This window comes from Paraburkholderia caballeronis (genome assembly GCF_900104845.1).
Classification (GTDB): Bacteria; Pseudomonadota; Gammaproteobacteria; order Burkholderiales; family Burkholderiaceae; genus Paraburkholderia; species Paraburkholderia caballeronis.
On record NZ_FNSR01000001.1, the window covers coordinates 1,714,973 to 1,772,306 of the forward strand.

Genomic DNA, 57,334 nt, shown 5'->3' on the forward strand with positions numbered 1-57,334 from the left:
CGGACAGCTCGCGGACCACCTTCGCGGGCGCGCCGAGAATCAGCGAGTTGTCGGGGAATATCTTGCCTTCGGTCACGACCGCGCCGGCCGCGACCAGACAGTTGCGGCCGATCACCGCACCATTCAAGACCACCGCCTGAATGCCGACCAGCGAGCCTTCCTTCACCGTGCAGCCGTGCAGCATCGCCTGATGGCCGACCGTCACGTTGTCTTCGAGCGTCAGCGGGAAGCCCGGGTCCGCATGCAGCACCGCCGCTTCCTGGATGTTCGTGCGCGCGCCGACCGTGATCGGCTCGTTGTCGCCGCGCAGCGTCGCGCCGAACCAGACGCTCGCCTCCTGCGCGATCGACACGTTGCCGATGATCGCCGCGTTGTCGGCGACGAACACGCTCTCGTGAATGGTCGGCGCAGCGTCGCCAAGCTTGTAGATTGCCACGGTGGTGCGTCTCCTTGGTTTGCGGGGCGCCGCCGGTGGGGCGCGGTGCGGTTGAATCGCGTATTGTAAACGGTTGCGCGCGGCCCGCTGCCGCATCCTCGCTGCGCGTTTCGTCCCGTCCGCCGTCCGTTTGCCGTTCGTTCCCGTATTGCCGCGATGAGATGAGTGCCGACCGCTTGACCGCTCCTTCCTTGACCGTTTCTTCCGATTCCGCCGCCGCGTGCTGGCGCGCCCTCGCGCTCGACGCGCTGCGCGAATGCGATCCGTCAGCGAAGGCCGACGCGGTCCGCGCGCTGCGCGCGCGCGCGACAGCGGACGAACCGCGCGACGGCGCATGGTTTCCGGAGCGCGTGTTCGATGCGCCCGCCGATCTGCCGGGCCGGCCCACGTGTCCGGAACTGGTCGAGCCGCGCGGTCTCGGACGGCGCAGCATGAGCACGCCGCACGGCCGGGTCGTGCTGCTGCATGCGCTCGCGCACATCGAGTTCAACGCGATCAATCTCGCGCTCGACGCGGTGTGGCGCTTTCCGCGGATGCCCGCTGCGTTCTACGCCGACTGGCTGAAGGTCGCGGCGGAGGAGGCGTATCACTTTTCGCTGCTGCGCGCGCGTCTCGCGGACTACGGCCATGCGTACGGCGACTTTCCCGCGCACAACGGTCTGTGGGAGATGTGCGAGCGCACGCGCGACGACGTGCTCGCGCGGATGGCGCTCGTGCCGCGCACGCTGGAGGCGCGCGGCCTCGACGCGTCTCCGCCGATCCGCGCGCGGCTGAAGCAGGCCGGCGACGACGTATCCGCCGGCATCCTCGACGTGATCCTGCGCGACGAGGTCGGGCACGTGCGGATCGGCAACCACTGGTTCCGTCATCTGTGCGGCGAGCGGGGGCTCGATCCGCATGATGCGTGGCGGGATCTCGCGGCCCGCTATCATGCGCCGCGTCTGCGCGGTCCGTTCAATTTCGACGCGCGCCGCTCGGCCGGTTTCGACGACGCCGAACTCGACGCGCTCGTCGCGCAGGACGCGGACGACCCAGCGCGGCCATAAGCGGCCGTAAGCGATCTTGAGCGGCCGCCCGAACGAAGCGGCCCGGGCGCGCCGACCGCAGCCCGTATAATCGAACGACCATTCGCCCGCCTTTTCGCGTTCCATGAATCTTTCCCGCTCCGAATTCGTCGACGTCAACGGCATCCGCGTGCACGTGCGGCGCTGGGGCCGGCCCGACGCGCCGGTCCTCTTCATGCTGCACGGCTGGATGGACGTCGCCGCGTCATTCCAGTTCGTCGTCGACGCGCTCGGCGACCGCTGGCAGGTGATCGCGCCGGACCTGCGCGGCTTCGGCCTGTCCGACTGGCCGGTGGCCTCGCGCGGCGGCGGCGGCTACTGGTTCCCGGACTATCTCGCGGACCTCGACGCGCTGCTCGACCATTACGCGCCGGCCGGCGAAGTGAATCTCGTCGGCCACAGCCTCGGCGCGAACGTCGTCTGCGCGTATGCGGGCGTGCGGCCCGGGCGCGTGCGGCGCGTCGTCGATCTCGAAGGTTTCGGCCTGCGCGCGGCGAGCGCGGACGAAGCGCCGGGCCGCCTGCGCGGATGGCTCGACGAACTGCGCGAGCCGCCGACGCTGCGTCGTTATCCGACGCTCGATGCGGTCGCGGCGCGCCTCGTGAAGACGAATCCGCGGCTTGCCGCATCGCGCGCGCGGTTCCTCGCGGAGCACTGGTCGAAGCCGGACGGCGAAGGCGGTTACGCGCTGCTTGCCGATCCGGCGCACAAGATGCACGGCCCGCTGCTGTACCGGCTCGAAGAGATCACGGCGATCTGGTCGCAGGTCCGCGCGAAGGTGCTGCACGTCGAGGCGGCCGGGTCGCCGACACTCGCGATGATCGCCGGCCCGGTGCCGCTCGACCAGTTCAAGGCGCGGTTCCGCGCGTTTCCGGACTGGCGTGAGCGGATCATCGACGAGGCCGGCCACATGGTTCATCACGATCAGCCGGAGCAGGTCGCGGCGCTGATCGACGCGTTCTGCGGATGAACGCGCGGACCCGAAGCGGGCGCACAACGACGGCGCTGTTCGGCCGCGCAGGCGGCCCGATAGCGACGCCCGCGCGCGCATGGCGCGTCCGGTCGCGCCGTTCACGCTTTGTCGCGTTGCAGTAGAATCGACGCAGGATCTTTTCTGGATAGCGATGAACGCCGACCTCCACTGTCACTCCACCGTTTCCGACGGCCAACTGGCCCCGGCCGCCGTCGCGCGGCGGGCACAGGCCGGTGGCGTGACGCTGTGGTCGCTGACCGATCACGACGAAGTCGGCGGCCAGCAGGAGGCGCGGACAACGGCCGAGGCGCTCGGGATGCGCTACCTGTGCGGCGTCGAGATTTCGGTCACGTGGGCGTCGCGCACCGTGCATATCGTCGGGCTCGGCATCGATCCGGACAACCCGACGCTCGTCGACGGCCTCGCGCGGATGCGCAGCGGCCGTGATTCGCGCGCGGAAGCGATCGGCGCGCGCCTGGCGGAACTCGGCATCGACGGCGCGTACGAAGGCGCGCTGCGCTACGTGTCGAACCCGGACCTGATCTCGCGGACCCACTTCGCGCGTTTCCTCGTGGAGGCCGGCCATGTCGCGTCGGTGCAGGACGCGTTCACGCGCTACCTCGGCGACGACAAACCCGGTTACGTGCCGTACCGCTGGGCGAAACTCGAAGACTCGATCGCGTGGATCAAGGCGGCGGGCGGCGAGGCGGTCGTCGCGCATCCGGGCCGCTACGCGTATACGCCGGTGCAATTCGGCGCGCTGTTCGGCGAGTTCATCGATCTGGGCGGCAAGGCGATCGAAGTCGTCACCGGCAGCCACACGCCGGACCAGTACGCCGAGTACGCGAACGTCGCGCGCCGTTACGGCTTCGAGGCGTCGCGCGGCTCGGACTTCCATGCGCCAGGCCCGGACTCGGTCGAGCCCGGCAGTCTGCCGCCGCTTCCCTCCGATCTGAAGCCCGTCTGGGAGCGATGGCTGTAGGCCGCGCGCATCGCGCCGCGGCCCGCCGATCCGTTCCCGACCCGCGCCGTCGCGCCCGCTGCGACCGCGTTTCGTCTTCCGTCAGTTGATAACGGCCATGTCCCAGTTCTTTCGGCTTCACCCCGAAAATCCGCAGCCGCGTCTCGTGAAACAGGCGGTGCAGATCATCCGCGACGGCGGCGTGATCGCGCTGCCGACCGATTCGAGCTACGCGCTCGCGTGCCGGCTCGACGACAAGGGCGCGGCCGAACGGCTGCGCCGCATCCGCGGCCTCGACGAGCGGCAACTGCTGTCGCTGATGGTGCGCGACCTGTCCGAACTGGCGAGTTTCGCGATGGTCGACAACCGCCAGTACCGGCTGATCCGGTCGGTGACGCCGGGGCCGTACGTGTTCGTGCTGCAGGCGACGAAGGAAGTGCCGCGGCGGTTGTCGCATCCGTCGCGCAAGACGATCGGGCTGCGCGTGCCGGGTCATCCGATTCCGCTTGCGATTCTCGAAGAACTCGGCGAGCCGCTGCTCGCGTCGACGCTGATCCTGCCGCCCGACACGGAGCCGCTGAACGATTCCGAAGAGATCCGCGAGCGGCTCGAAAAACAGCTGGATCTGGTGATCGACGGTGGCGCGTGTCCGCGTGAACCGTCGACGGTGATCGACCTGACGGGCGGCGAACCGGTGCTGGTGCGCGCGGGCCGGGGCAGTCTCGAACCGTTCGGGCTCGAAGCGCCCGCATGATCGTTCCGCTCGTCGCCGGACGCGCCGAGGACCATTGATACAATACGCCGCTATGGATGCTTCCCTGATACAAACGATCGCCGTCTACGCGCTGCCGGTCATCTTCGCGATTACGCTGCACGAGGCCGCGCACGGGTTCGTCGCGCGCAAGCTCGGCGACGACACCGCGTACGTGCTCGGCCGCGTGTCGTTCAACCCGATGCGCCACATCGATCCGGTCGGCACGATCGCGATGCCGCTGATCCTCTATTTCCTGACCGGCGGCGCGTTCGTGTTCGGTTACGCGAAGCCGGTGCCGATCGCGTTCCGCAACCTGCGCGATCCGCGCTGGGGCAGCCTGTGGGTCGCGGCGGCCGGGCCGCTGTGCAACTTCATCCAGGCGCTCGTGTGGGGCGTGTTCGGCGTCGTGCTCGCGGTGCTCGACGTGCAGGAGCCGTTCTTCACGCGGATGGCCGCGGCCGGCGTAGGCGTGAACCTCGTGCTCGGCGTGCTGAATCTCTTTCCGCTGCCGCCGCTCGACGGCGGCCGCGTGCTGACCGCGCTCTTGCCGCCGCGCGCGAGCATCGCGTTGTCGCGCCTGGAGCCGTACGGCTTCTTCATCGTGATGGCGCTCGTGCTGACCGGCGTGCTGACGCGGTTCTGGCTGCGCCCGCTGGTCAGCCTCGGTTATGACGCGGTGACCGCGATTCTTACTCCCCTTGTGTCGCTCCTTACATAACATCATGTTCCCAGACCGTATCTTCTCCGGCATGCGGCCCACCGGGTCGCTGCACCTCGGCCACTATCACGGCGTGCTGAAAAACTGGGTGCGGCTCCAGTCCGAATACCCGTGTTTCTTCTGCGTCGTGGACTGGCACGCGCTGACCACGCACTACGAGACGCCCGAGGTGATCGAGCGGAACGTGTGGGACGTGCTGATCGACTGGCTCGCGTCGGGCATCGATCCGAACCAGGCGACGCTGTTCATCCAGAGCCGTGTGCCCGAGCACGCGGAACTGTCGCTGCTGCTCGGCATGAGCACGCCGCTCGGCTGGCTCGAACGCGTGCCGACCTACAAGGAGCAGATCGAGAAGCTGCGCGACAAGGATCTCGGCACCTATGGCTTCCTCGGATATCCGGTGCTGATGGCGGCGGACATCCTGCTGTATCGCGCGTCGCTCGTGCCGGTCGGCGAGGACCAGGTGCCGCACGTCGAGATGACCCGCGAGATCGCGCGCCGCTTCAACTACATGTACGGCCGCGAGCCGGGCTTCGAGGAGAAGGCGCTCGAAGCGGCGAAGAAGCTCGGCGGCAAGCGCTCGAAGCTGTATCACGAACTGCGCAACGCGTATCAGCAGGAAGGCGACGACGAGGCACTCGAACAGGCGCGCGCGCTGCTGTCCGAATCGCAGAGCCTGTCGATGAACGATCGCGAGCGGCTGTTCGGCTACCTCGAAGGCTCGCGCAAGATCATCCTGCCGGAGCCGCAGGTGCTGCTGACCGAGGCGTCGCGGATGCCGGGCCTCGACGGCCAGAAGATGTCGAAGTCGTACGGCAACACGATCGGGTTGCGCGAGGACGCGGACACGATCGCGAAGAAGGTCCGCACGATGCCGACCGATCCGGCGCGCGTGCGCCGCACCGATCCGGGCGATCCGGACAAGTGCCCGGTGTGGAAGCTGCACGAGGTCTACACCGACGAAGCGACGCACGACTGGGTGCAGAAGGGCTGCCGCTCGGCGGGAATCGGCTGCCTCGAATGCAAGCAGCCGGTCATCGAAGGGATCCTGCGCGAGCAGCAGCCGATGCTGGAGCGCGCGCAGAAGTACATGGACGATCCGTCGCTGCTGCGTGCGATCGTCGCGGACGGCTGCGACAAGGCGCGCAAGTTCGCATCGGAGACGATGCGCGACGTGCGCGAGGCGATGGGCCTGTCGTATACCTGACCCACGGCTCGTTTTTGCGATGACCTCGACGCCCATTGCGGGTTCCGGATGCGGCGGCGCGGCCGGGCCGTCGCGCTGGGTGCGCCGCTGGGCGCATCTGGTCGAGCCGGGCGGCGCGGTGCTCGACGTCGCGTCGGGCGCGGGCCGCCACGCGCGCTGGTTCGCGCAGCGCGGCCATCCGGTCGCCGCAATCGATCGTGACGCCGCCGCGCTCGCGACGCTGCGCGACGAGCCGCGGATCACGACCGTCGAAGCCGACCTCGAAGGCGCGCCGTGGCCGCTGCCGGACGACGCGCGCTTCGCGGCGGTCGTCGTCACGAACTACCTGCATCGTCCGTTGATGCAGCGTCTCGCCGACGCGCTCGCGCCCGGCGGCGTGCTGATCTACGAAACGTTCGCGCAAGGCAACGAGACGGTCGGCAAACCGTCGAATCCCGCTTTCCTGCTCGCGCCGGGCGAACTGCTCGCGGCGTTTGCGCCGGCGCTGCGGGTGGTCGCGTATCAGGACGGATTCCTGCCGGAACCGCGGCCGGCGTTCGTGCAGCGGATTTGCGCGGTGCGCGAGTGGCGGGCCGCGGAGCATGCCGACGACGCCGCGACTCAGGGCGTACCCGTACCGCGTTACGATCTGACCGGCTAATCCGCTACAATCCCGGATTAACCGATTCAATCTATTGACGTTTCATGGCTAACGGCACTCAAGACGGCATTACGCTGCGGGGCAGCATCCCTGCGATCGTCACCCCGATGCACGAAGACGGCAGCCTCGACCTGCCGGCGTTCCGCAAACTGATCGACTGGCACGTGGAAGAGGGGACGGATGCACTCGTCGTCGTCGGCACGAGCGGCGAGTCCGCGACGCTGAACGTCGAAGAGCACATCCTGATGGTGAAGACCGCGGTCGAGCACGCGGCCGGCCGTCTGCCGATCATCGCCGGCTCCGGCGGCAACTCGACCGCCGAGGCGATCGAGCTGACCGGGCAGGCGAAGTCCGTCGGCGCGAACGCGTCGCTGCAGGTCGTGCCGTATTACAACAAGCCGACGCAGGAAGGGATGTATCGCCACTTCGCGAAGATCGCGGAGACGGTCGATCTGCCGATGATCCTGTACAACGTGCCGGGCCGCACCGTCGCGGACATGGCGAACGAAACGATCCTGCGCCTCGCGCGGGTGCCGGGCATCGTCGGCGTGAAGGAAGCGACCGGCAACATCGATCGCGCCGCGCACCTGATCAAGGAAGCGCCGGCCGGGTTCTCGATCTTCAGCGGCGACGATCCGACCGCGATCGCGCTGATGCTGCTCGGCGGCCACGGCAACATCTCGGTGACCGCGAACGTCGCGCCGCGCCAGATGAGCCTGTTGTGCAAGGCCGCGCTTGCCGCCGACGCGAAGACCGCGCGCGAAATTCACCTGAAGCTGCTGTCGCTGCACAAGAACCTGTTCGTCGAATCGAACCCGATTCCGGCGAAGTGGGCGCTGCAGCAGCTCGGCCGCATCGAAGGCGGAATCCGCCTGCCGCTGACGCCGCTCGACGAGCGTTATCACGGCGTGGTGCGCGCGGCTTTGCGCGAAGCAGGCTTGCTGGCCTGACCGCAGCCGCCGCATTTTCTCAACCGACGTCGATTCCGCCCGATTCCTGACCGGACAAGGCACCGCGTTCCAGCATCACGAAGGCTTCCATGAAACGTTCCGCTTTTTCCCTCCACGCGACCCGCATGGCGGTGCTGTCGCTTGCTGTCGGTTCGCTCGCCGGTTGCGAGTCGCTGAACGACTGGTTCGCGTCGGATCGCGTGAACTACAAGGACACGGCGAGCGCGCCGCCGCTCGTCGTGCCGCAGGACCTGACCGCCGCGCCGTCCGACCAGCGCTTCGTCGCGCCGCTGCCGACGGTCGCGCTCGGCAACGAGCCGAAGCGCACGGTGACGAGCGCCGGCAACGCGACGCTCGGCCAGCCGAGCGCGCAGGACCCGCTCGGGATGCACATCGAGCGTGACGGCGACCGCCGCTGGCTGGTCGTCGACGGCCGCACGCCGGACGACGTATGGCCGATCCTGCAGGAATTCTGGCAGCAGAACGGCTTCTCGCTGACGACCGACTCGGCGGCCACCGGCATCATGACGACCGACTGGGCGGAAAACCGCGCGAACATTCCGGACGACTGGTTCCGCCGCACGATTGGCCGCGTGATCGACTTCGCGTATTCGTCGGGCACGCGCGACCGTTTCCGCACGCTGGTGACGCGCGGGCCGGATGGGCAGACCGACATCTCGATCACGCACAGCGCGATGGAAGAAGTGCTGACGGGCCAGGACAAGACGATGTCGCGCTGGGTCGAGCGTCCGCGCGATCCGGCGCTGGAAGCGGCGTTCCTGTCGAAGCTGATGCAGAAGTTCGGGCTGACCGACGGCCAGTCGAAGCAACTGCTGACCGACGCGCACCAGTCGACGGCGATCGCGCAGATCGACGGCGGCAGCGCGACGCTCGATCTGCCCGAGTCGTTCGACCGTGCGTGGCTGCGCGTAGGCCTCGCGCTCGACCGGACGAATTTCACGGTCGACAACCGCGACCGCGAAAAGGGCATCTACTACGTCCGTTACGCGGATTCGATGCAGGAACTGAAGGGCGACGGCCTGCTCGGCAAGCTGTTCTACAACCCGGCGAAGGCGAAGAAGCAGACCGGGCCGGAATTCCTCGTGACCGTCCGTCCGAAGACCGACACGCTGACGCAGGTCGCGGTGCTGGACCAGAACGGGCAGGTGACGACGTCGTCGGACGCGCAGCGGATCGTGTCCGCGCTGAACGCGCAGCTGAACTGACGCGGCCGTGCGGTTTGCGAGCCTCGGCAGCGGCAGCGAAGGCAACGCACTGGTCGTAGAAGCGGGCAGCGGCGCGACGACGACGCGCGTGCTGCTCGATTGCGGTTTCTCCGCGAAGGAGGCCGAGCGGCGACTGCTCCGGGCGGGCATCGCCGCCGACGCGCTCGACGCGCTCGTCATCACCCACGAACATAGCGACCACATCGGCAGCGCGCTGACGCTCGCGCGCCGCTGGTCGATTCCGCTGTACATGAGCTGGGGCACGGCGCGCGCGGTCGGTGCGGACGACGCCGACGTCGATCTGCACCTGCTGTGGGGCGACGAGACGGTGGAGATCGGCGAACTGGGCGTGCTGCCGTACACGGTGCCGCACGACGCGCGCGAGCCGTTGCAGTTCGTGTTCTCGGACGGCGCGAGCCGGCTCGGCGTGCTGACCGACGTCGGCGAATCGACGCCGCACATCGGCGCGGTGCTCGGCGGCTGCGACGCGCTGGTCCTCGAATGCAATCACGATCTGCCAATGCTCTCGACGAGCCGTTATCCGGCGTCGCTGAAGGCGCGGATCGGCGGCTCGCACGGACATCTGAACAACGACGCGGCGGCCGGCATTCTCGCGGGGCTCGACCGGTCGAGGCTGCGCTATCTGGTGGCCGCGCACCTGAGTCGCGAGAACAACACGCCCGAACTCGCGCAGGCGGCGATGGCGGCGGTGCTCGGCAACGCAATCACGGAAATCAGGGTCGCGTCGCAGGACGACGGTTTCGACTGGCTGATGCTCTGAAACCAGGCCCACTGCTGACTCCGCCGATGTAGCGGGACGAAAAAAAGCCCATGATTTGTGTCATGGGCTTTTTTGCTGGAGACCGCGGCGCTGCGCGCGCCGCGTTCCGGGGGATCGATCAGTTGCGGTTGCCGCCGAAAATACCGAGCAGCGCGAGCAGGTTCGTGAACACGTTGTACAGATCGAGGTAGATGGCGAGCGTTGCCGAGATGTAGTTCGTCTCGCCGCCGTTCACGACACGCTGCACGTCGAACAGCATGTACGCCGAGAAGATCACGATCGCGAGCACCGACACGGTGAGCATCAGCGCCGGCAGTTGCAGGAACATGTTCGCGACCGCGGCGAGCAGGATCACGATCACGCCCATGAACAGCCACTTGCCGAGGCCCGAGAAGTCGCGCTTGCTGACCGTCGCGACGGTCGCCATCGCGGCGAAGATCACACCGGTGCCGCCAAAAGCGAGCATGATGAGCGACGGGCCGTTCGAAAAGCCGAGGATGAAGCTGAGGAGCCGCGACAGCATCAGGCCCATGAAGAACGTGAAGCCGAGCAGCACGAACACGCCGACCGAGCTGTTTTTCGTACGTTCGATCGCGAACATGAAGCCGAACGCGATCGCGAAGAACGCGAGCAGGCTCATCGCGGGGCTCGTGGCCGCGAACAGCGAGAAACCGGTGGCGATGCCCACCCACGCGCCGAGCACCGTCGGCACCATCGACAGCGCGAGCAGCCAGTAGGTGTTGCGCAGTACGCGGTTGCGGGTTTCGGCAGTGGTGACGCTGCCGCCGCGGCCGAAGTTATAGGGGTACTCGTTCATGCTTTCTCCTTGCGTGAGAGGCGAGTGTAGCGCCGTGGCGCGGATCGCGAGCTGGCGTTTCCGGCAGCGGCCGCGCGACCCGTACCTACGTAAGATATGCGCGGCGCCGGGGAGTTTCAATGATCCGCGGTCTGCGCCGTACGCCGCCGCACAGCGGGCGACGGGCTGCTCGCGCCAGTGGCGGGCGCTAACAGGGTTCAATCGCAATGATACATTGGAACATGCTACAATTGCGGATTCATTTGGATCAGTAACCTCTTAATTTTTTGGAGTTTTTATGGCGATCGAACGCACCCTGTCGATTATCAAGCCGGACGCAGTGGCCAAGAACGTGATCGGACAGATCTACAGCCGCTTCGAGAACGCTGGCCTGAAGATCGTGGCGTCGCGCATGGTTCAACTGTCGCGCGCCGACGCGGAGAAGTTCTATGCTGTGCACGCGGCGCGTCCGTTCTTCAAGGACCTCGTCGAGTTCATGATCTCCGGCCCGGTGCAGGTTCAGGTGCTGGAAGGCGAAGGCGCGATCCTGAAGAACCGTGATCTGATGGGCGCGACCGATCCGAAGAAGGCCGAGAAGGGCACGATCCGCGCGGACTTCGCCGACAGCATCGACGCGAACGCGGTGCATGGCTCGGACGCCGCCGAAACGGCGAGCGTCGAGATCGCGTTCTTCTTCCCGGAAGTCAACGTCTACTCGCGTTAAGCGAACGGGCGTCGGACACATCCGGGTCGCGAACGGCGATGGCGTTCACCGGTGGGCCGCAAGGCCCCGTCAACGCGGTGAGCGCCGCTCGCACTGAAATGGCAGGATTCGACATGACGAGCAGTTCAACCGTCAACCTTCTCGATTTCGATGCCCAGGGGCTCGTCGCCTATTGCGAAAGCCTGGGCGAGAAGCCGTTTCGCGCCAAACAGCTTCAACGCTGGATCCATCAATACAACGCCGCCGACTTCGACGGCATGACGGATCTGGCCAAATCGCTGCGCGAAAAGCTCAAGGGGCGTGCCACGATCGGCATGCCGGCGATCGCGAGCGACCACGTGTCCGCGGACGGCACCCGCAAGTGGCTCGTCGACGTGGGCAACGGCAATGCGGTCGAAACCGTGTTCATCCCGGAAGACGGGCGCGGCACGCTGTGCGTGTCGTCGCAGGCCGGGTGCGCGGTCAACTGCCGGTTCTGTTCGACCGGCAAGCAGGGTTTTTCCCGCAATCTGTCCACGGCCGAAATCATCGGCCAGTTGCGCATGGCCGAATTCGCGCTGCGCGCGTCGCTGCACGGCGAGGCGGGTGGCCGTGCTACGGGCGGCGAGGGCAAGGGCGAGCGCGTGATCACGAACGTCGTGATGATGGGCATGGGCGAGCCGCTGCTGAATTACGACGCGGTCGTCCCGGCGATGCGCCTGATGCTCGACGACAACGCGTACGGCCTGTCGCGCCGGCGCGTCACGCTGTCGACGTCCGGCGTCGTGCCGATGATGGACCGGCTCGGCGCGGAACTGCCGGTCGCGCTCGCGGTGTCGCTGCATGCGCCGAACGACGCGCTGCGCGACGAACTGGTGCCGCTGAACCGCAAATATCCGCTGCGCGAGCTGATGGCCGCATGCGAGCGGTATCTGAAGGTGGCGCCGCGCGACTTCATCACGTTCGAATACTGCATGCTCGACGGCGTGAACGACACCGAGCAGCACGCACGCGAACTGCTCGCGGTGACGCGCGACGTGCCGTGCAAATTCAACCTGATCCCGTTCAATCCGTTCCCGGAGTCGGGATTGCTGCGTTCGAAGCCGGAGCAGATCAAGCGTTTCGCGCAGATCCTGATGGACGCGGGCATCGTGACGACCGTGCGCAAGACGCGCGGCGACGACATCGACGCGGCTTGCGGTCAGCTTGCGGGCGCGGTGAAGGACCGGACGCGGCTCGCCGAGCGCAACGCGCGCACGACAGGCAAGGTGATCGAGGTGCGGCCGGTATAGGCTGCGCAGTGGCAGGGAGCCGGTGCGGAAAGTGCCGGCCCGGATTTGAAGCCGGCGGCCGAACAGCCCGGGGAATGGCGGCGGCGCCGGCGGTAGTTTGCGGTAGTTGAAACGTTGCAGAAGCGATCGGAAGCGGCACAGACGCCGCACATTTTGTTATAAACGGTCTGCGAATCGGAGCAGGGCCTCGTCGACGGGCCGGCCGGTTCCAGGATTGAAAAAAGAATCGACGCAAGGATTTGGGATGAGCGAGCCGCAGCACCCTTACGGGACAGACACGAATGCAGGCCGTCCGGCGCCCGGCGAGACGCCGCCGGCGGCCCAGGCTGCGCCCGATTCGGTTGCGGCGGTCGGCGCGCGGCTCGCGCAGTTGCGCGAGTCGAAGGGCTGGACGATCGAGGACGTGTCGGCCCGGCTGAAGGTGGCGGTGCCGAAGCTGCGCGCGATCGAAGCGGGCGACCTGAGCCGCCTGCCGGACACGACGTTCGTGCTCGGCGTGGTGCGCAGCTATGCGAAGATGCTCGGCGCCGATCCGGCGCCGTTCACCCAGGCGCTGCGCCGCGAACGCGGGCTGCCGCAGCCGGACCTGTCGATGCCGGCGGCGTCCGGCACGGACCTGCCGCGCGGAAAGGTGTCGCTGTCGCTCGGCAACAGCGGGATGCCGCGTCGCCGGTCGTGGCTGTGGGGCGTCGCAGCGGTGATCGTCGCGGTGATCGCGCTCGCGATGTGGCATACGAACGGCGGCGAGTCGTCCGCGTGGCTCGCGCGCCTGAAGGCGACCGCGAACGGCGCGGCGGGAACGGCGCAGAATGCGTCGGCGGCGAACGTCGCCGAAGGGCAGACGACAGGCGGCGCACAGGACGCCGCTTCGGCGCCGCAGGGCGACGAGCAGGCGGCCCAGGCGGGCGGCGATCAGGGTAATGCGCAGGAGGCAGCGGCGGATACGGCCGCGCAGCAGCCGGCATCGGCCGCGCCCGCTGCGGTTGCCCAGCAGCAGGCGCCGGCGCAGCCCGCGCAGGCGATGCAGCAGGCGGCTCCGGCCGTGCAACAGGCCGCGAGCGCCGCGGCGCCGGCCACGACGGCCGCTCGCCCGCAGCCGGCCAGCGCGCCCGCGGTCGCGGCGACGCAGCCGGCCGACGCGGACACGTCGACGTTCGCGATCCGCGTGACCCAGGACACGTGGGTCAGCGTGCGCCAGAAGGACGGCAAGGAAGTGTTCTCGGGTCTCGTCCACGGCAGCGACGCGCGCGAGATCAGCGGCGTCGCGCCGTTGAAGATCACGGTGGGCAACAAGGCCGGTATCGAGTCGATGACGCTCGACGGCCAGCCGGTCGACGCGACCAAGTACGCGTCGGCAAGGGGTAACGTGGCGCGTTTCATGTTGCCCTGACCGGAACAAGGTACGCGTCGCGGCCCGGACAATCCGGGCCGCGACGCTTTTTCAATTCGCGCGGGCCGCGATGCGCGGCGTGCGTGCGGCGTAAATGGGTTTTTCGATGCAATCCGAACCGCAATCCCAATCCAGCAGCAGTCAGATCTGTTCGACCGAGCCGGTCCTCGGCGGTCACGCGCCGCGTCGGAAGTCGCACGCGGTCGACGTGCGCTGGGGCGGTCAGCTGGTGACGATCGGCGGCGACGCGCCGGTGCGCGTGCAGTCGATGACGAACACGGACACCGCGGACGCGATCGGCACCGCAATCCAGATCAAGGAACTCGCGCAGGCCGGTTCGGAACTGGTCCGCATCACGGTCAACACGCCGGAAGCGGCGGCCGAGGTGCCGGCGATCCGCGAGCAGCTCGACCGGATGGGCGTGATGGTGCCGCTCGTCGGCGACTTCCATTACAACGGCCACCTGCTGCTGCGCGACTATCCGGGCTGCGCGGAGGCGCTGTCGAAGTACCGTATCAATCCGGGCAACGTCGGCCAGGGCGCGAAGCGCGACACGCAGTTCGCACAGATGATCGAAGCGGCGATCAAGTACGACAAGCCGGTGCGGATCGGCGTGAACTGGGGCAGCCTCGACCAGGACCTGCTCGCGCGGATGATGGACGAGAACGCCGCGCGCAGCACGCCGTGGGAGGCGCAGAGCGTGATGTACGAGGCGCTGATCCAGTCGGCGATCGGCTCGGCGGAACGCGCGGTCGAACTCGGGCTCGGTCGCGACAAGATCGTCCTCTCGTGCAAGGTCAGCGGCGTGCAGGATCTGATCGCCGTGTACCGGGAACTCGCGCGCCGCTGCGAGTTCGCGCTGCACCTCGGGCTGACCGAGGCGGGCATGGGCTCGAAGGGCATCGTCGCGTCGACGGCCGCGCTGTCGGTGCTGTTGCAGCAGGGCATCGGCGACACGATCCGCATCTCGCTGACGCCGGAGCCGGGCGCGTCGCGCACCGGCGAAGTGATCGTCGGCCAGGAAATCCTGCAGACGATGGGGCTGCGCTCGTTCACGCCGATGGTGATCGCATGCCCCGGCTGCGGCCGCACGACGAGCACGCTGTTCCAGGAACTCGCGTCGCAGATCCAGACCTACCTGCGCACGCAGATGCCGGTATGGCGCGACCAGTTCCCCGGCGTCGAGAAGATGCACGTCGCGGTGATGGGTTGCATCGTCAACGGTCCGGGCGAATCGAAGCAGGCGAACATCGGCATCAGCCTGCCGGGCTCGGGCGAGAACCCGGCCGCGCCGGTCTTCATCGACGGCGAGAAGGTGAAGACGCTGCGCGGCGAGCGCATCGCCGAAGAATTCCAGCAGATCGTGAGCGACTACGTCGAACGCACGTACGGCCGCGCGGCCGTGCTCAACTGAACTCCCGCAATCGCTTATCAGATGACTGAACAGAAGAGAAAGGCCGAAAAGCTGTCCGGCGTGAAGGGCATGAACGATATCCTCCCGCAGGACGCGCACCTGTGGGAGTTCTTCGAATCGACGGTGAAGTCGATGCTCCGTTCGTACGGATACCAGAACATCCGCACGCCGATCGTCGAGCATACGCAACTGTTCACGCGCGGGATCGGCGAGGTGACCGACATCGTCGAGAAGGAGATGTACAGCTTCACCGACGCGCTGAACGGCGAGAACCTGACGCTGCGCCCGGAGAACACCGCGGCTGTCGTGCGCGCGTCGATCGAGCACAACCTGCTGTACGACGGCCCGAAGCGGCTGTGGTATGTCGGCCCGATGTTCCGTCACGAGCGTCCGCAGCGCGGCCGCTACCGGCAGTTCCATCAGGTCGGCGTCGAGGCGCTCGGTTTCGCCGGCCCTGATGCGGACGCGGAAATCATCCTGATGTGCCAGCGCCTGTGGGACGACCTCGGGCTGACCGGCATCAAGCTCGAAATCAACTCGCTCGGTCTCGCGGAAGAGCGCGCCGCGCATCGCGTCGAACTGATCGCCTATCTGGAAAAGCACGTCGACGCGCTCGACGAGGACGCGAAGCGCCGCCTGTACACGAACCCGCTGCGCGTGCTCGACACGAAGAATCCCGCGCTGCAGGAGATCGCCGCGAACGCGCCGAAGCTGATCGACTTCCTCCGCGACGAATCGCGTGCGCATTTCGACGGGCTGCAACGGATCCTGAAGGCGAACAACATTCCGTTCACGATCAACCCGCGTCTCGTGCGCGGTCTCGATTACTACAACCTGACCGTGTTCGAATGGATCACCGATAAGCTCGGCGCGCAGGGCACGGTGGCCGCGGGCGGCCGCTACGATCCGCTGATCGAGCAGCTCGGCGGCAAGCCGACCGCCGCATGCGGCTGGGCGATGGGCGTCGAGCGGATCCTCGAACTGCTGAAGGACGAGAACCTCGTGCCGGAAGCGGACGGCTGCGACGTGTACGTCGTGCATCAGGGCGACGCGGCGCGCGACCACGCGTTCATCGTCGCGGAACGGCTGCGCGACACGGGCCTCGACGTGATCCTGCATTGCAGCGCCGACGGCCAGTCCGCGAGCTTCAAGTCGCAGATGAAGCGCGCCGACGCGAGCGGCGCGGCGTTCGCGGTGATCCTCGGCGACGACGAAGTCGCGCAGGGCGTCGCGGGCGTGAAGCCGCTGCGCGGCGTCGCGGCGGACGCGCGCAACGAGCAGCAAGCGGTCGCGCTCGGAGACTTGACCGAATATCTAATCAATGCGATGGTTGCATCCGCCGAAGACGGCGACGACTGATCGCGACGCTTGTCAAGCGACAGCGGGCCTCGCAGCCCGCTGACACCAATCAGGAAAAACGAGGAATCGCTTCGCGATGAGTTACCACGACGAACAGGAATCGATCGAGAGCTTCAAGGCCTGGTGGGCGCAGTGGGGCAATGCGGCTACGTGGGTCGTGCTGATCGCGCTGCTCGGACTCGCGGCCTGGAACGGCTGGAATTACTGGCAGCGTCGCCAGGCGGCCGAGGCCGCGGTGCTGTACGACCAGGTGCAGCAGGCTGTCGCGACCGGCGACAAGGCGCTGTTCACGCGGATCGCGTCGGACATGGAAGACCGCTTCGGCGGCACTGCGTATGCGCAGATGACCGCGCTCGGCGTCGCGAAGGCGATGTACATGGCGGGCGACGCGGCAGGCGCGAAGGCGCAGCTGCAATGGGCGGCCGACCATGCGAAGGACGACGAATTCCGTCAGATCGCGAAGCTGCGTCTCGCGTCTCTGCTGCTCGACGAAAAGGCCTACGATCAGGGCCTCGCGTTGATTCCGCAGCCCGATTCGGGTCCGTTCAAGGGGCTCGTCGCGGATGCGCGCGGCGACCTGCTCGCGGCGGCCGGCAAGCGCGACGACGCGCGTGCGGCCTACAAGCTCGCGCTCGACAATCTGCCCAAGGACAATCCGTCCGACCGGCAGTTGATCCAGTTCAAGCTGGATGCGCTGGGCGGCTGAGTGCGCGCCCGCGCGGTTTATCAATCCCTTACCAATCTTGCTTCGTTCACCGATGAATCTGCTGAAACGATACGTTGTGCCCGTTGCCTGTGCGATGGCCGTCCTGGCGATGACGGCTTGCTCATCGACGAAAGACGAGCGCCGCGTGCCGGTGCCACTGGTTGACTTCAAGCCGGTGCTCGATGTGCAGCAGGTGTGGAAGTCGAGCGTCGGCAAGGCCGGGCGCTACCTGTTCTCGCCGGTCGCCGTCGGCGACGCGGTGTTCGCGGCGGGCCAGAACGGCTCGGTCGCGAAGATCGACGCGCAGACCGGCAAGGACATCTGGCGCACGAAACTGAAGGACGACCTGTCCGCGGGCGTCGGCAGCGACGGCAACCTGACCGCGGTCGGCGGCCTGAAGGGCGACGTGTACGTGCTCGGGCCGGACGGCAAGCTGTCGTGGCATGCGAGCGCGCCGGGCGAGATCATCTCGCCGCCGCTCGTCGGCAACGGCTTCGTCGTGGTGCGCACGATCGACGGACAGATCGTCGCGTTCAACGCGCAGACCGGCGAGCAGAAGTGGGTGTACCGCAACCGCGCGGTGCCGTTGAACCTGCGCGTGTCGGCCGGCATGACGTTCGCCGGCGACGCGGCGGTGCTCGCGGGTTTCCCGGGCGGTTCGTTCGCGGCGATCAATCTGCAGACGGGCGACGCGTTCTGGGAAGCGCCGGTGTCGTATCCGAAGGGCGTGACCGAGGTCGAGCGGATCAACGACGTCAGCGGTCCGCCGACGCTGATCGGCGCGATCACGTGCGCGGTTACGTTCCAGGGGCAGGTCGCGTGCTTCGACGCGAACGCGGGCCGCGTGATCTGGCAGAAGGCGTTCTCCAGCACGAGCGGCATCGCGCAGGACGAGCGGCTCGTCGTCGGCGGCGACGACTGGTCGGTGATCAAGGCGTTCGACGTGTCGAGCGGCGCGCAACTGTGGACCACCGACAAGCTGAAGAACCGCAGCGTCAGCGTGCCGGCGATCCTCGGCCACGCGGCGGTGTTCGGCGACTACAAGGGCTTCGTGCACTTCCTGTCGCTCGACGACGGCAGCTTCGTGTCGCGCGTGAAGACGGACGGCAGTCCGATCACCGCCGCGCCGGTGCTGTCCGGCAGCACGCTCGTCGTGCAGACGAGCGACGGCGACCTGTACGGTCTGCGTCCGCGCTGATCCGTCGAAGGCCGGGCTGCGGTGCGCCGGACGCGTGTCGTCCGGCGCCGGTCGCGCGCCCGGCTTTATGCCGTGCCGGCTCGCGCCGGCGCGGCGAACCGCGCAGAAAGCCGGCTCATGCCGGCTATGCGCATTCATGAGCGATTCATGAAGGAATCCGCGTCGCGCGGCCTGCGCGCGGCGTCTGCCCGGCCATGCCGCGCCCGTTGCGCGCGGCGGCCGCGGCAAATTTCGTGATAACTTGCCATTCATGCCGCCGCGCGTCTCGCGCGGCGTTGCTGCGCATCGCGCCGGGCGGCCCGGCGTCGCGCCTTACGACAGAAACGATCAGATGAAACCCGTAATCGCCCTCGTCGGGCGCCCCAATGTGGGGAAGTCCACGCTGTTCAACCGGCTCACGCGCTCGCGCGACGCGCTGGTCGCCGACCTGCCCGGTCTCACGCGCGACCGCCACTACGGTGAAGGGCGCGTCGGCGACCGGCCGTATCTGGTCGTCGATACCGGCGGCTTCGAGCCGGTCGCGAAGGACGGCATCCTGCACGAGATGGCGCGTCAGACGCGTCAGGCGGTGGAGGAAGCGGACATCGTCGTGTTCATCGTCGACGGCCGCAACGGGCTCGCGCCGCAGGACAAGACGATCGCCGACTATCTGCGCAAGACCGGCCGGCCGATCTTCCTCGTCGTGAACAAGTCCGAAGGGATGAAATACACCGCGGTCGCGGCGGACTTCTACGAACTCGGCCTCGGCGATCCGCGCGCGATCTCGGCCGCGCACGGCGACGGCGTGACGGAGATGATCAGCGAGGCGCTCGACGTCGCGTACGCGGGTCAGCCGGAAGAAAGCGAAGAAGACGCCGATGCGCGCGGCATCAAGATTGCAATCGTCGGCCGGCCGAACGTCGGCAAGTCCACGCTCGTGAACACGCTGATCGGCGAGGACCGCGTGATCGCGTTCGACATGCCGGGCACGACGCGCGACTCGATCTACGTGGACTTCGAACGCAGCGGCAAGAAGTACACGCTGATCGACACGGCCGGTTTGCGCCGGCGCGGCAAGGTGTTCGAGGCGATCGAGAAGTTCTCGGTCGTGAAGACGCTGCAGTCGATCTCGGATGCGAACGTCGTGATCCTGCTGCTCGATGCGCATCAGGACATCTCGGACCAGGACGCGCACATCGCGGGTTTCGTCGTCGAGCAGGGGCGTGCGCTCGTGGTCGGCGTGAACAAGTGGGACGGTCTCGACGACCATGCGCGCGAGCGCGCGAAACACGATCTCCAGCGCAAGCTGAAGTTTCTGGAGTTCGCGAAATTCCACTTCATTTCGGCGACCGAGAAGTTCGGCATCGGCGCGTTGATGCGCTCGGTGGACAACGCGTATGCGGCCGCGATGGCGAAGCTGCCGACGCCGCGCCTGACGCGCGCGCTGATCGACGCGGTGCAGTTCCAGCAGCCGCGTCGTCGCGGCCCGGTGCGGCCGAAGCTGCGTTATGCGCACCAGGGGGGACAGAACCCGCCGATCATCGTGATCCACGGCAATGCGCTCGATGCGGTAACCGACACCTATAAGCGTTATCTGGAGAATCGCTTCCGGGAAACTTTCTCCCTGACTGGCACTCCATTGCGCATAGAGTTTCGTTCCTCGACGAATCCCTACGCGGAGAAGGACTGAAACCCTTCTGCGGGCCGCTCCTGGCCGGATGGGTACGTCCCTCGCGCCTGAACGAGAATCGGCTATAGTGTAGCGATTGGCGGCGGATTTCTTTTTCTTCGTCGCCGATCCGAGTTAAACCTGCAAAAAAATACGGAGTTTGCTATGAGCAACAAAGGGCAATTGTTACAAGACCCGTTTCTGAACGCGCTGCGCAAGGAGCACGTGCCTGTTTCGATCTATCTGGTCAACGGCATCAAGCTTCAAGGGAACATCGAATCGTTCGACCAGTACGTCGTGTTGCTCCGTAATACGGTTACCCAGATGGTGTACAAGCACGCTATCTCCACGGTCGTTCCTGCCCGTCCGGTGAATTTCCACCCGGACGCCGAAACGGCCTGATCGTCTCACGGCCGGCGCGGGCCGCTTCTTCATCCTGTCCCGTCCGGCCGTTTCCACCTTGAATTCCGCCAATTTGATCAACGCAGCGCTCGTCGGCATCGACTTCGGCAAGACCGATTTCGAAGCCAGTCTCGAAGAACTCAGCCTGCTCGCGCAAAGCGCGGGCGCCCATCCCGCCGTTACCTTGACCGGGCGACGCACGAGTCCCGATGCCGCGATGTTCGTCGGCAGCGGCAAGGCCGAAGAACTGCGCGTCGCATGCGAAGCGAACGACGTCGAGATCGTGATCTTCAATCACGCGCTCGCGCCGGCCCAGCAACGCAATCTGGAGCGCGCGCTTAATCGCCGCGTGATCGACCGCACCAGCCTGATCCTCGACATCTTCGCGCAGCGCGCGCGCAGCCACGAAGGCAAGCTGCAGGTCGAGCTTGCACAGTTGCAGTATCTTTCCACTCGCCTCGTGCGCGCATGGACTCACCTTGAACGGCAGAAAGGCGGTATCGGTCTGCGCGGTCCTGGCGAAACGCAGCTCGAAACCGACCGCCGGCTGATCGGCGAGCGCATCAAGATGCTGCAGGGCCGGCTCGCGAAGCTGCGCCGCCAGCATGGCACGCAGCGCCGTCAGCGGCAGCGCGCCCGCACGATGTCGGTGTCGCTCGTCGGTTATACGAACGCGGGCAAATCGACGCTGTTCAACGCGTTGACGAAGGCGCAGGCGTATGCGGCCGACCAGCTGTTCGCGACGCTCGACACGACGTCGCGCCGCGTGTATCTCGGCGACGAGGTCGGCCAGGTGGTGATGTCCGACACCGTCGGCTTCATTCGCGAGCTGCCGCACCAACTGGTCGCCGCGTTTCGTGCGACGCTCGAAGAAACAGTGCAGGCCGACCTGCTGCTGCACGTCGTCGATGCGTCGAGCGCGGTGCGGCTCGAACAGATCGAGCAGGTGAACGGCGTGTTGCGCGACATCGGCGCGGACGCGATCCGGCAGGTGCTGGTGTTCAACAAGATTGACGCGGTGCCTGAACTGGCGGCCCGCGGCGGGACGGTCGAACGGGATGAGTATGGTAATATTTCGCGCGTCTTTTTGAGCGCGCGCACCGGCGCCGGACTCGATGCGCTGCGCGCCGCGATCGCCGAAATCGCCTCGGCCGAACCGCTTGCAGACGCGTCTCAGACCCTGACCGCCGACGACTGGTACGCAGCACTGCACGAACCTCGCAAGGTGCCCGAGCACGGCCACTGACCCGCTGCCCGGCGCCATGCCAACGGAAGACCGCGCAGTAACTAACTAACCGCGCGCTCCCCGCATGCAACGACCCGCTGTCAACTCTGGTGAACGAACACAGGTGAACGATTACAACAAGCGGACTGGCTGGCAGCGCGCGCGCGCCATTTTTTCGCTGAACGACCCCCGCTGGGGCCGCGGCGACGGCAATGGCCAGCGCCAGGACGAGTCGCGTCGCCCGCAGGGCAGCGATAAAGGCGACGGTCCGCCCGATCTCGACGAAATGTGGCGCGACTTCAATCGCCGCCTGTCCAGCCTGTTCGGCCGCAAGGGGAAGGGGCGCGGGCCGGGCGGCGTCGGGCCGCGGCCCGACGGCGGTCACGGTGCGCGCATCGGCGTCGGCATCGTGATCGGCGTATTGATCGCGATCTATCTTGGCAGCGGCGTGTTCGTCGTGCAGGAAGGCCAGGCCGGCGTCGTGCTGCAGTTCGGCCAGTATCGCCACACGGTCGGCCAGGGCGTGCACTGGCGCCTGCCGTATCCGTTCCAGACGCACGAGACCGTCAACATCGGTCAGGTCCGCTCGGTCGAGATCGGCCGCAGCAACCTCGTGCGTCCCGCCAACGTGAAGGATGCATCGGTGCTCACGCGCGACGGCGACATTCTCGAAGTGCGCTTCACCGTGCAGTACCAGGTCAAGCAGCCGACCGACTATCTGTTCCACAGCGTCGATCCCGACTTGAGCGTCACGCGCGCCGCGCAAGCCGCGGTGCGCACGGTGGTCGGCGCGCACGGCACCAGCGATCTGCTTTACGAAGAGGATCGCGAGCCGATCCGCGCGCAGCTCGCGGACGCGATCCAGAGTTCGCTCGACGCGTCGCGCACCGGCCTCGAAGTGACCGGCGTGACGATCCAGGGCGTGCAGGCGCCGGACCAGGTGCAGGCCGCGTTCGACGATGCGGCGAAGGCGCATCAGGATCGCGAGCGCGCGAAGCGCGATGCGCAGGCCTACGCGGACCAGTTGCTGCCGAAGGCGCAGGCCGACGCGGCGCGGATGATCGAGGACGCGAAGGCCTACAGCGACCAGGTCGTCGCGCAGTCGCAGGGCGACGCGGAGCGCTTCACGCGCGTGTACGAGCAATATGCGAAAGCGCCGGCCGTGATTCGCCACCGGATGTATCTGGACACGATGCAGCACATCTATTCGAACGCGACGAAGGTGTTCGTCGACAGCAAGTCGGGCAACAACGTGCTGTATCTGCCGCTCGACAGGATTGCCGACGCGGGCCGTCAGCGCGCGGCCGCGGAGAACGGCGCAAGCGCCGCTCCGGCGGCGGGCGCAGCGGCCGCTCAAGCGGGCGACGCGCAGGGGCAGGGGCAGGGGCAAGGCCAAACGCAGGCACAGGGTCCGGCCGACGGCCCCGCCGCGCCGGCCAGCGATGCGGCTGCCGGCGCCGCCGGCAACTCGCTGCGGTCGCGGGACGCGCTGCGTAATCGCAGCCGTCAGGACGACGTGCAATAACGGAGCGCACTCATGAACCGAATCGTTGCGCTCGTCGCTGTCATCGTCGTGCTGCTGCTCGTTGCGTCGTCGACGGTGTTCGTCGTCGATCCCCGCCATGTCGCGATCGTGTCGTCGGGCGACGGCGCGCCGACGCTCGCCAACCCCGGCCTGCACGTAAAGCTGCCGCCGCCGTTGCAGACCACGACGTTGATCGACACGCGGATCCAGTCGTTCGACGCGGCCGACGCCGATCGCTTCACGACGTCGGATAAAACCGAACTGCTCGTGAACCCGGTGATCCGTTATCGCGTGTCCGATGCGCTGAAGCTGTTCGCCGCAACGAATGGCGATCCGCAGACGCTGTCGGACCGGCTGTCGTCGCTGTCTCGCGACGCGCTCGGCGACGCGTTCGCGAAGTTCACGCTGGCCGACGCGCTGTCGCAGCAGCAGAAGCTGACCGACGCCGCGCGCGATACGCTGAAGGAAGCGGCCGCGCCGCTCGGCATCGAGGTGCTCGGCGTGTCGCTGACGCGGGTCGACTATCCGTCCGAACTGGCGGAGACGGTGTTCAAGCGTATGAGCGCCGCGCGCGAGCAGGTCGCCGCCGACGAGCGCGCGCAGGGCGCCGCCGAAGCGCAGCAGGTCAAGGACGACGCGGCGCGCAAGCGCGACGCGCTGCTCGCGGACGCATACAGCCAGGCGCAGGCGATCAAGGGCGAAGGCGACGGCAAGGCCGCCGCGATCGCCGCCGAAGCGTTCGGCCGCGACCCGCAGTTCTACCAGTTCTATCAGAGCCTGCAGGCGTACCGGAACAGCTTCCGGCCGGGCGACGTGATCGTCGTCGATTCGTCCAGCGACTTCTTCCGCTTCATGCGCAGCGCGTACGGGGATGCGGCGTCCGCTCCCGCTGCGACGCCGCGCCGACACTAGACCAATATTTGAGACACCGCGCCCGTTCGGGGCGCGGTCATTCGCATGGACATAGCCGGCTCGCTGTTGCTCGCGATTGCGTTGATGCTGATTATCGAGGGCATGTTTCCGTTTGTTTTTCCGACGGCCTGGCAGGACACGTTTCGCAGGATCGCCGAGCGGCCGCCGCATCACATCCGCCTGGGCGGCCTCGTCGTGATGGGGCTCGGCCTTGTGCTGCTGATGCTCGCGACCTGAACGCACCGCGGCGCATGCACGTTCACGCGCCCACGCCGCGTCATGCCGCCGGCCCCGCCGTTCGCGGCGCTGCCGCGCGCGGCCGAGATCCGCGCGCGCCGTATTCAATGTGGTAGGACTCAACCGATGTCGACCTGGTTACTTCCCGAAAATATCGCCGATGTGCTGCCTTCCGAGGCGCGCAAGATCGAAGAACTGCGCCGCCGCCTGCTGGACCGCTTCCGCGCGTACGGCTACGAAATGGTGATGCCGCCGCTGCTCGAATACCTGGAGTCGCTGCTGATCGGCAGCGGGCGCGACCTGAACCTGCGCACGTTCAAGCTCGTCGATCAACTGTCGGGCCGCACGCTCGGCCTGCGCGCGGACATCACGCCGCAGGTCGCGCGGATCGACGCGCACCTGCTGAACCGCCAGGGCGTGACCCGCCTGTGCTACGCGGGCAACGTGCTGCATACGCGTCCGCGCGGGCTGCATGCGACGCGCGAGCAGATCCAGATCGGCGCGGAAATCTACGGCCACGCGGGTCTCGAAGCGGATCTGGAGATCCAGCAGTTGATGCTCGACGCGCTGCGTCTCGCGGGGCTCGGGAAGGTGCGGCTCGGCCTGTGCCACGCGGGCATTCTTGAGGCGCTGATCGACGCGGACCCGGCGGCAGCCGCGCTCGGCGAGACATTGTATGAAGCGCTTGCAGGCAAGGACGTGCCGGACCTCGCGGACCTGACCGCCGGCCTGCAACCGCAGACGCGCGACGCGTTGCGCGCGCTGCCGTCGCTGTATGGCGACGCGACGGTGATCGACGAGGCGCGCGAGCGTCTGCCTGCGTTGCCCGGCATCGCGCGCGCGCTCGACGAACTCGCGTTCCTCGTGCGCGAGATCAACGGTGCGGAATTGATGATCGACCTCGCGGACCTCGGTGGCTACGCGTATCACCGGGGCGTGATGTTCCTCGCGTATGTGGACGGCGTGCCGAACGCGGTCGCGCGCGGCGGGCGTTACGACCAGGTCGGCGAGGCGTATGGCCGCGCGCGCGCGGCCACAGGCTTCTCGCTGGATCTGCGCGAAGTGGCGCGCATTTCGCCCGTCGAGGCGCGCAGCAGCGCGATCCTCGCACCGTGGCGTCATGACGACGCGCTGAACGCGAGCGTCGCCGCGTTGCGCGACGCGGGCGAGGTCGTGATCCAGGCGCTGCCGGGCCACGAACACGACGTGGACGAGTTCGCATGCGACCGCGTGCTGGTCGAGCGCGACGGCGCGTGGGTCGTCGAGGCGCGGCCCTGAAAGCCCGCGCGGCAGGCCTTTGCACGCGACGCATCAGGGATGCTTGCCGTCGCGCCATGCCGTTGAGTGCAAAGGGAAATACCGCAAATTTCTGCAAAAAAAGCGGACCGCCGCGCGAACCCAGGTAGAATACGTTTTTAACCAGCTTACGAAACACCATGTCTGCCAGCGCAGTGAATGTAACCCCGGGGCGCAACGTCGTCGTCGTGGGCACCCAGTGGGGAGATGAGGGCAAGGGCAAGATCGTCGACTGGCTGACGGACCACGCCCAGGGCGTCGTGCGTTTCCAGGGCGGCCACAACGCCGGCCATACGCTCATCATCGGCGGCAAGAAAACCATTCTGCGGCTGATCCCTTCGGGCATCATGCGCGCGGGCGTCGCCTGCTACATCGGCAACGGCGTGGTGCTGTCTCCCGAGGCCCTGTTCAAGGAAATCGGCGAACTCGAAAGCGTCGGCATCGACGTGCAGAAGCGTCTGTTCATCTCGGACGCCACCACCCTGATCCTCCCGTATCACATCGCGATCGACCAGGCGCGCGAAACGCGGCGCGGCGCCGGCAAGATCGGCACGACCGGTCGCGGCATCGGCCCGGCTTACGAGGACAAGGTCGGCCGCCGCGGGCTGCGCGTGCAGGACCTGTTCGAGCCAGCCGCGTTCGCGGACCGTCTGCGCGACAACCTCGATTTCCACAACTTCGTGCTGACGCAGTATCTCGGCGCGGCGGCGGTCGATTTCCAGCAGACGCTCGACACGATGCTGAGCTATGCAGACCGTCTGAAGCCGATGGTCACCGACGTGTCGCGGCGTCTGTACGACGTGAACCGCGCGGGCGGCAACCTGCTGTTCGAAGGCGCGCAAGGCACGCTGCTCGACATCGATCACGGCACCTATCCGTTCGTCACGTCGAGCAACTGCGTTGCCGGCGCGGCGTCGGCGGGCGCGGGCGTCGGTCCGCAGCAACTGAACTACATCCTCGGCATCACGAAGGCGTATTGCACGCGCGTCGGTTCCGGCCCGTTCCCGAGCGAACTGTACGACGCGGATAACCCCGCGCGTCAGGTTCCGGTCGGTCTCACGCTCGCGAACGTCGGCAAGGAATTCGGCTCGGTCACCGGCCGTCCGCGCCGCACCGGCTGGCTCGACGCGGCCGCGCTGCGCCGCTCGATCCAGATCAACGGCGTGACCGGCCTGTGCATCACGAAGCTCGACGTGCTCGACGGCCTCGACGAAGTGCAACTGTGCGTCGGCTACAAGGTCGACGGCAAGGACGTCGACATCCTGCCGCGCGGCGCGTCGCTCGTCGCCGCGTGCGAGCCGGTGTACGAAACGTTCGCCGGCTGGCAGGAAAGCACGATCGGCATCACGCAGTGGGACGCGCTGCCGAAGAGCGCGCAGGCGTATCTGTCGCGCGTGCAGGAAGTCGCCGGCGTGCCGATCGACATGGTGTCGACCGGCCCGGATCGCGACGAGACGATCCTGCTGCGTCACCCGTTCAAGGTCTGAGAGGGCGGAGTTTCACGATGATCCAGATGACGGACCCGCGCAACGACGACAAGAACCTGTGGGTCGGATGGGACGAGTACCACCGGCTGATCGAACTGCTCGCGCTGAAGGTGCACGACTCGGGCTGGAAGTTCGACAAGATCCTGTGCCTCGCGCGCGGCGGTCTGCGCGTCGGCGATCAGCTGTCGCGCATCTACGACCTGCCGCTCGCGATTCTCGCGACCAGTTCGTATCGCGAGGCGGCCGGCACCCAGCAGGGCGACCTCGACATCGCGCAGTACATCACGATGACGCGCGGCGAACTCACCGGCAACGTGCTGCTGGTCGACGACCTCGTCGATTCCGGCGTCACGCTGGCCCGCGTGCAGCAGCATCTGAAGGAGCGTTATCCGGCGGTGACCGGCGTGCGCTCCGCCGTGCTGTGGTACAAGGGCTGCTCGAAGGTGAAGCCCGACTACTCGGTGCAGTATCTGCCGACCAATCCGTGGATCCACCAGCCGTTCGAGGAGTGGGACACGGTGCGCCCGCACAACCTCGGCGCGTGGATCAAGCGCGGCCGTCAGAACGCGGATGCGGACACCCAAGCCTGAGCCTCATGCGCAGACCGGCGCTGCCGGAACGAACGGAGCCGAAAGGCTCCGTTTTTTTATGCGCATCAACTGCGTGAATATCGCACGACCGCACTAAATGCCGCCGCCAGTACACGAGCGCACGCGCGCGCAGGCACGCAGACGTCGTCATGGGCCGATGCTACACTGCGCGGGGATGGGAGCCCCGCGTGGCACGGCCACAACGACCGCGGGGGCAGGGGGCGAAGCCCGGTTTAGAATAGCGCTCGTTTTTTCCGCTCGAAAAACGGATTTCCGCGTATATGACAAATAGCAAGCACGTGGCAAAGCAGCCTCTGCCGTCCCTGGCCGTCGCCGCGATCGGCGTGGTTTTCGGCGACATCGGCACGAGCCCGCTGTATTCGCTGAAAGAGGCATTCAGTCCGTCACACGGAATTCCGCTTACCGATACGTCGATCCTCGGCGTGATCTCGCTGCTGTTCTGGGCGATCGTGATCGTCGTCAGCGTCAAGTACGTGCTGTTCGTGATGCGCGCCGACAACAACGGCGAGGGCGGCGTGCTCGCGTTGATGGCGCTGTCGCTGCGCTCGTTCAATCGCAAGAGCAGGGCTGCGGCCGTGCTGACCGCGCTCGGCATCTTCGGCGCATGCATGTTCTACGGCGACGCGGTGATCACGCCCGCGATCTCGGTGATGTCGGCGGTCGAAGGGCTCGAAATCGCCGCGCCGAAGCTGTCGCATCTGGTGCTGCCGCTGACGATGGGGATCCTGATCGCGCTGTTCTGGATCCAGCGCCACGGCACGGCGCTCGTCGGCCGGCTGTTCGGTCCGATCATGGTGCTGTGGTTCGTGACGATCGCCGCGCTCGGTGTCCTGCATATCGTGCGCTCGCCGGGGGTCATCGCGGCGCTCAATCCGTACTATGCGTTCTCGTTCATGGCCGCGCATCTGCTGCAGGCGTACGTGGTGCTCGGTTCGGTCGTGCTGGTGCTGACCGGCGCGGAGGCGCTGTACGCGGACATGGGCCACTTCGGCGCGAAGCCGATCCGCTGCGCGTGGTATGCGCTCGTGATGCCGTCGCTGGTGCTGAACTACTTCGGCCAGGGCGCGCTGCTGATGCGCGACCATCGCGCGATCGAAAATCCGTTCTTCCTGATGGCGCCGGAGTGGGCGCTGCTGCCGCTCGTCGTGCTGTCGACGGTCGCGACGGTGATCGCGTCGCAGGCGGTGATCTCCGGCGCGTATTCGCTGACGAGCCAGGCGATCCTGCTCGGCTACGTGCCGCGGATGAAGGTGCTGCACACGTCCGATCTCGCGATCGGGCAGATCTACGTGCCGGTCGTGAACTGGATGCTGCTGTTCATCATCCTGTGCATCGTGATCGGCTTCAAGAGTTCGGACAACCTCGCGGCCGCGTACGGCATCGCGGTGACGGCGACGATGGTGATTACGACGGTGCTCGCGTGCGTCGTGATGGTCGAGGTGTGGAACTGGAACAAGGTGCTGGTCGGGCTCATCATCGCGGGGTTCATGACCGTCGATCTCGGCTTCTTCGGCGCGAACCTGCTGAAGGTCGAGGAGGGCGGCTGGCTGCCGCTCGGCATCGGCGGGCTGCTGTTCTTCCTGCTGATGACCTGGTACAAGGGGCGCATGATCGTGAAGGAGCGCACCGCCGCCGACGGCATCCCGCTGATGCCGTTCCTGCAGGGGCTGCTCGCGCATCCGCCGCATCGCGTGTCGGGCACCGCGATCTATCTGACCGGCAGCGACACGCTGGTGCCGGTGAGCCTGCTGCACAACCTGAAGCACAACAAGGTGCTGCACGAACGCACGATCTTCCTGACCTTCGTCACGAGCGACATTCCGTATGTCGAAGACGCGGAGCGCGTGACGATGAAGGACATCGGCGGCGGGCTGTACGTGGTGCGCGCCGCGTATGGCTTCAACGAGACGCCGGACGTGAAGGCGGTGTTGCAGTACGTGGGCCGCGCGCACGACATGACGTTCGAGATGATGGACACGTCGTTTTTCCTCGCGCGCGAGACGGTGGTGCCGACGCAGTTGCCCGGCATGTCGATCTGGCGCGAGCGTGTGTTCGCATGGATGCATCAGAACGCCGCGAAGCCGACCGACTTCTTCAGCATTCCGGCGAACCGGGTGGTCGAACTGGGGACGAAGATCGAGATTTGAGCCCGCTGCTTGCGGCTCGCGAATGAAAAACGGCGCCGAGGCGCCGTTTTTCATGGCTCCTTCTTTGCACGTGGCCGCAAAGAAGGAGGAATGCGCCGACGATCAGCGTTGCTTGAGCTTCGCGAACGCGGCCGCCATTGCGCCGGCCGGCTCCGCATCGCGCGAACGCTGCGGCTGACGCGCGCCGCTGCCGCTGCGACCCGCCGGGCCGTTCTGCTGACCGTTGCCACCGCTGCCGGCACGTTGCGCGGCGCTCGCCGGATCGTCGTCGAGGCGCATCGTCAGCGCGATGCGCTGGCGCTTCACGTCGACGTCGAGCACCTTCACCTTCACGACCTGGCCGGCCTTCACGACTTCGTGAGGATCCTTGATGAACTTCGTCGACATCGCGGATACGTGCACGAGGCCGTCCTGATGCACGCCGATGTCGACGAACGCGCCGAACGCGGCGACGTTCGTCACGACGCCTTCGAGCAGCATCCCCGGCACGAGGTCGGACACCTTCTCGACGCCGTCGCGGAACGTCGCCGTCTTGAACTCCGGGCGCGGGTCGCGGCCCGGTTTTTCGAGTTCGGTCAGGATGTCGCGCACCGTCGGCAAGCCGAACCGGTCGTCGACGAACGCGGCCGGCGACAGGCCCGCGAGCGCGTCGCGGTTGCCGAGTACGTCGCCGATCGGCCGGCTGATCTTCGCGAGAATCCGCTCGACGACCGGATACGCTTCCGGGTGCACCGACGAGCGGTCGAGCGGGTTCTCGCCGCCGTTGATGCGCAGGAAGCCGGCCGCCTGCTCGAACGTCTTGTCGCCGAGGCGCGGCACACGGCGCAGATGCTCGCGCGACGGGAACGCGCCGTTCGCGTCGCGGTAGTCGACGATGTTGCGCGCGAGGGTCGAGTTGAGGCCGGACACGCGCGCGAGCAGCGCGACCGACGCGGTGTTCGCATCGACGCCGACTGCGTTCACGCAGTCCTCGACGACCGCGTCGAGCGAACGCGCGAGTTCGCGCTGGTTCACGTCGTGCTGATACTGCCCGACGCCGATCGCCTTCGGCTCGATCTTCACGAGTTCCGCGAGCGGATCTTGCAGACGCCGCGCGATCGACACCGCGCCGCGCAGCGACACGTCGAGTTCCGGGAATTCCTTCGCCGCGAGTTCGGACGCCGAATACACGGACGCGCCCGCCTCGGACACGACGATCTTCTGCAGCTTCAGTTCGGGATGGCGCGAGATCAGCTCGCTCGCGAGCTTGTCGGTCTCGCGCGACGCGGTGCCGTTGCCGATGCTGATCAGTTCCGCCTGCGTCTGCGCGGCGATCCGCGCGAGTTTCGCGAGCGAGCCGTCCCAGTCGCGGCGCGGCTCGTGCGGATAGATCGTGTCGGTCGCGAGCAGCTTGCCGGTGCGATCGACGACCGCGACCTTCACGCCGGTCCGCAGCCCCGGATCGAGGCCGATCACGGCCTTCGGGCCGGCCGGCGCGGCGAGCAGCAGATCCTTCAGGTTGCGCGCGAACACGCGGATCGCCTCGGCCTCGGCCTGCTCGCGCAGGTTCGTCAGCAGTTCGTTTTCGAGGTGCGGCTGCACCTTCACGCGCCAGCACCAGCGGCACACGTCGGACAGCCATTTATCCGCGGGACGCCCCAGGTTCGCGATGCCGAAGTGACGCGCGATCAGCGCCTCGCCCGGATGCGGGACCTGCGCGTCGAGTTCCGCGCCGAGCCCGAGCTTCACGGTCAGCACGCCGGCGTTGCGGCCGCGGAACAGCGCGAGCGCGCGATGCGACGGCACGGTCTTCAGCGTTTCCGAGTAGTCGTAGTAGTCGCGGAATTTCTCGCCTTCCTCGCGTTCCTTGCCTTCGACGACGCTCGACGTGACGATGCCCTGGTTCTGCAGCCAGTCGCGCAGCTTGCCCAGCAGCTCGGCCGTTTCGCCGAACTGCTCGGACAGGATGTCCCGCGCGCCGTCGAGCGCGGCTTTCACGTCGGCGACGCCCTTGTCGGCGTCCACGTACTGCGCCGCCTCGGTCTGCGGATCGAGCAGCGGGTTCGCGAGCAGCGCCTGCGCGAGCGGTTCGAGCCCGGCCTCGCGCGCGATCTGCGCGCGCGTGCGGCGCTTCGGCTTGTACGGCAGATACAGGTCTTCGAGCACCTGCTTGCTGTCGGCGGCCTCGATCGCGGCGCGCAGCTCGCCGGTGAGCTTGCCCTGTTCGTCGATGCTCGCGATGATCGCGGCGCGCCGCTCTTCCAGTTCGCGCAGATACAGCAGCCGCTCTTCGAGATTGCGCAACTGCGTGTCGTCGAGATTGCCGGTCACTTCCTTGCGGTAGCGGGCGATGAACGGAACGGTCGAACCTTCGTCGAGAAGTTGCACGGCGGCGGCCACCTGGCGCGGCTGGACAGCCAGTTCAGTGGCGATGCGCTGGACGATCTTGAGTGCTACGGTGTCCGTCATGGGGTCGGGATATTCCTGCAATGATCGGTTTCGGTCCGGAAGCCGCGTGGCGGCGGGCGCCGGCAGGCCTCCGGAGCGGGGCATTTTGCCATAAATGGCCGGGTGCTCAACTCGCGGGGTGTTAGAATTTCGCCCATGTTCCGCAGCCTTCCGACAACGTTGACGATCTCCCGTTTGTTCCCGATCCGGCCTCGCGCGCGCATGTTCGCGCGGTTGCGGATCACCGCCCGCGCGGCGGTCTGTGCCGGCGCGCTGGGCGTGGCGGCGAGCGTTCCGGCCTTCGCGCAGACGGAGTCGGCGGGCGGGCCGGCGGTGGCCGATGCCGCGGTGAACGCCCCGGCGGCGGCGGCGCCGGCCGTGGCGGCCTCCGCGCCGGTTGCGGACTTCGCGACGCGCCAGGCGGTGCTCGACCGGCGGACCGCGGAAAACGACTATCGCTTTGCGGTTGCGCAGCATGACTGTTATAGCCGGTTTTTCGTGAATCACTGTCTCGGCAACGCGCGGGATGCGATGCGGTCCGAACGCGCGGACATCCGCCGCGAGCAACTGACGCTCGACGACGAGCAGCGTGCGGACCGTGCGCGCCGGCGCGACCAGCAGGCGGCGCTGCAACGCGCGCAGGACGAGGCGGAGGCGCCGCAGCGGGCCGCGAACGAAGCGCGCAGCCAGCAGGCGTACGAGGACAAGCAGCGCCAGCACGCGCTCGACGAAGCGCAGCGCACGGCGGAAGCGCCGCAGCGCGCCGCGAACGAGCAGGCGTACGAACAGAAGCAGCGTCAGCATGCGCTCGATCAGGCGCAACGCGGACCGGATGCGACGCAGCGCGCGGCGAACCAGGCCGCGTACGACAGGAAGCAGTCGGATTTCCAGAAGCAACTGGACGAGGCGCACCAGCAGGGCGCGCAGAAGGCGCAGGAACGCGAGCAGCGCGCGGAGCGTTACGAGCAGAAGCAGGAGGACGCGGCGAAGCACAAGGCCGACGTCGAGGAGCGCCAGCGCCAGGCGGCCGCGAAGGCCCAGCAGAAGCAGCAACAGGAACAGCAGCAGTTACAGCAACAACAGATTCAGCAGCAACAGCAGCAGAACCAGTAACGCTCCATAGCCGTATAGCAACCTCAGGCGCGGCGCCTTCGGCGGCGCGCCGCATGGATAGAGGAGGCGAGCATGCGCGAGCATCGTGAAGTCAAGTCCGAGGTCCTCCGCGACCGGATCCTGCAACTGGAATCGGAACATGGCGATCTGGACCGCCTGATAGACCGGATGGCCGAGTCGCCCGGCACCGACGATCTCGAACTGCAACGGCTGAAGAAGCGCAAGCTGAAGGTGAAGGACAACATCCTCCTTCTGCAGTTGCAGCTTGATCCCGATTCAACGAAGACATCGGACGGGCGGGCCTGACACCGTGCCCCGGCAGGCGCCGGGCCGCGGCAGCAGGCTTGCCGCGCCCGTTGGACCCAGCAGGAACCGCTTGCCTTGAATTCAACGTCCGTATCCCGTTCCCGGCGCGCGCCCGAAAGCAGCGCGCCGGATGGCGACGCGCGCGCTGCCCGCAGTCCCGACGCGCCGCCGCCGGCGCTGACCGCGCGCCGGGCCGCCGAACTCGACCAGATCTTCGCCCCGGACGGACTGCTCGCGCGCGAGATCGACGGTTATCGGCCGCGCGCCGCGCAGATCGAGATGTCGCGCGCGGTCGCGGCCGCGATGGAAGCCGCCGCGCAGGCGCTGCCCGAGCCCGCGATGTTCGACAGCCAGGCGCGTCCCGCGCGCCGCCTCGGCAACAACGTCGAAGCGAAAGCGGCCGCCGACGCGCAGGCCGCATCGCCGGCGATCCAGAACGGCGACAACACGCTGATCGTCGAAGCCGGCACCGGCACCGGCAAGACCTATGCGTACCTCGTGCCCGCGATGCTGTGGGGCGGCAAGGTGATCGTATCGACCGGCACGAAGCATCTTCAGGATCAGCTGTTCCAGCGCGACCTTCCGACCGTGCGCGACGCGCTCGCGGTGCCGGTCACGGTCGCGATGCTGAAGGGCCGCTCGAACTACCTGTGCCATTACTACCTGCAACGCACCGCGGACAACGGCCGTCTGCCGTCCCGGCAGGAGACCTCGTATCTGCAGGAGATCGTGCGCTTCGCGAAGATCACGCGCTCCGGCGACAAGGCCGAACTGGCGAGCGTGCCGGAAACGGCGGCCGTCTGGTCGATGGTCACGTCGACGCGCGACAACTGCCTCGGCCAGGAGTGTCCGCACTACAAGGATTGCTTCGTGATGCAGGCGCGCCGCGAAGCGCAGCAGGCGGACATCGTCGTCGTCAATCACCACCTGTTTTTCGCGGACATCATGCTGCGCGACACGGGCATGGCCGAACTGCTGCCGAGCGCGAACACGATCATCTTCGACGAGGCGCATCAGTTGCCGGAGACCGCGACGCTGTTCTTCGGCGAGACGCTGTCCACCGCGCAGTTCCTGGAGCTGGCGCGCGATTGCGTGGCCGAAGGGTTGAGCCATGCACGCGACGCTGTCGAATGGGTGAAGCTCGGCGCGGCGCTGGAGCGCGCCGCGCGCGACGTGCGGCTCGCGTTCAGGGAAGATTCGCTGAGAGTGTCGGTCGCGCAACTGCCGGTCGATCATCCGCTGTTCGACGCGCTCGACGCGTTGCAGACGGAACTCGCGACGCTGACGAATGCGCTCGCCGCCCAGGCCGAACGCGCGGAGTCGCTCGGCGCATGCCTGCGGCGCGCGCGCGAGTTGCAGGGTGTGTTGTCGGGCTGGACCGTGCATCCCGACGAAGCGCCCGCGCGTGAATCGCGCGACACGCGTACTGCGCGCGACGATGCCGACGCCGACGACAAGCCGGACGCATTCGGCGACGACGAGAAGGTGCGCTGGGTCGAAGTGTTCTCGCATACCGTGCAATTGCACGAGACGCCGCTGTCGGTCGCGCCGATTTTCGCGAAGCAGCGCGCGGGCGTGCCGCGCACGTGGATCTTCACGTCGGCGACGCTGTCGGTGCGCGGCGACTTCACGCACTACGCGGCGCAGATGGGCCTTAGCACGCGCCGCTCGATGACGCTGCCGAGCCCGTTCGACTATCCGACCCAAGGGTTGCTGTACGTGCCGCGCAATCTGCCGCAGCCGTCGTCGCCGCAGTTCACCGATGCGGTGTTCGATGCGGCGCTGCCGGCGATCGAGGCAGCGGGCGGCGGCGTGTTCATGCTGTGCACGACGTTGCGCGCAGTGGACCGCATCGCGACGAAGCTGCGCGACACGATCGCCGCACGCGGCTGGAGTACGCCGCTGCTCGTGCAGGGCGACGCGAGCCGCACCGAACTGCTCGAACGCTTTCGCGCCTACGGCAATGCGATCCTCGTGGGCAGTCAGAGCTTCTGGGAAGGGGTGGACGTGCGTGGCGATGCGCTGTCGCTCGTCGTGATCGACAAGCTGCCGTTCGCGCCGCCGGATGATCCGGTGCTGTCAGCGCGTCTCGATGCGCTGACGAAAAAAGGCTTGAGCCCGTTCGCGGTTCATCAGTTGCCGCAGGCGGTCATCACGCTGAAGCAGGGCGCAGGGCGGCTGATTCGCGCTGAGACCGATCGCGGCGTGCTGATGATCTGCGACACGCGTCTCGTCGACAAGCCGTATGGCCGTCGCATCTGGCAAAGCCTGCCGCCGTTCAAGCGCACGCGCGAGATCGAGGTCGTAAAAGCGTTCTTCGAGGAGCCCGCCGAAAACCGCGATTGAATGTCTCCATTCGTTGCGCGGTATCAAGGCTGCACAGCGATAAACGATAGGTGCGACATGCATGCCGCATTGATATCGCAAGCAATGTGCAAAGCCAATGCAAACAAAAAAGCCACGAATGAATATTCGTGGCTTTTTCGCATTACCTGCCGGAGGCTGTCGATTCGACAGGCCTCCCGGCCTCTCGCATGAACGTTCACTGCGGTGTGACCCGCAGCGACGTACTGCGAGTATCGCTTACTGGCTCGCGCCCGCTGCCGGCGAAGCAGCGTCAGCCGGCGATGCAGCGTCGGCCGGCGAAGCGGCTTCTGCCGGGGAGGCAGCGTCAGCCGGCGATGCGGCGACTGCCGGCGATGCGGCATCAGCCGGCGACGCAGCAGCGGCCGGGGACGCAGCATCAGCCGGAGCAGCGGCCTGGTCGCTGCTCTTGTTGCATGCAGCGAGTGCCACAGCGGCCAACAGGGATGCTACGAGGAGGGATTTCTTCATGATCACGTCCTTTTATGGTTAAAGGTAAGCAACAGCGCAAAATAAAACCGGTAATGTGCTCCAACACCGACCTCGGCCGCTGGTGGAGATGCACTGCAACAGCGTGAATCTTCCCTACGGCTTGGGCGGAAATTATATGCACTTTCGTATCGACCGTCGACAAATCCGGGGACAATACGTTGTCTTTCTCATACAGGCGCTATATTAGTACGGATCAACCGCACGTAGCGCCTGATTGGGCAATCCGACCCGTATCCAGCCCGCACAATACCACTCGTGCAGTAACGCTGTCACCGACGAATCGTGTGAGAGTGTTACAAAGCGTTTCCCTTCGATGCGACGTTCGTCGGCCAATGCGGGCAGCCATTTTTTAGTGTCTGCCAGCACGTACTGTTCCCCGTTCAGGAAATACGAGCGCGCATCGTAAAGCAGGATCGTCCTGCGGTCGAGTGTCAGTCCGTTTTTTGACGCGCGCGCGACGAAACGCGCTTCATCGAGCGGCCGGTCCGGCGCATCGAACACGACATTCGACTTCGGTTCGCTCAACCACGAGCCGACGAACGACGATACGTCCGCATCGGTCCAGCGCACTTTCGCAAGCAGCGTGCCGACGCGTTCGACGAGCGCCGGCGGCAGTTGCGCCGGATGCGCGACGGCCGGCTGCTGCGGATCGCGATACAGCGCCTGCGCGGCCTTGTCGTTCGATGCGTTCGTGCCGCGTTCCGCGAGGTAGTAGAGGAACTGGCTCGTCAGTTCGGCCGTCGACGGCGACCGGAAGCCGACCGAGCACGTCATGCATTCGCCTTCCGCAATCCCGTCGTGCGCGATGTGCGGCGGCAGATACAGCATGTCGCCCGGCTCCAGTACCCATTCCTCTTCGGGCTCGAAGTTCGCGAGCACTTTCAGCGGCAAGCCTTCCTGCAACGTCAGATCGCGCTGCGCGCCGATTCGCCAGCGCCGCTTGCCATGCACCTGCAGCAGGAACACGTCGTACGAGTCGAAGTGCGGGCCGACCCCGCCGCCGTCCGACGCATACGAGATCATCAGGTCGTCGAGCCGCGCATCCGGCGCGAAGCGAAAGCGTTCGAGCAGCGCGCGCGCCCGGTCGTCGTGCAGATCGACGCCCTGCACGAGCAGCGTCCAGCGGCGCTCGTCCGGCGACGGCAGTTCGTCCGCGGAAAACGGCCCGTGTTCGAGCGCCCAGCGGCGGCGGAAATGCGTGATGAGACGCGACTCGACGTCGTCGTGATCGGCCAGCGCGAACAGTTCATCGCGCGAAAGCGGCGGCGCGATGTCGGGAATCGCGTTGCGGATCAGCAGCGGTTTTTTCTGCCAGTAGCGGCGCATGAACTGCGCGGGCGTGAGGCCGCCGAGCAGCGGAGTCGGTGCGTCGGGCGCGGGACATGCTGACGCGAAAGGATCGGTGCGCGAGCGTGCGGCGGCGGTCTGCGAGGGCGCTGGCACGCGCTTTCGGCGGGCGCCCGCCGGATGGTCTGGGGACCGCTTCGGCATCGTATAATGTGGTTTGTATTCTGGAGGATCGAATGAAAATCGCAAAGGACACCGTCGTGTCGGTCGCTTACAAGCTATCGGATGCGCAGGGCAATCTGATCGAGGAGAGCGACGAGCCGATGGTCTATCTGCACGGCGGCTATGATGGCACGTTCCCCAAGATCGAGGAAGTGCTTGACGGCAAGGAACCGGGCTTCGAGGCCCAGATCCAGCTTGAGCCGCAGGATGCGTTCGGCGAGTACGATCCCGAACTGGTGAAAGTCGAGCCGCGCAGCCGCTTTCCCGAACCGCTCGAAGTCGGCATGCAGTTCGAGGGCACGCCGGAAGAGGGCGACGAAGACGTCGACACGCTGATCTATACGGTCACCGACGTCGCCGAGGACAAGGTCGTGCTCGACGGCAACCATCCGCTCGCCGGCATGGCGCTGCGGTTCGCCCTGACCGTGAAGGAAGTGCGTCAGGCCACCGACGACGAGATCGAGCACGAACATGCTCACGGCGCCGACGGCCTCGAAGTGATCGACGAAGACGAGGACGACGACGGCGAAGACGAGCCGTCGAAGCCCACGCTGCACTGATCTTTTCGCCGGCCTTTCTGGCTGGCGTTCCATCAATTCCCGTGCATCGCGCCGGCGCCCGCCGGCGCAGCGGGCTGCGGCAGGTAGCCCGCACCGCCAGCCGGCGGCGTCGCCGGTGACGCGGGCTGCGGCGGCGCGAATCCACCCGACGCCGCCTGCTGCTGAAGCATTTCCGGCACCCCCTGCGGCACCTCCGTCACGTTGGGCATCGAAGAGATTTCCGGCATGTCCGGCAGCGCGGGCGTTTCCCCGTCGCGCGGCAATAGCGGCGGCTGCGCCTGCGGCGGTAGCGGAGGCAAACGTTTCGGTACGTCGCGCACGCCGATCCGCAGCGGCGGCCGGCGCTCCATGTCCGCATCCACGTGCAGCCACTGCGTGGCCGGGTCGCGCAGCGCGACCGCGATCCGCGTCACGTTCGCGATCGTCGCTCCCTTGTCGTTCTTCAGCGGCTGGTCGATCTCGAAGCCGCGCGGCAGTTTCGCGTCGTCCATGTGGACGACCAGCACCGGTCCATCGAACGTCTGCGCGAGCTTCGCGAGGCTGCGCCTGAACTCGACGTAGCCGTCGCGCGGACGATGGCCGAAACGCAGCCATCCGAAACGTTCGGACCGCTCGCGCCGCTCGGTCGCCCACGGATTCCCCTGCACGAAGATCACGATCGCGCGCGCATTGCGCCGCTTCGCGTATTCGGCCGCGTGTTCGAGCCAGAAGCCGTTCGCGATCACGCGGTCCTCGAACTCGCCGTTGCGTCCGCCGGCCGTCAGATAGTGATTGTTGCCGTCCGGCAGGTTCATCGCGACGAACACCGTGTCGCCGGCCTGCCAGCGCACGTTCTCCCGATACGGCCGGAAGCGCGGCACTTCGCTTTCGCGCGTCAGCGACAACGGGTTCTGTCCGAGCGACGACGGATCGGAGAAGATCGTCTGCCGCAGCAGGTCTAGCCGCTCGACCGGATCGTAGGCCCCCGATGCGGCCGACGAGCAGGTGGACCAGTCGTGCTGTCCCGGCACGAACACCAGGGCGGGCCGCGACGCTTCGAGCAGCGCATGGCGGCGCTCGTACAGCGCGTCGCCGCACGGCTCGCCGGCTGCCTTCAGATTGCCGTCATAGACGACGAACGAGATGCGCGGATCGCGGCCGATCGCGTCGATCAGTTTCTGCGCGGCTGCTTCGTCGTTCTGCGAGCCGATTGCATTGCCGATCACCGCGAACGCGAACCGCGCGGATTCCGCCGCATGGGCCGAACGCGTCGGCGCGGCGGCGAATGCGAACGCGATACCGAATATGCCCGCTAACGCGCGCAGCACGACACCGCCGCGGCAACGAAGCCGAGGCGGCGTCGCGATGCGACGCTCAGTGTTTCGCGTTCCGCGCGGTGGCCAGCTCGTGCAGTTCATAGAGCAGATCGAGCGCCTCGCGCGGACGCAGCTCGTTCGGGTCCAGCGCGCGCAGCCGTTCGGCGACCGCCGCGGCCACCGGATCGGCCTGCGGCTCCGGCGCGTCCTCGACGATCGTCGGCGCGTCGGCCGGCGCGGCGAACAGGTCGAGCTGCGGCGCCGGCTGTCCGGCCGACTGCTGTTCGAGATAAACGAGGTGCTTGCGCGCCGCGCGGATCACCGCGCCCGGCACGCCGGCCAGTTGCGCGACCTGCAGGCCGTAGCTCTGGTTCGCCGGCCCTTCGTCCACCGCATGCAGGAACACGATCCCATGGCCGTGCTCGACCGCGGACAGATGGACGTTCGCCGCCTGTGGGAATTCGGCGGGCAGTTGCGTCAGCTCGAAGTAGTGCGTTGCGAACAGCGTGTGGCAGCCGTTGCTCGCGAGCAGATGGCGCGCGATCGCCCATGCGAGCGCGAGGCCGTCGAACGTCGACGTGCCGCGGCCGATCTCGTCCATCAGCACGAGGCTTTGCGGCGTCGCGTCGTTCAGGATCGCTGCCGCCTCGGTCATCTCGACCATGAACGTCGAGCGGCCGCCCGCGAGGTCGTCGGCCGCGCCGATCCGCGTGAAGATGCGGTCGATCGGGCCGAAGCGCGCATGCTTCGCCGGCACGTAGCTGCCGACGTAGGCGAGCAGCGCGATCAACGCGGTCTGCCGCATGAACGTCGATTTACCGCCCATGTTCGGGCCGGTGATCAGCAGCAGCTTGCGGTCGCCGTTCAGCACGCAGTCGTTCGCGATGAACTGCTCGACCTGCGCCTCGACGACCGGGTGACGTCCCTGTTCGATCTCGATGCCGGCCGTGTCCGAAAACGTCGGCGCGTTCCAGTCGAGCGCGCGCGCGCGTTCCGCGAACGCGGCCAGCAGATCGAGTTCGGCGAGCGCGGTCGCGACGCGCTGACAGTCCGGAATGAACGGCAGCAGCGACTGCAGCAGCGCGTCGTACAGCGCGCGCTCGCGCGACAGCGCGCGTTCCTGCGCGGACAGCGCCTTGTCCTCGAACGCCTTCAGTTCCGGCGTGATGTAGCGTTCCGCGTTCTTCAGCGTCTGACGGCGCCGATAGTCGTCCGGCACCTTGTCCGTCTGCCCGCGCGTAACTTCGATGTAGAAACCGTGGACCTTGTTGAACTCGACGCGCAGGTTGCCGATGCCGGTGCGCGTGCGTTCGCGCGTTTCGAGATCGAGCAGGAACTGGCCGCAGTTCTCCGACATGTCGCGCAACTCGTCGAGTTCCGCGTCGTAGCCGCGCGCGATCACGCCGCCGTCGCGCACCATCGCGGCCGGCTCCGGCGCGACCGCGCGTTGCAGCAGTTCGACGCACGCGGCCGGCGGTTCGAGCGCGTCGCCGATCCGCGCGAGCGACGCGGCTGCACCGCTCGCTACCGCGACCTGGTCGCGCAGCGTGGGCAGCGCGACGAACGTGTCGCGCAGGCTCGACAGATCGCGCGGCCGCGCGGACAGCAGCGCGAGCCGGCCGGTGATCCGTTCCACGTCCGCGATCTGCCGCAGTGCGGAGCGCAGCGCGTCGAGGTTCGCGGGCGGCGGCGCTTCGAGCAGCGCGCCGATCGCCTGCTGGCGCGTCTGCGCGATCGACGCGTCGCGCGGCGGATGATGCAGCCAGTGACGCAGCAGGCGGCTGCCCATCGTCGTGCTGCACGTGTCGAGCAGCGAGCACAGCGTCGGCGAGTCGGTGCCGCGCAGCGTTTCCGTCAGTTCGAGATTGCGGCGCGTCGCCGGATCGAGGCCGATGTACTCGGACTCGTATTCGACCTTCAGGCTGCGCACGTGACGCAACTGCTGGCCCTGCGTCGCGGCCGCATAAAGCAGCAGCGCGCCGGCCGCGCCGCATGCGCTCGTCAGCGTCTGCGCGCCGAAGCCGTCGAGGCTCGCGACGTCCAGCTGGTCGCGCAGCCGCTGTGTACCGGACGTCACGTCGAAGTGCCACGCGGGCACGCGCGTCAGCGCGCCGAAGCCGGTCGGCGGCGTCCAGCCGGCCGACTCGGCCGGCATCTCCGCGACGAGAATTTCGGCCGGGCGAATCCGCTCGAACGCGGCCGCGACCTGCCCGGGCGCGACTTCCGCGAGACGCAGCCCGCCGCTCGCGAGGTTCAGCCACGCGAGCCCGACGTTCACCGCGACGCCGCGGCGATTATGGCCGGGGCAGACCGCCATCAGATAAACGTCGTTCTTGTCCGACAGCAGCGCCGCGTCGGTCAGCGTGCCGGGCGTGACGACGCGCACGACCTTGCGTTCGACCGGTCCCTTCGACGTCGCCGGGTCGCCGATCTGCTCGCAGATCGCCACCGATTCGCCGAGCTTCACGAGCTTCGCCAGATACTGCTCGACCGCGTGATGCGGGACGCCCGCCATCCTGATCGGATTGCCGGCCGACGCGCCGCGCTGCGTGAGCGTCAGGTCGAGCAGGCGCGCGGCTTTCTCCGCGTCGTCGAAGAACAGTTCATAGAAGTCGCCCATCCGGTAGAACACGAGCGTGCCCGGATGATCGGCCTTGATGCGCAGGTACTGCTGCATCATGGGAGTGTGCTGCGCGATGTCGCCCGCGCCGGCGGTGTGTGTAGCCATCCTCGGTGTCTTGCCAGGGTTCAGGGCGTGAGTTTAACCCGCGTTGCGCTTCGGTGAAGCTGGCCGCACGGCCAGCGGCGAGTCCGTCATTCGTCGATCATCGCACGCAGGTCCGCTGCGCGGGCATGGGTCGCACTGCGGCGCATCGCAAGCGCGATCATCGCACTGACGAACAGCCCGAACCAGACGATGATCCACTGCACCGGCACCTTCGCGGTGAGCAGCAGCGCATACGCGCCGAGCATCAGCAGCACCGCGATGTTCTGGTTGAAGTTCTGCACGGCGATCGAGTGGCCCGCCGACAGCAGCGTCGCGCCGCGATGCTGGAGCAGCGCGTTCATCGGCACGATGAAGAAACCTGCCAGCGCGCCGAGCAGCACCATCAGCGGATACGCGAACAGCAGGTAGAGCGGCAGCGCATACGGGCCGATGCGCAGTGCGGCGCCGGCCGGGAACAGCCCTTTGCCGTAGAACGCCATCGCGATCGCGATGACGCCGGTCGCGACGCCGACCGGCAGCACCCGCAGCGAGCCGCGCAGCGACACCCAGGCGGCGGCCGCGCCCGCGCCGAGCGCGATGCCGAGCCCGGCCACGCCCTGCATCACGGCCGCCTTCGACAGCGACAGCCCGAGGTTCGCGTCGGCCCACTTCAGCACGAGCAGTTGCAGCGTGACCGCCGCGCCCCACATCAGCGTCGTGACCCATAGCGCGATCTGCGCGAGCCGGTCGGCCCACAGCGCGTTGAAGCAGTGGACGAAGTCGCCGACGAGCGCGGACGGTTGCGTCAAACGGTTCGGATAACGCGCGCCGGTGTCCGGTATGCCGATGTTGATGAGCGCGGCGGCCGCATACGTGAGCATCACCGCGAGCATCGCGAGGTCGGCGGCCGAGTGGATCAGCGGCACGTGCATGCGCACGACGAAGCGTTGCGCGTAGTGGCTGATCAGCGCGCCGCCGAGCATCGTGCCGGCGATCGTCGACAGCACGGTCGCCGATTCGAGCCACGCGTTCGCGGCGACGAGTTTTTCGGCCGGCAGCAGTTCGGTCAGGATCCCGTATTTCGCGGGCGAATACGCGGCCGCGCCGAGGCCGACGACGCCATACGCGAGCATCGGATGCACGCCCGCGATCATCAGCAGGCAGCCGCCGGCCTTCAGCGCGTTCGACACGAACATCACGTGGCGCTTCTGCAGCGCGTCCGCGAACGCGCCGGCGAACGGCGCCAGCACGACGTACGACACCGTGAAGAAAATCTGCAGCAGCGGCGTGACCCACGCGGCCGAGCGGATCACCGTCAGGAGCGCGATCGCGGCGATCAGCAGCGCGTTGTCGGCGAGCGACGACACGAACTGCGCGGCGATGATCGTATGGAAGCCTTTCTTCATCGTGCTCGAAGGCGGCGGCGGTTGGGGCGCGGCGGCGAACCGCGCGCGGCCAGCGGGAACAGGCGCGGCGGCGCGGTGAAGTCCGCAGTGAAACGGGCAGTGAAACGAAAAGGCGGCCGAAGCCGCCTTGCATCGCCGCTGCGAACCGTCCGCACGCTGTCGCGGACGGCAGCCGCGTCGGGCGGCGTCAGGCCGCCTTCACGTGCGAATACTTCGACAGGATCGGCACCATCTGCGCGTAGATCTTCGGATTGCCCGCGACCACTTCGCCGACGTGCAGGAAGTCGGAGTCGCCGGTGTAGTTGCCGATCAGGCCGCCCGCCTCGGTGACGAGCAGGCCGCCCGCCGCGACGTCCCACGGGTTGAGGCCCTGTTCGAAGAAGCCGTCCATGCGGCCGGCCGCGACGTTCGCGAGGTCGAGCGCGGCCGCGCCCGGACGGCGCAGGCCCGCGCACGCGTTGGTCATGTCGGTGAAGAGCGCCGTGTACGCCTCGATGCCGTCCTTCTCACGGAACGGGAAGCCAGTGCCGATCAGGCCGTCCGCGAGCCGGTCGCGGCGGCCGACGCGGATGCGGCGGTCGTTCAGGAACGCGCCGCGGCCGCGCGACGCGGTGAACAGGTCGTTGCGCGTCGGGTCGTAGACGACCGCCTGGGTGACGATGCCCTTGTGCGCGAGCGCGATCGACACGCAGTAATACTGGAAGCCGTGGATGAAATTCGTCGTGCCGTCGAGCGGGTCGATGATCCACTGGTATTCGGACTCGTTGTCCGAGCGGCCGGATTCTTCGGCGAGGATCGCGTGGTCGGGATAGGCGGTCTTCAGCGTGTCGATGATCGCGGCTTCGGCCGCCTTGTCCACTTCCGTGACGAAATCGTTGTGCTGCTTCTTCGACACCTGCACGAGGTCGAGGTCGAGCGACGCGCGGTTGATGATCTGTCCGGCGCGGCGCGCGGCCTTGACAGCGATGTTGAGCATGGGATGCATGAGACTCTATCCTTGTTGCCGGCGGCCGGAGCGGCTGCCGGGGTTGCAGAACGTAAAAGCGTCCAACGATCGGTCAGGGCGGCGTGGACGCGTTCCTGTCCCGTCAACGGAGACGAATTGAATAAGAGCGGGGCGCGGCTGTGTGCAGCAAGGCGGCGTCGCGACGGCAGCGAACGGAGCCGGGCCGGACGGATCGCGGCGGGGCCGCGCGCGAAAGCGCCATTTTACCCGAGTCTGCGCGCGCGGTCCGGGCGGCCGCTTGCCTGGCGCGCCGGCGTGTCGTTGCGACCGTGCCGCGTCGCACGATCCGGCGCGGCCGCACGCGCTGCGCATCCGCGCGTGCGCCGCACGGCCGGCCCGCGCTACCATATGCGTTTCGCCGTTCGCGGTCCGTCGAGATCCATCTTGGTCCAGCCTGTTTCCCCGTCCGTCGCCCCCCATGCCGATACGCCCGAGCCGTTGCGCGGCGGTTTCACGTCGACCCGCTTCGTGCTCGTCGAGCCGAGCCATCCCGGCAATGTCGGCGCGGCGGCGCGCGCGTTGAAGACGATGGGCTTCTCGCGGCTCGTGCTGGTCGCGCCGCGCGTCGCGCAGGTGCAGAACGATCCGGAGGCGATCGCGATGGCGAGCGGCGCGGACGACGTGCTGGCCGGCGCGCATGTGGTGCCGACGCTCGCGGACGCGCTCGCGGGCGTGCAATGGTCGCTTGCGCTGACCGCGCGCACGCGCGAGTACGGGCCGCTGCCGCGCGCGCCGCGCGAAGCGGCGTCCGACGCGGGCCGCCAGGTGCGGCACGGCGACATCGCGCTGGTGTTCGGCAACGAGCGCACCGGCCTGTCGAACGAGCACGTCGAACGATGCAGCGCGCTCGCGCACATTCCGGCCAATCCCGCGTACAGCTCGCTGAATCTCGCGCAGGCGGTGCAGGTGCTTGCGTACGAACTGCGGCTCGCGTATCTGGATCAGCCGGCCAGCGCGCCGGACGCGGTGGCGCCCGATATGGGCGCGACGCCGCTTGCGGCGAGCGAGGACATCGAACGGATGTTCGTGCACCTCGAAAACGCGCTGATCGCACTCGAATTCCTCGATCCCGCGAATCCGAAAAAGCTGATGTCGCGGCTGCGCCGCATGTTCTCGCGCTCGGGCCTGGAGCGCGAGGAGGTCAACATCGTGCGCGGCATCGCGAAACACATCCTGCTGCTGAAGGGCAGGGGCGACGGCGACGTCCGCTGACCTGACGGTCCGCCGACGACCTCGTCGCCGTCGGGGGCATCGGGGCGGCGGCCCGCGCGTCGCCTACAATCCATCGAACGTCACAAGCAAATCAGCGCCGCTGCAAAGCGGCCGGGAGCGGTGCGCGCGACCGGTGCGCCCGCGTTCCTTCCCGCCATCCCCGACCCACGCAGGACAGCCATGTTCGACAGACTTCGTGAAGACATCGCGACGATCCGCGAGCGCGATCCCGCCGCCCGCAGCGCCTGGGAAGTGCTGACCTGTTATCCGGGGCTGCACGCGCTGGTGCTGCACCGTCTCGCGCATGCGTGCTGGCGTGCGAAGCGCCGCTGGCTCGCGCGCTTCGTGTCGCAGCTCGCGCGTTTTCTGACCGGCATCGAGATCCATCCGGGTGCGACGGTCGGCCGGCGCGTGTTCATCGACCACGGGATGGGCGTCGTGATCGGCGAGACGGCCGTGGTCGGCGACGACTGCACGATCTACCAGGGCGTGACGCTCGGCGGCACGTCGCTCACGCGCGGCGCGAAGCGTCATCCGACGCTCGGTCCGGGCGTGATCGTCGGCGCGGGCGCGAAGGTGCTCGGCAGCTTCACGGTCGGCGCGAACGCGAAGATCGGCTCGAACGCGGTCGTCGTGAAGCCGGTGCCGGCGGGCGGCACCGCGGTCGGCAATCCGGCGCGCGTGATCGTCGCCGCGCGTCCGGCGGCGGGCGGCATGGGGGACACGGGCGAAGCAGGCGGCAAGACCGCCGCCGACGCGCGGCGCGACGGCTTCTGCGCGTACGGGATCACGCCGAACGCGGACGATCCGGTGTCGCTCGCGATCCACGGCCTGATCGATCACGCGGCGACGCAGGCGCAGCGCGTCGACGCGATTGCGGCCGCGCTGGAGCAACTGGGTGCGCGCATCGATGCGCTGCATGGCGAAGGCGCGACGCCGATCGACTTGCGCCGGCTGTCGGCGGTGCTCGAAGGCAGTGTCGCAGCGCGCGACGGCGGGCGGAGTCCGTCGTGACCTGGCGTGAGGATGTCGTGTTCGCTTGAGGAGCGCGGCGCCCGCTTTTAAAGGCTGGGCGCCGTTTTTCCCGTAATGGGACGAGCGGTGCGTCAACCCGACCGTCAACCCAAGCCGGTCCGCTCAATCGAGCGGCAGCATCCTGAACCCTTCCGAATCGATCCGCAGATAACCGCCGCGCGGCGTGCCGTGGTCGAGGTCCCAGTCGGGCAGCACCCAGCGCGTGCCGCCGGGCTCCTGGTGCTGCGCGGGCCGGTGGGTATGGCCGTGGATCATCGTGGCCGCGCGGCTGCGCCTGAACAGCGCGGCGACGCCCTTCGGCGTCACGTCGTAGCGCGGCAGCGTCGGCCGCTCGCGGCCCGCTTCGCTCGCGCGGCGCATGCGCTCCGCGAGCGCGCGCCGCCAGCGGAACGGCCACGCGAGAAACAGCAGTTGCGCGGCGCGATTGCGCGCGAACCGCCGGAACACCTGATAACCGCGATCGTCGGTGCACAGCGCGTCACCGTGCGCGAGCGCGATGCGCGTGCCGAACGCGGTGATCGCGATCGGGTCCGGCAGCCAGATCGCGCCGGCCGCCTTCATGAAGCGCTTGCCCAGCAGGAAGTCGCGGTTGCCGTGCATGATGTACAGCGCGATGCCGCGTTCGCCGAGCGTATGCAGCGCGGCCGCCATCCGCGCGACGAACGGATCGGCGAGCATGTCGTCGCCGATCCAGTATTCGAACAGGTCGCCGAGGATGAACACCGAGTCGGCCTGGTCCGCGGTGACCGCGACGAAACGCTCGAACGCGGCGACCGTGCGCGGAATCTGTTCGTTCAGATGCAGGTCCGCGATGAACAGGAACGGGCGTGCCGCGTGCGGGCGCTTGCCCTCGCCGGGCACGCCCGCAGCGGCGTGTCGCAGTGCCTTTTCCTGCAGCATCGACGGTGCGTCGTTATTCGACGACGACGGCCTTCTCGATCACGACGTCGTCCACCGGCACGTCCTGATGGAAGCCCTTCGAGCCGGTCTTCACCTTCTTGATGCGTTCGACGACGTCGAGCCCGTCGACGACCTTGCCGAACACCGTATAACCCCAGCCTTGCGGCGTCGGCGACGAGTGGTTCAGGAAGTCGTTGTCGTTCACGTTGATGAAGAACTGGGCGGTCGCCGAATGCGGGTCGTTCGTGCGCGCCATCGCGATCGAGCCTTTTTCGTTCTTCAGGCCGTTGTTCGCCTCGTTGTCGATCGGCTCGTCGGTCGGCTTCTGCTTCATGCCCGGCTCAAAGCCGCCGCCCTGGATCATGAAGCCGTCGATCACGCGATGGAACACGGTGTTGTCGTAGTGGCCTTTCTTCACGTAGTTCAAAAAGTTCTCGACCGTCTTCGGGGCTTTTTCGGCGTCGAGTTCGAGCTTGATGACGCCGTGGTTCGTATGCAGTTCGACCATGATGGGATCCTTGCGTTGTGCGGGAGGAGTGAGTGAAAGGCGCGGCGGCGACGGCGCGAGGCTCGTGGCCTCCGTGTCGATGCCGCGCCGGCGCGGGAGCGCGTTACCTGCTTACTTGCTGACGACGGTCGCGGACTGGATCACGACTTCCTGCTGCGGCACGTCGGCCATCGGGCCGCGCGTGGTGGTCGGCGTCGCCTCGATCTTCTTCACGACGTCCATCCCCTGCGTGACCTTGCCGAACACCGCGTAACCGTTGCCGTCCGGGTTCGGATAATCGAGGCCCGCGTTGTCGACGGTGTTGATGAAGAACTGCGCGGTCGCGGAATTCGGATCGCTGGTGCGCGCCATCGCGATCGTGCCGGTGGCGTTCTTCAGCCCGTTGCGGCTTTCGAGCGGGATCGGCGCGCGCGTCGGCTTCTCGACGAAGCTCGTCGTGTAGCCGCCGCCCTGGATCATGAAGCCGCGAATCACGCGATGGAAGATCGTGCCGTTGTACTGACCAGACTTCACGTACGCGAGGAAGTTGTCAACGGTCTTCGGCGCCTTCTCCGGATACAGCTCGACGCGGATGTCGCCGGCGCTCGTCTTGAACAGCACGGCCGGATGGACGACCGGCTGGGCGGGCTGCGCAAAGGCGGGTGCGTTCGAGATCAGGGCGGCGCTGCCGAGCGCCAACATCAACCATTTCATGAATATCCTCGGAAAGCGGAAGCGAAAAAAACGGGTGGCCCGCGATCGGACTGGCGGGCCGCGGTGCTAGCGCGACGGCGCCATGTACGGCGGCATCGCGAGCGAACCGGTCGGACCGCCGAACGGGAACAGCGTGCCGTTCACCAGGTCCGGCGATCCGGGGTTCGTGTAACCGCCCGCCGCGGGCGCGGAGGGGACGGCGGAAGGTGCGGCGACGTCGGCAGCCGGCTGCCGCGCGGAGGCGGACGACGGCGCGACGATCTTCTGCAGGTCGGCGAGGCGCTGCTGTGTCGGCCCGCTGGCGCGGCCGAGCGCGATCGCGCGCCGGTACGATGCATCCGCGAGACGCAGGTACAGGTCGCCGAGGTTCTCGAACGCGAGCGCGTACGACGGGTTCGCGCGGGTCGCCGTTTCGAGCGCGACGCGCGCGTCTTCGAGACGGCCGTGCTTCGCGAGCAGCGTGGCGAGATTGTTGTACGGCTCGGGCAGTTCCGGATACAGCTGCGTGAGTTCGGTGAACGCCGCGATTGCATCGTCGTCGCGGCCGAGGCGCGCGAGGATCGTCGCGCGCTTGAACTTCGCCTGCACGTCGCGCGGGTTCGACTGGATGCGCGCGTCGAGTTCTTCGAGCGCCGGCGCCCAGTCGTGACGCGCGATCGCGGCGTCCGCGCCGGGCGTTTCGTCGGCGGTCGCGGGCGGCGCGGCGTGCGCGACGGGCATGGCGCAGAGTGCGAACGCGACGCTGGCGAGAGCCGTCGCGGCAAGGGTCGCAGCGCGGTGCGCGCGGCCGCTGGAAGGTTTCATAGGGCGAGGTCGGGTGTTATACTCCGAGCCATTCTAACAAAAGGTCCGTGCGTTTTCGTTGCGCATCTCGCGCGAAGGCAGCGGGCTCTCTGTTCGCCACTCGTGGTCGTCTCCGTCCTGATCGCAGCCTGAGCGCCGATGCACCGGCCGCTGCGGCCGGCGCCGCTGCCGCAGTCGTCGCGGCCGGTGCGGCACACCGGCAACGCACACGGAAATCCTCGGTCCACGTATCCACCCGGTTCTATGGAATCACTGCGCATCTACAACACGCTCGCGCGTGACAAGCAAACTTTCGTGCCTTTGCAACCCGGCGTCGTACGGATGTACGTGTGCGGGATGACGGTGTACGACTATTGTCATGTCGGCCATGCGCGTGTGATGGTGGTGTTCGATATCGTGCAGCGCTGGCTGCGCACGCTCGGCTACGGCGTGACTTATGTGCGCAACATCACCGACATCGACGACAAGATCATTCGTCGTGCTGTCGAGAACGGCGAGACGATCAAGTCGCTGACCGACCGCTTCATCGCCGCGCTTCACGAGGACGCGGACGCGCTCGGCATCGAGCGTCCCGATCACGAGCCGCGCGCGACGGAATTCATTCCGCAGATGCTCGGCATGATCGAAATGCTCGAAGCGAACGGTTACGCGTACCAGGGCGCGGACGGCGACGTGAACTATGCGGTGCGCAGGTTCGCGCACTACGGCGCGCTGTCGGGCAAGTCGATCGAGGACCTGCGCGCGGGCGAGCGTGTGGCGGCGAACGATGCGAAGCAGGATCCGCTTGACTTCGTGCTGTGGAAGCAGGCGAAGGCCGGCGAGCCGGCGGACACCGGCTGGGACTCGAAGTACGGACGCGGCCGGCCGGGCTGGCATATCGAATGCTCGGCGATGAGCTGCTCGCTGCTCGGCGATCATTTCGACATTCACGGCGGCGGCCAGGACCTGCAATTCCCGCACCACGAGAACGAGATCGCGCAGAGCGAAGGGGCGACCGGTCAAACGTTCGTCAACTACTGGATGCACAACGGCTACGTGCAGATCGACAATGAGAAGATGTCGAAGTCGCTCGGCAACTTCTTCACGATCCGCGAAGTGCTCGCGCAGTACGATGCGGAAGTCGTGCGCTTCTTCATCGCGCGCGCACACTATCGTTCGCCGCTGAACTACAGCGACGTGCACATCGACGATGCGCGCAACGCGCTCACGCGTCTCTACACGGCGCTGAAGGACGTGACGCCGGACGCGGGTGAACTCGACTGGAGCGAGCCGTACGCGCAGCGTTTTCGCGCGGCGATGAACGACGACTTCAACACGCCGGTCGCGATCGCGGTGCTGTTCGAACTGGCGACCGAAGTGAACCGCACGCGCGATGCCGCGCATGCGCGTCAGTTGCAGCGTCTTGCGCGCGTGATCGGGCTGCTCGTGCGCGAGCCGCGCGTGTTCCTGCAGCAGGCGGCGGGCGCCGCGACCGAAGGCGCGCTCGACGCGGCCGCGATCGAAGCGCAGATCGCCGCGCGCACGGCCGCGAAGCAGGCGAAGCAATATGCCGAGGCGGACCGGATTCGGGCCGAACTGCTCGAAGCCGGCGTCGCGCTCGAAGACAAACCGGGCGGATTGACCGAGTGGCGCCGCGTTTAAGCGGGCTATCCCGTTTCTACTGATCGATTCGCGAGGCAGGAGGCAGGATGGCAACGGCCACGAAGACGCAGGCGAAGCGGCCTGCGTCGCCAACGGGCGCGGCGGCTGCGGCGAAGAACGCGCGCAGCGGCGGCGCCGCAAAAACGGCGAGGAACGCCGGCAATGCAAAGACCGCGACCGCGGCAAAAAAGACGCCCGTGAAGCGTGTGCTGAACGGCGCGTCGGACGGCGCGCACAAGATCGCGCGCAAACGCGCGGCCGCGCCGAAGACCACGCGGGCGAAAAGCAACGGCACATTGCCGGTCGACGGCGTGCTCGATGCGCAAACGTTGCGCTCGCTGCCCGAGGCGTTGCCCGCGTCGATCGACGCGGCGGATGCAATCGCGTCCGCGCCGCTCGTCGATCTCGAACCCGAGGTGCAGCGCCCCGCGTATTGGGACAAGGCATGCGCGGATCTCGTGAAGCGCGACCGCATCCTGAAGAAGCTGATTCCGAAGTTCGGTCCCGTGCATCTGTTGAGCCGCGACGATCCGTTCGTCACGCTCGCGCGCTCGGTGGTCGGCCAGCAGATTTCCGCGCCGGCCGCGCAGGCGCTGTGGCAACGCGTCGAGAGCGCGTGCCCGAAGCTCGTGCCGCAGCAGTTCATCAAGCTCGGTCACGAGAAGCTCGTCGCGTGCGGATTGTCGAAGCGCAAGGCCGAATACCTGCTCGACCTCGCGCAGCACTTCGTGTCCGGCGCGGTGCACGTCGGCAAGTGGACGTCGATGGACGACGAGGACGTGATCGCGGAGCTGACGCAGATTCGCGGCATCGGCCGCTGGACCGCCGAGATGTTCCTGATCTTCAATCTCGCGCGTCCGAACGTGTTGCCGCTCGACGATCTGGGGCTGATCCGCGCGATCAGCGTCAACTATTTCAGCGGCGAGCCGGTCACGCGCAGCGAGGCGCGCGAGGTTGCCGCGAACTGGGAGCCGTGGCGCACCGTCGCGACCTGGTACATGTGGCGCAGCCTCGAACCGCTGCAGGACTAGCCGGACGACCCGCCGGCGCGGCGTCGGCGGCGGCTGACGCCCCGGCGGGAGCGGTGTGCCGCCCCGCCGGCACATGCGGCGCTCATCGTTGTATCTATCGTTATCTCAAATTGATAGTTCCGCCCCGATTTTGACATCGGCCGGCGCGGTTAGAATACGCGCTGCCCGGTAAGTGCAAGGATTCCCACCCATGAAAACGACCTTTCTGGATTTCGAACAGCCGATCGCGGAACTCGAAGGCAAGATCGAAGAGTTGCGTTTCGTCCAGGACGATTCGGCCGTCGACATTTCGGAAGAGATCGAGCGGCTGTCGAAGAAGAGCCAGCAGCTCACGAAAGACCTGTATGCGAACCTGACGCCGTGGCAGGTGTCGCAGATCGCGCGTCATCCGCAACGTCCGTACACGCTCGACTACGTGCACGAGCTGTTCACCGACTTCCACGAACTGCACGGCGACCGCTCGTTCGCGGACGACCTGTCGATCGTCGGCGGCCTCGCGCGCTTCAACGGCCAGGCGTGCATGGTGATCGGCCAGCAGAAGGGCCGCGACACGAAGGAGCGCGCCGCGCGCAACTTCGGGATGCCGCGTCCGGAAGGCTACCGGAAGGCCGAGCGCCTGATGCGCCTCGCCGAGAAATTCGGCTTGCCGATCTTCACGTTCATCGACACGCCGGGCGCGTATCCGGGCATCGGCGCGGAAGAGCGCGGCCAGTCGGAGGCGATCGGCCGCAACCTGTACGTGATGGCCGAGCTGAAGACGCCGATCATCGCGACGGTGATCGGCGAGGGCGGCTCGGGCGGCGCGCTCGCGATCGCGGTCGCGGATACGCTGCTGATGCTGCAGTTCTCGACCTACTCGGTGATCTCGCCGGAAGGCTGCGCGTCGATTCTGTGGAAGAGCGCCGCGAAGGCGCCGGAAGCAGCCGAGGCGCTTGGCCTGACGGCGCACCGGCTGAAGGCGCTCGGGCTGATCGACAAGATCATCAACGAGCCGCTCGGCGGCGCGCATCGCGATCCGAAGGGCATGGCCGCGTTGCTGCGCCGCGCGCTGTCGGACTCGCTGCGTCAGTTCCAGGGGATGAGCGTGCAGGATCTGCGCGAACGCCGTCTGGAGCGCCTGATGAGCTACGGCAAGTTCAAGGAAACGACGCCGGGCGCATAAGCGCGCGGCGCTTTCCGTCACCGCCGGCGCGCTCGCGCCTTCATGCCGTGACTTCCCCCGCCGAACCCGACGCCGGGCGCATCGTGGTCGATGCGCTTGGCGTTGCGCTGTCCGCGTTGCCCGCGGATGCCCGCATCGCGATCGCGTATAGCGGCGGGCTCGACTCGTCGGTGCTGCTCGACGCGGCGGTGCGGGTCGCGGGCGCGTCGCGCTGCGTCGCGCTGCACGTGCATCACGGCTTGAGCCCGAATGCCGACGCATGGCTCGCGCATTGCGGCGCGACCGCGCGCGCGTTGGGCGTCGCGTTCGATTTTCGTCGCGTCGACGTCGCGCGCGACGGCGCGGCGGGCGTCGAAGCCGCCGCGCGCGACGCGCGTTATCGCGCGCTCGACGCGATGTGCGCGGCGCACGGCGCGCAGTCGCTGTGGCTCGCGCAGCACGCGGACGACCAGGCCGAAACCGTCTTGCTCCAACTGCTGCGCGGCGCGGGCCTCGCGGGCCTCGCCGCGATGGCGCCGATGCGTTCGATGGCGGGCGGTGTGCCGCGCGTGCGTCCGCTGCTCGGGCTGTTGCGCGTGCAACTGGAGCAATACGCGGCCGCACGCGGATTGAACTGGGTCGACGACGAATCGAACGCCGATGTCCGTTACGCGCGCAACGCGCTGCGGCACGACGTGATGCCGGCGCTCGCCGCGCATTTCCCCGGTTTTCGCGATGCGCTCGCGCGCACGGCCGCTCATGCGGCCAGCGCGCAGCAACTGCTCGACGAACTTGCGCAGATCGATCTGCTCGACGCGTCGCGCGACGACGGTCGTGCGCTGTCGCACGACGCGCTGGTGGCGCTCGACGATGCGCGCGCACTGAACCTGCTTCGCTACTGGATGCGCGGGCTCGGCCTGCCGGCGGCGTCGGCCGCGCGCCTGGCCGACGCGTTGCGGCAGCTTCGCGACGTGCGCGAGGTCGGCGGCGATCACGGGTTGCGCGTCGATCATGCGGGGCGGCGTTTGCGCAGTTATCGCGGCCTCGTGTTCTGGGGCGACCAGGACGACGATGCGTCCGTACCCGACGCGTCGCGCGAGCCGGCCGAACTGGCATGGCAAGGGCAGGAGGTTTGGCGCGTGCCGCAGTGGCGCGGCACGTTCGTGTTCGCGCCGTCCGACGCGGACGATCCCGACGCGGCGCCCGAAGCGGTGCTGACGTCCGCGCCGCTCGTCGCGCGCGCGCGCACCGGCGGCGAGCGCATGCGCGATCCGGCCGCCGGCCTCGGCCGCACGCTGAAGAACCTGTTCCAGGAACGCGGCGTGCCCGCGTGGGAGCGTGACGTGCCGCTGCTGTTCGTCGGCGACACGCTGCTGTTCGTGCCGCGCATCGGCGTGAACCGGGCGGCGCTGGAACTCGGGAAAGACGACGCTGCGACGGCTGCAACGACGCGCTGGCGGCGCATCGAGTGGCGCGAGGATCTGCTGATCGCGTGAGCGCGCGCCGCTCGCCGACGTCGCGGCAGGTCTGCGCCGCGCGTGCGTAAACCGCGCAAATCCTTGGCGCAGAAGCGTTTTTTGCGCGTGGCACGCCGATTTCAGCTTGTCAATTCGGTCTTGATCGGGTAGGTTAACCGGTTTGTCCAGCCCGCTTCTTGCTGTCACGAGCGGCGCGCGTTGTGCTTGGCGTATTTCTTCTTTCCGGCGGTATCCGGCGGTTTCGGGGGCGTCATCCAGCCATTCGCGGGCGGCGGTGCGCGATCGATCGCGATTGCGGCGCCCGGGCAAATCCGCGCGTGCTGCACGCGCTGCACTCACGCCGTCGCGTTACGTCACGTATGTCGCGCCGCCGTCCTCAGTGCGCCAGCGCGGTAACATCTCCAGTTCAGAACGACAATGGCACTCATCGTACACAAATACGGCGGCACTTCGATGGGCTCGGTCGAGCGCATCAAGAACGTCGCCAGGCGCGTCGCGAAATGGCACAAGGCCGGCCACCGGCTGGTCGTGGTGCCGTCGGCGATGTCCGGCGAAACCAATCGTCTGCTCGGGCTCGCGAAAGAGATTTCCGCGCAGCCGAGCCCGCGCGAACTCGACATGATCGCGTCCACCGGCGAACAGGTGAGCGTCGGCCTGCTGTCGATCGCGTTGCAGGAAGCCGGCGTCGATGCGATCAGCTACACCGGCTGGCAGGTTCCGGTGAAGACCGACAGCGCGTTCACGAAGGCGCGCATCAGCGACATCGACGGCGAGCGCGTGCTGCGCGATCTGGACGCCGGCAAGGTGGTCGTAATAACCGGCTTCCAGGGCATCGACCCGGAAGGCCACATCACGACGCTGGGCCGCGGCGGCTCGGACACGTCGGCGGTCGCGGTCGCGGCCGCGCTGAAGGCGGACGAATGCCTGATCTACACGGACGTGGACGGCGTCTACACGACCGATCCGCGCGTGGTCGAAGAGGCGCGCCGGCTCGATCGCATCACGTTCGAGGAGATGCTGGAAATGGCCAGCCTCGGCTCGAAGGTGCTGCAGATCCGCTCGGTCGAATTCGCGGGCAAGTACCAGGTGAAGACGCGCGTGCTGTCGAGCCTGACCGATCCGCTGATGCCGCTCGAAGAGGAAATGTCCTCCGGCACCCTGATTACTTTTGAAGAAGACGACACCATGGAAAAAGCAGTCATTTCGGGTATCGCGTTCCAGCGCGACGAAGCTCGGATCATCGTGATGGGCGTGCCGGACAAGCCGGGCATCGCGTATCAGATCCTCGGCCCGGTGGCGGACGCGAACATCGATGTCGACATGATCATCCAGAACCAGAGCGTCGAGGGCAAGACCGACTTCACGTTTACGGTCGGCCGCGGCGACTATCAGCGCGCGATGGATATCCTCTCGGGCCAGGTGAAGGAACACGTGAAGGCCGACAAGGTGCAGGGCGATCCGAAGGTGTCGAAGGTGTCGGTGGTCGGCGTCGGCATGCGTTCGCACGTCGGCATCGCGAGCAAGATGTTCCGCACGCTGTCGGAAGAGGGCATCAACATCCAGATGATCTCGACGTCCGAAATCAAGATTTCGGTGCTGATCGACGAGAAGTACATGGAACTGGCGGTGCGCGCGCTGCACAAGGCGT

The 57,334-nt window shown here is 67.3% G+C and carries 51 protein-coding genes (2 of these 51 cut by a window edge); 38 read left to right on the top strand and 13 right to left on the bottom strand.

Annotated elements, in window-relative coordinates; all coding sequences use genetic code 11:
* On the bottom strand, positions 1-436 hold the 5' portion of the coding sequence (locus tag BLV92_RS07615; RefSeq protein ID WP_090543701.1) for a gamma carbonic anhydrase family protein. 89 nt of this gene lie to the left of the window's left edge; the window shows 436 of its 525 coding nt (coding positions 1-436); the start codon lies at positions 434-436; its stop codon lies off the left edge, out of view.
* Positions 437-597: 161 nt separating this feature from the next.
* Here BLV92_RS07615 and BLV92_RS07620 point away from each other — a divergent pair, with 161 nt between their 5' ends.
* From BLV92_RS07620 to BLV92_RS07665, 10 genes are all read left to right on the top strand, one after another.
* Positions 598-1,482: a ferritin-like domain-containing protein gene (locus BLV92_RS07620; protein ID WP_090543703.1), complete on the top strand. Its 885-nt coding sequence runs from the start codon at positions 598-600 to the stop codon at positions 1,480-1,482.
* A gap of 103 nt (positions 1,483-1,585) precedes the next feature.
* The gene (locus BLV92_RS07625) at positions 1,586-2,470 is read left to right on the top strand and encodes an alpha/beta fold hydrolase (RefSeq protein WP_090543705.1); all 885 of its coding nucleotides are present in this window, start codon (positions 1,586-1,588) and stop codon (positions 2,468-2,470) included.
* A 154-nt stretch (positions 2,471-2,624) separates the two neighbouring features.
* The gene (locus BLV92_RS07630; RefSeq protein WP_090543707.1) at positions 2,625-3,455 is read left to right on the top strand and encodes a 3',5'-nucleoside bisphosphate phosphatase; all 831 of its coding nucleotides are present in this window, start codon (positions 2,625-2,627) and stop codon (positions 3,453-3,455) included.
* 97 nt (positions 3,456-3,552) lie between these two features.
* A complete protein-coding gene (locus BLV92_RS07635; protein ID WP_090543709.1) occupies positions 3,553-4,188 on the top strand; it encodes an L-threonylcarbamoyladenylate synthase in 636 nt (211 codons plus the stop codon).
* Between the two features lie 52 nt (positions 4,189-4,240).
* Complete coding sequence (locus tag BLV92_RS07640; protein ID WP_090543711.1) at positions 4,241-4,906, top strand: site-2 protease family protein; 666 nt, start codon at positions 4,241-4,243, stop codon at positions 4,904-4,906.
* A gap of 4 nt (positions 4,907-4,910) precedes the next feature.
* Positions 4,911-6,113 carry a tryptophan--tRNA ligase gene (locus BLV92_RS07645; RefSeq protein WP_090543713.1) on the top strand — a complete coding sequence of 401 codons (1,203 nt, stop codon included), beginning with the start codon at positions 4,911-4,913 and terminating at the stop codon, positions 6,111-6,113.
* Between the two features lie 19 nt (positions 6,114-6,132).
* Complete coding sequence (locus tag BLV92_RS07650; RefSeq protein ID WP_090543716.1) at positions 6,133-6,753, top strand: class I SAM-dependent methyltransferase; 621 nt, start codon at positions 6,133-6,135, stop codon at positions 6,751-6,753.
* A gap of 44 nt (positions 6,754-6,797) precedes the next feature.
* Positions 6,798-7,703: a 4-hydroxy-tetrahydrodipicolinate synthase gene (dapA, locus tag BLV92_RS07655; protein WP_090543718.1), complete on the top strand. Its 906-nt coding sequence runs from the start codon at positions 6,798-6,800 to the stop codon at positions 7,701-7,703.
* Positions 7,704-7,792: 89 nt separating this feature from the next.
* Entirely contained in the window at positions 7,793-8,929 is a 1,137-nt protein-coding gene (gene bamC, locus BLV92_RS07660; RefSeq protein WP_090543720.1) for an outer membrane protein assembly factor BamC, read from the top strand.
* 7 nt (positions 8,930-8,936) lie between these two features.
* The gene (locus BLV92_RS07665) at positions 8,937-9,710 is read left to right on the top strand and encodes an MBL fold metallo-hydrolase (protein ID WP_090543722.1); all 774 of its coding nucleotides are present in this window, start codon (positions 8,937-8,939) and stop codon (positions 9,708-9,710) included.
* 118 nt (positions 9,711-9,828) lie between these two features.
* On the opposite strand, the gene BLV92_RS07670 is transcribed toward BLV92_RS07665, so the two are convergent.
* Positions 9,829-10,527, bottom strand: coding sequence for a Bax inhibitor-1/YccA family protein (locus BLV92_RS07670; RefSeq protein WP_090543724.1), 699 nt, complete (start codon positions 10,525-10,527; stop codon positions 9,829-9,831).
* Positions 10,528-10,804: 277 nt separating this feature from the next.
* On the opposite strand from BLV92_RS07670, the gene ndk reads away from it, so the two are divergent.
* The 17 genes from ndk to BLV92_RS07755 all read left to right on the top strand — a co-directional run bounded on the left by ndk (position 10,805) and on the right by BLV92_RS07755 (position 30,058).
* Positions 10,805-11,230: a nucleoside-diphosphate kinase gene (ndk, locus tag BLV92_RS07675; protein WP_090543726.1), complete on the top strand. Its 426-nt coding sequence runs from the start codon at positions 10,805-10,807 to the stop codon at positions 11,228-11,230.
* Between the two features lie 113 nt (positions 11,231-11,343).
* On the top strand, positions 11,344-12,501 hold the full coding sequence (gene rlmN, locus BLV92_RS07680) for a dual-specificity RNA methyltransferase RlmN (RefSeq protein ID WP_090543728.1): 1,158 nt from the start codon (positions 11,344-11,346) through the stop codon (positions 12,499-12,501).
* A 244-nt stretch (positions 12,502-12,745) separates the two neighbouring features.
* Positions 12,746-13,891 carry a helix-turn-helix domain-containing protein gene (locus BLV92_RS07685; protein WP_090543730.1) on the top strand — a complete coding sequence of 382 codons (1,146 nt, stop codon included), beginning with the start codon at positions 12,746-12,748 and terminating at the stop codon, positions 13,889-13,891.
* Positions 13,892-13,985: 94 nt separating this feature from the next.
* On the top strand, positions 13,986-15,305 hold the full coding sequence (gene ispG / locus BLV92_RS07690) for a flavodoxin-dependent (E)-4-hydroxy-3-methylbut-2-enyl-diphosphate synthase (RefSeq protein ID WP_090543732.1): 1,320 nt from the start codon (positions 13,986-13,988) through the stop codon (positions 15,303-15,305).
* Positions 15,306-15,326: 21 nt separating this feature from the next.
* Positions 15,327-16,664 (top strand): histidine--tRNA ligase, encoded by a 1,338-nt coding sequence (gene hisS, locus BLV92_RS07695; RefSeq protein ID WP_090543734.1) that lies wholly within the window; start codon positions 15,327-15,329, stop codon positions 16,662-16,664.
* A 76-nt stretch (positions 16,665-16,740) separates the two neighbouring features.
* Positions 16,741-17,370, top strand: a complete 630-nt coding sequence (locus tag BLV92_RS07700; RefSeq protein WP_090543736.1) for a tetratricopeptide repeat protein — start codon at positions 16,741-16,743, stop codon at positions 17,368-17,370.
* 52 nt (positions 17,371-17,422) lie between these two features.
* Positions 17,423-18,568 carry an outer membrane protein assembly factor BamB gene (gene bamB / locus BLV92_RS07705; protein ID WP_090543738.1) on the top strand — a complete coding sequence of 382 codons (1,146 nt, stop codon included), beginning with the start codon at positions 17,423-17,425 and terminating at the stop codon, positions 18,566-18,568.
* Between the two features lie 331 nt (positions 18,569-18,899).
* Positions 18,900-20,237, top strand: a complete 1,338-nt coding sequence (der, locus tag BLV92_RS07710) for a ribosome biogenesis GTPase Der (RefSeq protein WP_090546914.1) — start codon at positions 18,900-18,902, stop codon at positions 20,235-20,237.
* A 144-nt stretch (positions 20,238-20,381) separates the two neighbouring features.
* The gene (gene hfq, locus BLV92_RS07715; RefSeq protein WP_090543740.1) at positions 20,382-20,618 is read left to right on the top strand and encodes an RNA chaperone Hfq; all 237 of its coding nucleotides are present in this window, start codon (positions 20,382-20,384) and stop codon (positions 20,616-20,618) included.
* Positions 20,619-20,691: 73 nt separating this feature from the next.
* Positions 20,692-21,864, top strand: coding sequence for a GTPase HflX (gene hflX / locus BLV92_RS07720; RefSeq protein WP_177197941.1), 1,173 nt, complete (start codon positions 20,692-20,694; stop codon positions 21,862-21,864).
* Between the two features lie 103 nt (positions 21,865-21,967).
* On the top strand, positions 21,968-23,368 hold the full coding sequence (hflK, locus tag BLV92_RS07725) for an FtsH protease activity modulator HflK (protein WP_090543744.1): 1,401 nt from the start codon (positions 21,968-21,970) through the stop codon (positions 23,366-23,368).
* Between the two features lie 12 nt (positions 23,369-23,380).
* The gene (gene hflC / locus BLV92_RS07730; RefSeq protein ID WP_090543746.1) at positions 23,381-24,280 is read left to right on the top strand and encodes a protease modulator HflC; all 900 of its coding nucleotides are present in this window, start codon (positions 23,381-23,383) and stop codon (positions 24,278-24,280) included.
* A 45-nt stretch (positions 24,281-24,325) separates the two neighbouring features.
* The gene (locus BLV92_RS07735; protein WP_090543748.1) at positions 24,326-24,517 is read left to right on the top strand and encodes a DUF2065 family protein; all 192 of its coding nucleotides are present in this window, start codon (positions 24,326-24,328) and stop codon (positions 24,515-24,517) included.
* 126 nt (positions 24,518-24,643) lie between these two features.
* Positions 24,644-25,795 carry an ATP phosphoribosyltransferase regulatory subunit gene (locus BLV92_RS07740; protein ID WP_090543750.1) on the top strand — a complete coding sequence of 384 codons (1,152 nt, stop codon included), beginning with the start codon at positions 24,644-24,646 and terminating at the stop codon, positions 25,793-25,795.
* Positions 25,796-25,953: 158 nt separating this feature from the next.
* A complete protein-coding gene (locus tag BLV92_RS07745) occupies positions 25,954-27,300 on the top strand; it encodes an adenylosuccinate synthase (protein ID WP_090543751.1) in 1,347 nt (448 codons plus the stop codon).
* Between the two features lie 17 nt (positions 27,301-27,317).
* Positions 27,318-27,890, top strand: a complete 573-nt coding sequence (locus BLV92_RS07750; protein WP_166676542.1) for a phosphoribosyltransferase — start codon at positions 27,318-27,320, stop codon at positions 27,888-27,890.
* A gap of 281 nt (positions 27,891-28,171) precedes the next feature.
* Positions 28,172-30,058: a potassium transporter Kup gene (locus BLV92_RS07755; RefSeq protein WP_090543755.1), complete on the top strand. Its 1,887-nt coding sequence runs from the start codon at positions 28,172-28,174 to the stop codon at positions 30,056-30,058.
* Positions 30,059-30,160: 102 nt separating this feature from the next.
* Here BLV92_RS07755 and BLV92_RS07760 read toward each other — a convergent pair whose 3' ends face one another.
* Positions 30,161-32,506 carry a Tex family protein gene (locus BLV92_RS07760; protein WP_090543757.1) on the bottom strand — a complete coding sequence of 782 codons (2,346 nt, stop codon included), beginning with the start codon at positions 32,504-32,506 and terminating at the stop codon, positions 30,161-30,163.
* Between the two features lie 135 nt (positions 32,507-32,641).
* On the opposite strand from BLV92_RS07760, the gene BLV92_RS07765 reads away from it, so the two are divergent.
* The 3 genes from BLV92_RS07765 to yoaA all read left to right on the top strand — a co-directional run bounded on the left by BLV92_RS07765 (position 32,642) and on the right by yoaA (position 36,250).
* On the top strand, positions 32,642-33,598 hold the full coding sequence (locus BLV92_RS07765) for a colicin transporter (protein ID WP_090543759.1): 957 nt from the start codon (positions 32,642-32,644) through the stop codon (positions 33,596-33,598).
* A gap of 72 nt (positions 33,599-33,670) precedes the next feature.
* Positions 33,671-33,904 carry a DUF465 domain-containing protein gene (locus BLV92_RS07770; protein WP_090543761.1) on the top strand — a complete coding sequence of 78 codons (234 nt, stop codon included), beginning with the start codon at positions 33,671-33,673 and terminating at the stop codon, positions 33,902-33,904.
* A 75-nt stretch (positions 33,905-33,979) separates the two neighbouring features.
* Positions 33,980-36,250 carry a DNA repair helicase YoaA gene (yoaA, locus tag BLV92_RS07775; RefSeq protein ID WP_090543763.1) on the top strand — a complete coding sequence of 757 codons (2,271 nt, stop codon included), beginning with the start codon at positions 33,980-33,982 and terminating at the stop codon, positions 36,248-36,250.
* A 237-nt stretch (positions 36,251-36,487) separates the two neighbouring features.
* Here yoaA and BLV92_RS32530 read toward each other — a convergent pair whose 3' ends face one another.
* Positions 36,488-36,739, bottom strand: a complete 252-nt coding sequence (locus tag BLV92_RS32530; protein ID WP_090543765.1) for a hypothetical protein — start codon at positions 36,737-36,739, stop codon at positions 36,488-36,490.
* Between the two features lie 204 nt (positions 36,740-36,943).
* A complete protein-coding gene (locus tag BLV92_RS07790) occupies positions 36,944-38,251 on the bottom strand; it encodes a cupin domain-containing protein (protein ID WP_090543769.1) in 1,308 nt (435 codons plus the stop codon).
* A 32-nt stretch (positions 38,252-38,283) separates the two neighbouring features.
* Here BLV92_RS07790 and BLV92_RS07795 point away from each other — a divergent pair, with 32 nt between their 5' ends.
* Positions 38,284-38,829 (top strand): FKBP-type peptidyl-prolyl cis-trans isomerase, encoded by a 546-nt coding sequence (locus BLV92_RS07795; protein WP_090543771.1) that lies wholly within the window; start codon positions 38,284-38,286, stop codon positions 38,827-38,829.
* 32 nt (positions 38,830-38,861) lie between these two features.
* Here BLV92_RS07795 and BLV92_RS07800 read toward each other — a convergent pair whose 3' ends face one another.
* The 4 genes from BLV92_RS07800 to BLV92_RS07815 all read right to left on the bottom strand — a co-directional run bounded on the left by BLV92_RS07800 (position 38,862) and on the right by BLV92_RS07815 (position 45,222).
* Positions 38,862-40,226: a hypothetical protein gene (locus BLV92_RS07800; protein WP_373681829.1), complete on the bottom strand. Its 1,365-nt coding sequence runs from the start codon at positions 40,224-40,226 to the stop codon at positions 38,862-38,864.
* Positions 40,183-42,852 carry a DNA mismatch repair protein MutS gene (gene mutS, locus BLV92_RS07805; protein WP_090543776.1) on the bottom strand — a complete coding sequence of 890 codons (2,670 nt, stop codon included), beginning with the start codon at positions 42,850-42,852 and terminating at the stop codon, positions 40,183-40,185. Before mutS ends, BLV92_RS07800 begins: the two co-directional genes overlap by 44 nt.
* Positions 42,853-42,938: 86 nt before the next feature.
* Positions 42,939-44,237 (bottom strand): lysophospholipid transporter LplT, encoded by a 1,299-nt coding sequence (gene lplT / locus BLV92_RS07810; protein WP_090543778.1) that lies wholly within the window; start codon positions 44,235-44,237, stop codon positions 42,939-42,941.
* 187 nt (positions 44,238-44,424) lie between these two features.
* Positions 44,425-45,222 (bottom strand): inositol monophosphatase family protein, encoded by a 798-nt coding sequence (locus tag BLV92_RS07815; protein WP_090543780.1) that lies wholly within the window; start codon positions 45,220-45,222, stop codon positions 44,425-44,427.
* A 369-nt stretch (positions 45,223-45,591) separates the two neighbouring features.
* Here BLV92_RS07815 and BLV92_RS07820 point away from each other — a divergent pair, with 369 nt between their 5' ends.
* A complete protein-coding gene (locus tag BLV92_RS07820) occupies positions 45,592-46,455 on the top strand; it encodes an RNA methyltransferase (RefSeq protein ID WP_090546916.1) in 864 nt (287 codons plus the stop codon).
* Between the two features lie 180 nt (positions 46,456-46,635).
* On the top strand, positions 46,636-47,469 hold the full coding sequence (gene cysE, locus BLV92_RS07825) for a serine O-acetyltransferase (RefSeq protein ID WP_090543782.1): 834 nt from the start codon (positions 46,636-46,638) through the stop codon (positions 47,467-47,469).
* Positions 47,470-47,592: 123 nt separating this feature from the next.
* Here the strand turns inward: cysE and BLV92_RS07830 are convergent, their stop codons facing one another.
* From BLV92_RS07830 to BLV92_RS07845, 4 genes are all read right to left on the bottom strand, one after another.
* Positions 47,593-48,390 (bottom strand): UDP-2,3-diacylglucosamine diphosphatase, encoded by a 798-nt coding sequence (locus BLV92_RS07830; RefSeq protein WP_090543784.1) that lies wholly within the window; start codon positions 48,388-48,390, stop codon positions 47,593-47,595.
* 13 nt (positions 48,391-48,403) lie between these two features.
* Complete coding sequence (locus tag BLV92_RS07835) at positions 48,404-48,898, bottom strand: peptidylprolyl isomerase (RefSeq protein ID WP_090543786.1); 495 nt, start codon at positions 48,896-48,898, stop codon at positions 48,404-48,406.
* Between the two features lie 111 nt (positions 48,899-49,009).
* Complete coding sequence (locus BLV92_RS07840) at positions 49,010-49,591, bottom strand: peptidylprolyl isomerase (protein WP_090543788.1); 582 nt, start codon at positions 49,589-49,591, stop codon at positions 49,010-49,012.
* 66 nt (positions 49,592-49,657) lie between these two features.
* A complete protein-coding gene (locus tag BLV92_RS07845; RefSeq protein WP_090543790.1) occupies positions 49,658-50,395 on the bottom strand; it encodes a tetratricopeptide repeat protein in 738 nt (245 codons plus the stop codon).
* A 243-nt stretch (positions 50,396-50,638) separates the two neighbouring features.
* Between BLV92_RS07845 and cysS the strand changes: the two genes are divergently transcribed.
* The 5 genes from cysS to BLV92_RS07870 form a co-directional block, all read left to right on the top strand.
* Positions 50,639-52,036: a cysteine--tRNA ligase gene (cysS, locus tag BLV92_RS07850; RefSeq protein WP_090543792.1), complete on the top strand. Its 1,398-nt coding sequence runs from the start codon at positions 50,639-50,641 to the stop codon at positions 52,034-52,036.
* 47 nt (positions 52,037-52,083) lie between these two features.
* Positions 52,084-53,067, top strand: coding sequence for a DNA-3-methyladenine glycosylase family protein (locus BLV92_RS07855; protein WP_090543794.1), 984 nt, complete (start codon positions 52,084-52,086; stop codon positions 53,065-53,067).
* Between the two features lie 190 nt (positions 53,068-53,257).
* Positions 53,258-54,229, top strand: coding sequence for an acetyl-CoA carboxylase carboxyltransferase subunit alpha (locus tag BLV92_RS07860; protein ID WP_090543795.1), 972 nt, complete (start codon positions 53,258-53,260; stop codon positions 54,227-54,229).
* 47 nt (positions 54,230-54,276) lie between these two features.
* On the top strand, positions 54,277-55,704 hold the full coding sequence (gene tilS / locus BLV92_RS07865; RefSeq protein WP_090543797.1) for a tRNA lysidine(34) synthetase TilS: 1,428 nt from the start codon (positions 54,277-54,279) through the stop codon (positions 55,702-55,704).
* 399 nt (positions 55,705-56,103) lie between these two features.
* A protein-coding gene (locus BLV92_RS07870) for an aspartate kinase (protein WP_090543799.1) crosses the window boundary here: on the top strand, positions 56,104-57,334 show its 5' portion. Its footprint extends 20 nt past the window's final position; the window shows 1,231 of its 1,251 coding nt (coding positions 1-1,231); the start codon lies at positions 56,104-56,106; the stop codon falls past the right edge of the window.

Excerpts from the sequence above, each read along its gene's own strand:
- BLV92_RS07620 (WP_090543703.1), top strand. The coding sequence starts at position 598 with ATGAGTGCCGACCGCTTGACCGCTCCTTCCTTGACCGTTTCTTCCGAT.
- BLV92_RS07625 (WP_090543705.1), top strand. The coding sequence starts at position 1,586 with ATGAATCTTTCCCGCTCCGAATTCGTCGACGTCAACGGCATCCGCGTG.
- BLV92_RS07630 (WP_090543707.1), top strand. The coding sequence starts at position 2,625 with ATGAACGCCGACCTCCACTGTCACTCCACCGTTTCCGACGGCCAACTG.
- BLV92_RS07635 (WP_090543709.1), top strand. The coding sequence starts at position 3,553 with ATGTCCCAGTTCTTTCGGCTTCACCCCGAAAATCCGCAGCCGCGTCTC.
- BLV92_RS07640 (WP_090543711.1), top strand. The coding sequence starts at position 4,241 with ATGGATGCTTCCCTGATACAAACGATCGCCGTCTACGCGCTGCCGGTC.
- BLV92_RS07645 (WP_090543713.1), top strand. The coding sequence starts at position 4,911 with ATGTTCCCAGACCGTATCTTCTCCGGCATGCGGCCCACCGGGTCGCTG.
- BLV92_RS07650 (WP_090543716.1), top strand. The coding sequence starts at position 6,133 with ATGACCTCGACGCCCATTGCGGGTTCCGGATGCGGCGGCGCGGCCGGG.
- dapA (WP_090543718.1), top strand. The coding sequence starts at position 6,798 with ATGGCTAACGGCACTCAAGACGGCATTACGCTGCGGGGCAGCATCCCT.
- bamC (WP_090543720.1), top strand. The coding sequence starts at position 7,793 with ATGAAACGTTCCGCTTTTTCCCTCCACGCGACCCGCATGGCGGTGCTG.
- BLV92_RS07670 (WP_090543724.1), bottom strand. The coding sequence starts at position 10,527 with ATGAACGAGTACCCCTATAACTTCGGCCGCGGCGGCAGCGTCACCACT.
- ndk (WP_090543726.1), top strand. The coding sequence starts at position 10,805 with ATGGCGATCGAACGCACCCTGTCGATTATCAAGCCGGACGCAGTGGCC.
- rlmN (WP_090543728.1), top strand. The coding sequence starts at position 11,344 with ATGACGAGCAGTTCAACCGTCAACCTTCTCGATTTCGATGCCCAGGGG.
- BLV92_RS07685 (WP_090543730.1), top strand. The coding sequence starts at position 12,746 with ATGAGCGAGCCGCAGCACCCTTACGGGACAGACACGAATGCAGGCCGT.
- ispG (WP_090543732.1), top strand. The coding sequence starts at position 13,986 with ATGGGTTTTTCGATGCAATCCGAACCGCAATCCCAATCCAGCAGCAGT.
- hisS (WP_090543734.1), top strand. The coding sequence starts at position 15,327 with ATGACTGAACAGAAGAGAAAGGCCGAAAAGCTGTCCGGCGTGAAGGGC.
- BLV92_RS07700 (WP_090543736.1), top strand. The coding sequence starts at position 16,741 with ATGAGTTACCACGACGAACAGGAATCGATCGAGAGCTTCAAGGCCTGG.
- bamB (WP_090543738.1), top strand. The coding sequence starts at position 17,423 with ATGAATCTGCTGAAACGATACGTTGTGCCCGTTGCCTGTGCGATGGCC.
- der (WP_090546914.1), top strand. The coding sequence starts at position 18,900 with ATGAAACCCGTAATCGCCCTCGTCGGGCGCCCCAATGTGGGGAAGTCC.
- hfq (WP_090543740.1), top strand. The coding sequence starts at position 20,382 with ATGAGCAACAAAGGGCAATTGTTACAAGACCCGTTTCTGAACGCGCTG.
- hflC (WP_090543746.1), top strand. The coding sequence starts at position 23,381 with ATGAACCGAATCGTTGCGCTCGTCGCTGTCATCGTCGTGCTGCTGCTC.
- BLV92_RS07735 (WP_090543748.1), top strand. The coding sequence starts at position 24,326 with ATGGACATAGCCGGCTCGCTGTTGCTCGCGATTGCGTTGATGCTGATT.
- BLV92_RS07740 (WP_090543750.1), top strand. The coding sequence starts at position 24,644 with ATGTCGACCTGGTTACTTCCCGAAAATATCGCCGATGTGCTGCCTTCC.
- BLV92_RS07745 (WP_090543751.1), top strand. The coding sequence starts at position 25,954 with ATGTCTGCCAGCGCAGTGAATGTAACCCCGGGGCGCAACGTCGTCGTC.
- BLV92_RS07750 (WP_166676542.1), top strand. The coding sequence starts at position 27,318 with ATGATCCAGATGACGGACCCGCGCAACGACGACAAGAACCTGTGGGTC.
- BLV92_RS07755 (WP_090543755.1), top strand. The coding sequence starts at position 28,172 with ATGACAAATAGCAAGCACGTGGCAAAGCAGCCTCTGCCGTCCCTGGCC.
- BLV92_RS07760 (WP_090543757.1), bottom strand. The coding sequence starts at position 32,506 with ATGACGGACACCGTAGCACTCAAGATCGTCCAGCGCATCGCCACTGAA.
- BLV92_RS07765 (WP_090543759.1), top strand. The coding sequence starts at position 32,642 with ATGTTCCGCAGCCTTCCGACAACGTTGACGATCTCCCGTTTGTTCCCG.
- BLV92_RS07770 (WP_090543761.1), top strand. The coding sequence starts at position 33,671 with ATGCGCGAGCATCGTGAAGTCAAGTCCGAGGTCCTCCGCGACCGGATC.
- BLV92_RS32530 (WP_090543765.1), bottom strand. The coding sequence starts at position 36,739 with ATGAAGAAATCCCTCCTCGTAGCATCCCTGTTGGCCGCTGTGGCACTC.
- BLV92_RS07790 (WP_090543769.1), bottom strand. The coding sequence starts at position 38,251 with ATGCCGAAGCGGTCCCCAGACCATCCGGCGGGCGCCCGCCGAAAGCGC.
- BLV92_RS07795 (WP_090543771.1), top strand. The coding sequence starts at position 38,284 with ATGAAAATCGCAAAGGACACCGTCGTGTCGGTCGCTTACAAGCTATCG.
- BLV92_RS07800 (WP_373681829.1), bottom strand. The coding sequence starts at position 40,226 with ATGAACTGCACGAGCTGGCCACCGCGCGGAACGCGAAACACTGAGCGT.
- mutS (WP_090543776.1), bottom strand. The coding sequence starts at position 42,852 with ATGGCTACACACACCGCCGGCGCGGGCGACATCGCGCAGCACACTCCC.
- lplT (WP_090543778.1), bottom strand. The coding sequence starts at position 44,237 with ATGAAGAAAGGCTTCCATACGATCATCGCCGCGCAGTTCGTGTCGTCG.
- BLV92_RS07815 (WP_090543780.1), bottom strand. The coding sequence starts at position 45,222 with ATGCATCCCATGCTCAACATCGCTGTCAAGGCCGCGCGCCGCGCCGGA.
- BLV92_RS07820 (WP_090546916.1), top strand. The coding sequence starts at position 45,592 with ATGCGTTTCGCCGTTCGCGGTCCGTCGAGATCCATCTTGGTCCAGCCT.
- cysE (WP_090543782.1), top strand. The coding sequence starts at position 46,636 with ATGTTCGACAGACTTCGTGAAGACATCGCGACGATCCGCGAGCGCGAT.
- BLV92_RS07830 (WP_090543784.1), bottom strand. The coding sequence starts at position 48,390 with ATGCTGCAGGAAAAGGCACTGCGACACGCCGCTGCGGGCGTGCCCGGC.
- BLV92_RS07835 (WP_090543786.1), bottom strand. The coding sequence starts at position 48,898 with ATGGTCGAACTGCATACGAACCACGGCGTCATCAAGCTCGAACTCGAC.
- BLV92_RS07840 (WP_090543788.1), bottom strand. The coding sequence starts at position 49,591 with ATGAAATGGTTGATGTTGGCGCTCGGCAGCGCCGCCCTGATCTCGAAC.
- BLV92_RS07845 (WP_090543790.1), bottom strand. The coding sequence starts at position 50,395 with ATGAAACCTTCCAGCGGCCGCGCGCACCGCGCTGCGACCCTTGCCGCG.
- cysS (WP_090543792.1), top strand. The coding sequence starts at position 50,639 with ATGGAATCACTGCGCATCTACAACACGCTCGCGCGTGACAAGCAAACT.
- BLV92_RS07855 (WP_090543794.1), top strand. The coding sequence starts at position 52,084 with ATGGCAACGGCCACGAAGACGCAGGCGAAGCGGCCTGCGTCGCCAACG.
- BLV92_RS07860 (WP_090543795.1), top strand. The coding sequence starts at position 53,258 with ATGAAAACGACCTTTCTGGATTTCGAACAGCCGATCGCGGAACTCGAA.